This window comes from Paenibacillus sp. ACRSA, assembly GCF_022346845.1.
Lineage (GTDB): Bacteria > Bacillota > Bacilli > Paenibacillales > Paenibacillaceae > Paenibacillus.
In genome coordinates, this window is sequence record NZ_JAKRNP010000004.1 from 461,371 (window position 1) to 514,129 (window position 52,759).

49 protein-coding genes and 1 riboswitch are annotated in these 52,759 nt (G+C 45.7%); of the genes, 29 read left to right on the plus strand and 20 right to left on the minus strand.

Annotated elements, in window-relative coordinates:
* Positions 1-28: 28 nt before the first annotated feature.
* The gene (locus MH215_RS15485) at positions 29-763 is read left to right on the plus strand and encodes an HAD family hydrolase (RefSeq protein WP_239291282.1); all 735 of its coding nucleotides are present in this window, start codon (positions 29-31) and stop codon (positions 761-763) included.
* 28 nt (positions 764-791) lie between these two features.
* Here MH215_RS15485 and MH215_RS15490 read toward each other — a convergent pair whose 3' ends face one another.
* Positions 792-1,733 (minus strand): alpha/beta fold hydrolase, encoded by a 942-nt coding sequence (locus MH215_RS15490; RefSeq protein WP_239291283.1) that lies wholly within the window; start codon positions 1,731-1,733, stop codon positions 792-794.
* Between the two features lie 369 nt (positions 1,734-2,102).
* Between MH215_RS15490 and MH215_RS15495 the strand changes: the two genes are divergently transcribed.
* Both MH215_RS15495 and MH215_RS15500 read left to right on the plus strand, forming a co-directional pair.
* A complete protein-coding gene (locus tag MH215_RS15495; RefSeq protein ID WP_239291284.1) occupies positions 2,103-2,582 on the plus strand; it encodes a Dps family protein in 480 nt (159 codons plus the stop codon).
* Positions 2,583-2,787: 205 nt separating this feature from the next.
* A complete protein-coding gene (locus MH215_RS15500; RefSeq protein WP_239291285.1) occupies positions 2,788-3,993 on the plus strand; it encodes a nitric oxide synthase oxygenase in 1,206 nt (401 codons plus the stop codon).
* A gap of 47 nt (positions 3,994-4,040) precedes the next feature.
* Here MH215_RS15500 and MH215_RS15505 read toward each other — a convergent pair whose 3' ends face one another.
* The 4 genes from MH215_RS15505 to MH215_RS15520 form a co-directional block, all read right to left on the minus strand.
* Positions 4,041-5,309, minus strand: coding sequence for an MFS transporter (locus tag MH215_RS15505; protein WP_239291287.1), 1,269 nt, complete (start codon positions 5,307-5,309; stop codon positions 4,041-4,043).
* Positions 5,310-5,603: 294 nt separating this feature from the next.
* A complete protein-coding gene (locus MH215_RS15510; RefSeq protein WP_239291288.1) occupies positions 5,604-6,992 on the minus strand; it encodes a helix-turn-helix domain-containing protein in 1,389 nt (462 codons plus the stop codon).
* A 196-nt stretch (positions 6,993-7,188) separates the two neighbouring features.
* Positions 7,189-7,398, minus strand: a complete 210-nt coding sequence (locus MH215_RS15515) for a hypothetical protein (protein WP_239291289.1) — start codon at positions 7,396-7,398, stop codon at positions 7,189-7,191.
* Positions 7,399-7,549: 151 nt separating this feature from the next.
* Positions 7,550-7,759, minus strand: a complete 210-nt coding sequence (locus MH215_RS15520; protein WP_239291290.1) for a hypothetical protein — start codon at positions 7,757-7,759, stop codon at positions 7,550-7,552.
* A 390-nt stretch (positions 7,760-8,149) separates the two neighbouring features.
* Here MH215_RS15520 and MH215_RS15525 point away from each other — a divergent pair, with 390 nt between their 5' ends.
* Genes MH215_RS15525 through MH215_RS15540 form a run of 4 tightly spaced genes read left to right on the plus strand, consistent with a single transcriptional unit; the run spans position 8,150 to position 11,933 of the window.
* Positions 8,150-9,259 (plus strand): ABC transporter ATP-binding protein, encoded by a 1,110-nt coding sequence (locus MH215_RS15525; RefSeq protein WP_239291291.1) that lies wholly within the window; start codon positions 8,150-8,152, stop codon positions 9,257-9,259.
* Positions 9,249-10,082, plus strand: coding sequence for an ABC transporter permease (locus tag MH215_RS15530; RefSeq protein WP_239291292.1), 834 nt, complete (start codon positions 9,249-9,251; stop codon positions 10,080-10,082). Before MH215_RS15525 ends, MH215_RS15530 begins: the two co-directional genes overlap by 11 nt.
* On the plus strand, positions 10,057-10,863 hold the full coding sequence (locus MH215_RS15535; RefSeq protein WP_239291293.1) for an ABC transporter permease: 807 nt from the start codon (positions 10,057-10,059) through the stop codon (positions 10,861-10,863). The genes MH215_RS15530 and MH215_RS15535 overlap by 26 nt, the downstream gene beginning before the upstream one ends.
* On the plus strand, positions 10,860-11,933 hold the full coding sequence (locus MH215_RS15540) for an ABC transporter substrate-binding protein (protein ID WP_239291294.1): 1,074 nt from the start codon (positions 10,860-10,862) through the stop codon (positions 11,931-11,933). The genes MH215_RS15535 and MH215_RS15540 overlap by 4 nt, the downstream gene beginning before the upstream one ends.
* A 178-nt stretch (positions 11,934-12,111) precedes the next feature.
* Here MH215_RS15540 and MH215_RS15545 read toward each other — a convergent pair whose 3' ends face one another.
* The 6 genes from MH215_RS15545 to MH215_RS15570 form a co-directional block, all read right to left on the minus strand.
* Positions 12,112-12,744 carry a hypothetical protein gene (locus tag MH215_RS15545; protein ID WP_239291295.1) on the minus strand — a complete coding sequence of 211 codons (633 nt, stop codon included), beginning with the start codon at positions 12,742-12,744 and terminating at the stop codon, positions 12,112-12,114.
* Between the two features lie 478 nt (positions 12,745-13,222).
* On the minus strand, positions 13,223-13,723 hold the full coding sequence (locus MH215_RS15550) for a hypothetical protein (RefSeq protein WP_239291297.1): 501 nt from the start codon (positions 13,721-13,723) through the stop codon (positions 13,223-13,225).
* Positions 13,724-13,901: 178 nt separating this feature from the next.
* Complete coding sequence (locus tag MH215_RS15555; RefSeq protein ID WP_156395552.1) at positions 13,902-14,906, minus strand: cation diffusion facilitator family transporter; 1,005 nt, start codon at positions 14,904-14,906, stop codon at positions 13,902-13,904.
* Between the two features lie 194 nt (positions 14,907-15,100).
* Positions 15,101-15,697, minus strand: a complete 597-nt coding sequence (locus MH215_RS15560) for an SMI1/KNR4 family protein (protein WP_239291299.1) — start codon at positions 15,695-15,697, stop codon at positions 15,101-15,103.
* A 241-nt stretch (positions 15,698-15,938) separates the two neighbouring features.
* Positions 15,939-16,709, minus strand: coding sequence for a dioxygenase family protein (locus MH215_RS15565; RefSeq protein WP_239291300.1), 771 nt, complete (start codon positions 16,707-16,709; stop codon positions 15,939-15,941).
* A complete protein-coding gene (locus MH215_RS15570; RefSeq protein WP_239291301.1) occupies positions 16,709-17,383 on the minus strand; it encodes an alpha/beta hydrolase in 675 nt (224 codons plus the stop codon). The genes MH215_RS15565 and MH215_RS15570 overlap by 1 nt, the downstream gene beginning before the upstream one ends.
* A 209-nt stretch (positions 17,384-17,592) precedes the next feature.
* Between MH215_RS15570 and MH215_RS15575 the strand changes: the two genes are divergently transcribed.
* Together MH215_RS15575 and MH215_RS15580 are read left to right on the plus strand one after the other, a co-directional pair.
* Entirely contained in the window at positions 17,593-17,979 is a 387-nt protein-coding gene (locus MH215_RS15575; protein WP_481857442.1) for a glyoxalase superfamily protein, read from the plus strand.
* Positions 17,980-18,010: 31 nt separating this feature from the next.
* Positions 18,011-18,559 (plus strand): helix-turn-helix domain-containing protein, encoded by a 549-nt coding sequence (locus MH215_RS15580; protein ID WP_239291302.1) that lies wholly within the window; start codon positions 18,011-18,013, stop codon positions 18,557-18,559.
* 121 nt (positions 18,560-18,680) lie between these two features.
* Here the strand turns inward: MH215_RS15580 and MH215_RS15585 are convergent, their stop codons facing one another.
* The 5 genes from MH215_RS15585 to MH215_RS15605 all read right to left on the minus strand — a co-directional run bounded on the left by MH215_RS15585 (position 18,681) and on the right by MH215_RS15605 (position 23,363).
* Positions 18,681-19,400, minus strand: coding sequence for a 3-ketoacyl-ACP reductase (locus MH215_RS15585; RefSeq protein WP_056701941.1), 720 nt, complete (start codon positions 19,398-19,400; stop codon positions 18,681-18,683).
* Between the two features lie 305 nt (positions 19,401-19,705).
* Positions 19,706-20,605 (minus strand): DUF4097 family beta strand repeat-containing protein, encoded by a 900-nt coding sequence (locus MH215_RS15590; RefSeq protein WP_239291303.1) that lies wholly within the window; start codon positions 20,603-20,605, stop codon positions 19,706-19,708.
* Positions 20,602-21,198 carry an HAAS signaling domain-containing protein gene (locus tag MH215_RS15595; RefSeq protein ID WP_239291304.1) on the minus strand — a complete coding sequence of 199 codons (597 nt, stop codon included), beginning with the start codon at positions 21,196-21,198 and terminating at the stop codon, positions 20,602-20,604. Before MH215_RS15595 ends, MH215_RS15590 begins: the two co-directional genes overlap by 4 nt.
* Entirely contained in the window at positions 21,191-21,520 is a 330-nt protein-coding gene (locus MH215_RS15600) for a PadR family transcriptional regulator (RefSeq protein WP_239291305.1), read from the minus strand. The genes MH215_RS15595 and MH215_RS15600 overlap by 8 nt, the downstream gene beginning before the upstream one ends.
* 298 nt (positions 21,521-21,818) lie before the next feature.
* Positions 21,819-23,363 carry an FAD-dependent oxidoreductase gene (locus MH215_RS15605; protein ID WP_239291306.1) on the minus strand — a complete coding sequence of 515 codons (1,545 nt, stop codon included), beginning with the start codon at positions 23,361-23,363 and terminating at the stop codon, positions 21,819-21,821.
* Between the two features lie 364 nt (positions 23,364-23,727).
* Between MH215_RS15605 and MH215_RS15610 the strand changes: the two genes are divergently transcribed.
* Entirely contained in the window at positions 23,728-26,547 is a 2,820-nt protein-coding gene (locus tag MH215_RS15610) for a glycoside hydrolase family 3 C-terminal domain-containing protein (protein WP_239291307.1), read from the plus strand.
* A 165-nt stretch (positions 26,548-26,712) separates the two neighbouring features.
* Here the strand turns inward: MH215_RS15610 and MH215_RS15615 are convergent, their stop codons facing one another.
* The 3 genes from MH215_RS15615 to MH215_RS15625 form a co-directional block, all read right to left on the minus strand.
* Entirely contained in the window at positions 26,713-27,552 is an 840-nt protein-coding gene (locus MH215_RS15615; protein ID WP_239291309.1) for a methyl-accepting chemotaxis protein, read from the minus strand.
* A 157-nt stretch (positions 27,553-27,709) separates the two neighbouring features.
* On the minus strand, positions 27,710-28,219 hold the full coding sequence (gene nrdG, locus MH215_RS15620) for an anaerobic ribonucleoside-triphosphate reductase activating protein (protein ID WP_239291311.1): 510 nt from the start codon (positions 28,217-28,219) through the stop codon (positions 27,710-27,712).
* Positions 28,216-30,177, minus strand: a complete 1,962-nt coding sequence (locus MH215_RS15625; protein WP_239291312.1) for an anaerobic ribonucleoside triphosphate reductase — start codon at positions 30,175-30,177, stop codon at positions 28,216-28,218. The genes nrdG and MH215_RS15625 overlap by 4 nt, the downstream gene beginning before the upstream one ends.
* A gap of 481 nt (positions 30,178-30,658) precedes the next feature.
* On the opposite strand from MH215_RS15625, the gene MH215_RS15630 reads away from it, so the two are divergent.
* Both MH215_RS15630 and MH215_RS15635 read left to right on the plus strand, forming a co-directional pair.
* Positions 30,659-32,296: a hybrid sensor histidine kinase/response regulator gene (locus tag MH215_RS15630; protein WP_239291313.1), complete on the plus strand. Its 1,638-nt coding sequence runs from the start codon at positions 30,659-30,661 to the stop codon at positions 32,294-32,296.
* Positions 32,297-32,450: 154 nt separating this feature from the next.
* The gene (locus MH215_RS15635) at positions 32,451-33,389 is read left to right on the plus strand and encodes an aldo/keto reductase family protein (RefSeq protein ID WP_239291314.1); all 939 of its coding nucleotides are present in this window, start codon (positions 32,451-32,453) and stop codon (positions 33,387-33,389) included.
* A 177-nt stretch (positions 33,390-33,566) separates the two neighbouring features.
* Here the strand turns inward: MH215_RS15635 and MH215_RS15640 are convergent, their stop codons facing one another.
* Positions 33,567-34,691, minus strand: coding sequence for a GGDEF domain-containing protein (locus tag MH215_RS15640; RefSeq protein WP_239291315.1), 1,125 nt, complete (start codon positions 34,689-34,691; stop codon positions 33,567-33,569).
* Between the two features lie 248 nt (positions 34,692-34,939).
* On the opposite strand from MH215_RS15640, the gene MH215_RS15645 reads away from it, so the two are divergent.
* The 17 genes from MH215_RS15645 (at position 34,940) to MH215_RS15725 (ending at position 52,258) form a co-directional block, all read left to right on the plus strand.
* Positions 34,940-35,335: a Fur family transcriptional regulator gene (locus tag MH215_RS15645; RefSeq protein WP_056701967.1), complete on the plus strand. Its 396-nt coding sequence runs from the start codon at positions 34,940-34,942 to the stop codon at positions 35,333-35,335.
* A complete protein-coding gene (locus tag MH215_RS15650) occupies positions 35,311-36,117 on the plus strand; it encodes a winged helix-turn-helix transcriptional regulator (protein ID WP_239291316.1) in 807 nt (268 codons plus the stop codon). Before MH215_RS15645 ends, MH215_RS15650 begins: the two co-directional genes overlap by 25 nt.
* A gap of 263 nt (positions 36,118-36,380) precedes the next feature.
* Positions 36,381-37,841, plus strand: coding sequence for a catalase (locus tag MH215_RS15655; protein ID WP_239291317.1), 1,461 nt, complete (start codon positions 36,381-36,383; stop codon positions 37,839-37,841).
* Positions 37,842-38,086: 245 nt separating this feature from the next.
* Positions 38,087-38,503, plus strand: a complete 417-nt coding sequence (locus MH215_RS15660) for a BlaI/MecI/CopY family transcriptional regulator (protein ID WP_056701974.1) — start codon at positions 38,087-38,089, stop codon at positions 38,501-38,503.
* 1 nt (position 38,504) lies between these two features.
* A complete protein-coding gene (locus MH215_RS15665) occupies positions 38,505-39,365 on the plus strand; it encodes a M56 family metallopeptidase (protein ID WP_239291318.1) in 861 nt (286 codons plus the stop codon).
* 56 nt (positions 39,366-39,421) lie between these two features.
* Positions 39,422-39,835 carry a DoxX family protein gene (locus MH215_RS15670; protein WP_239291319.1) on the plus strand — a complete coding sequence of 138 codons (414 nt, stop codon included), beginning with the start codon at positions 39,422-39,424 and terminating at the stop codon, positions 39,833-39,835.
* A gap of 249 nt (positions 39,836-40,084) precedes the next feature.
* Positions 40,085-40,786 carry a pirin family protein gene (locus MH215_RS15675; RefSeq protein ID WP_239291321.1) on the plus strand — a complete coding sequence of 234 codons (702 nt, stop codon included), beginning with the start codon at positions 40,085-40,087 and terminating at the stop codon, positions 40,784-40,786.
* Between the two features lie 46 nt (positions 40,787-40,832).
* The gene (locus tag MH215_RS15680; RefSeq protein ID WP_239291323.1) at positions 40,833-41,168 is read left to right on the plus strand and encodes a hypothetical protein; all 336 of its coding nucleotides are present in this window, start codon (positions 40,833-40,835) and stop codon (positions 41,166-41,168) included.
* A 424-nt stretch (positions 41,169-41,592) separates the two neighbouring features.
* Positions 41,593-43,053 (plus strand): spore germination protein, encoded by a 1,461-nt coding sequence (locus MH215_RS15685; protein ID WP_239291367.1) that lies wholly within the window; start codon positions 41,593-41,595, stop codon positions 43,051-43,053.
* 4 nt (positions 43,054-43,057) lie between these two features.
* Positions 43,058-44,254 carry a Ger(x)C family spore germination protein gene (locus MH215_RS15690; RefSeq protein WP_239291325.1) on the plus strand — a complete coding sequence of 399 codons (1,197 nt, stop codon included), beginning with the start codon at positions 43,058-43,060 and terminating at the stop codon, positions 44,252-44,254.
* The gene (locus tag MH215_RS15695) at positions 44,247-44,468 is read left to right on the plus strand and encodes a hypothetical protein (protein WP_239291327.1); all 222 of its coding nucleotides are present in this window, start codon (positions 44,247-44,249) and stop codon (positions 44,466-44,468) included. The genes MH215_RS15690 and MH215_RS15695 overlap by 8 nt, the downstream gene beginning before the upstream one ends.
* Before the next feature lie 46 nt (positions 44,469-44,514).
* Positions 44,515-45,717: a GerAB/ArcD/ProY family transporter gene (locus tag MH215_RS15700; RefSeq protein WP_239291329.1), complete on the plus strand. Its 1,203-nt coding sequence runs from the start codon at positions 44,515-44,517 to the stop codon at positions 45,715-45,717.
* A 132-nt stretch (positions 45,718-45,849) separates the two neighbouring features.
* Complete coding sequence (locus MH215_RS15705) at positions 45,850-46,674, plus strand: uroporphyrinogen-III synthase (protein WP_239291331.1); 825 nt, start codon at positions 45,850-45,852, stop codon at positions 46,672-46,674.
* 241 nt (positions 46,675-46,915) lie between these two features.
* A riboswitch (cobalamin riboswitch) is annotated at positions 46,916-47,105 on the plus strand.
* A 334-nt stretch (positions 47,106-47,439) separates the two neighbouring features.
* Positions 47,440-49,371 (plus strand): precorrin-3B C(17)-methyltransferase, encoded by a 1,932-nt coding sequence (gene cobJ, locus MH215_RS15710; protein ID WP_239291333.1) that lies wholly within the window; start codon positions 47,440-47,442, stop codon positions 49,369-49,371.
* A gap of 150 nt (positions 49,372-49,521) precedes the next feature.
* Positions 49,522-50,760: a sirohydrochlorin chelatase gene (locus tag MH215_RS15715; protein WP_239291335.1), complete on the plus strand. Its 1,239-nt coding sequence runs from the start codon at positions 49,522-49,524 to the stop codon at positions 50,758-50,760.
* Positions 50,757-51,527 (plus strand): precorrin-6A reductase, encoded by a 771-nt coding sequence (cobK, locus tag MH215_RS15720; protein ID WP_239291337.1) that lies wholly within the window; start codon positions 50,757-50,759, stop codon positions 51,525-51,527. The genes MH215_RS15715 and cobK overlap by 4 nt, the downstream gene beginning before the upstream one ends.
* A gap of 83 nt (positions 51,528-51,610) precedes the next feature.
* Positions 51,611-52,258: a precorrin-8X methylmutase gene (locus MH215_RS15725; RefSeq protein WP_239291368.1), complete on the plus strand. Its 648-nt coding sequence runs from the start codon at positions 51,611-51,613 to the stop codon at positions 52,256-52,258.
* Positions 52,259-52,759: the final 501 nt, after the last annotated feature.

A 52,759-nucleotide genomic window follows, 5' to 3' on the forward strand; every position in this document is an offset into this window, starting at 1 on the left:
TATAAAAGACAGAGAAGGAGCCTTATTTATGTCACCTAATCCCAATGCTCAAAAGGCTATATTTTTCGATGTAGACGATACGTTATATGATCATCTGCAACCACTGCGTGGGGCGCTTCAAGATATTCTGGGCCTACCGGACGACTTTCCTTACAGCGAGGTATATCATCGTTTCCGCTACTATAGCGATTGGTTATCGGAGCAGGAGGGATTATCGGCTGTACCGGAGCCGGCAGCTATGGAACGGATGCGTCGTCGCCGGTTCGAACTGACGTTGGAAGAGTTCGGCGTGTCACTACAAGCAGGACAAGCAGAAGCATTGCAGCAGCAATATCTAAGTTGCCAGTTTCGGATAGTACCGTTTGAAGGCGCGTACGATCTGATTCGGAGACTGTCAGCCGACGGCCACGTGGTTGGCCTAATCACGAATGGCCCTGGAGCACACCAACGTACCAAGCTGGAAGCTTTGGATGTATTCGGATTGATTCCAGAGGAGCGTATCTTTATCTCGGGCACCATTGGTTATGCCAAGCCAGATCGGCGACTATTCGAACATGTAAATGAGCTAACAGGTACATCGGCTTCTAACAGCTACTACATTGGAGATTCATGGCGTAATGATGTCGTAGGTGCAGTAGATGCCGGATGGAGCGTTATCTGGTTCAATCATCGTGAAGCCATGCCTGAATCGGATCACCAACCACATCATGTTGCGCACACATATGAGGACATCAAACGATTCCTTTTGTCTGAGATTAAATGATTGGAGTCATCAATACAGAAGTACTGAATTATAGCAAACGAATCACTGAATCAATTACGGCCTGAGGATTATAGATATGAATCGAATGCCAACTATCCTCTACAATAATATGTTGGATTTTCTTAGAGAGGTTTAAGAGTTCCTTCTGCCCCTCTTTCCATTCCTCGTTCTGTCTTCCTGCTGATAAAACAATTATAGGCATATCTGATCTTAGTGATTTTGATCTATGTAGCTGATCGGCACTCTTAATGGTATGTAGTAATTCTAGATAAGCTGCCTTGTATGCATTGGTTCTATAGCCTAGAGCAGTAACCGTTTTCTGAATGTCGGTAGGCAATCTCTTAGAACCAATGTGCTGTTTAATGAGTCGAGGAACTGCGATAGGAGATAGTAAATAACCTAGTTTGAGACGATTTTGATGATTAAGTTGCTCAACTCTTCTACCCTCACTAGATCCTGCTTTTGTGAATCGTTTTTCATGAGTTGAGTCAACAAGCACGATTCCCACAACTTCATCAGGAAATTTCGACGCATACAATCTCATTATCATTCCGCCATAGGAGTGTCCTACCAGAATATAGGGGGGCTTTAAATCCATTCTAGATAATAACTCACGGAGATCAGCAACATAATTTTCGCAAGTGGGATTTTCTATAGTTTGAGTACTCCATCCAAACCCTGCTCGATCGTATGAGACAACCTTCGTATATTCGGAAAGATGCGGTTGAACTAGTGACCAATCTAACGCACAACCGCCCATACCTGACTCTAATATCACAGTCGGCTGATGTTTATTTTTTCCGGTTGCTATAGTATGTAAATGACGGGAGCCAACGTTAATCATTTTTCCTGGATGCTTGAATTTATTTATTTCATATTGGGATAACACAAACTGAAAGAATGTCAGTGGAAAGGCAATAACTGAAATGGCTAACCTAAGAACTTTTTCTGGAACTCGGAATTTGTCCAAATGAATCTCTTCCTCTCCTATATGATTGTAATCAATCATAACGATGCATTTTGTTTATAAAAAGAGAAGGTTTTTAGAAAAGATTTCCTATTTTAATCAGAGTAAATAAATGAACTCTCAATGCTGAGTTGAAAAAACAACCTTTGATAATTAAGGGTTGTTTTTTAATGCTTAGAAGATGAAGTTCCCTTCATAGAATCTTCATTTCATAACATAGCCGAAAGCCTAGCCAAGTGAGCAAGCTAGTGTTATAATTAAAACAAGATTTAGATTAAGTCTAAATTAAATAATAAATAACGACAACAGTACGCAACTCAATATTCACAACACATGAACTTAAAATAATGAATTCGAGAGGGGATTAATTCCATGAGCACAATGCAAACTAAAACCAACCCATTTGTAACTGAAACAACTAAACTTCACGAGGTACTTAACCGTCAGATCGCAGGCTGGTCTGTATTGTATACGAAATTGCATCATTTCCACTGGTATGTTCAAGGACCACACTTCTTCACATTACATGCGAAATTTGAAGAACTGTACAACTTGGCTACAGCACACATGGATGAAGCAGCAGAGCGTTTGTTAGCTATTGGTGGACGTCCGGTTGCGACAATGTCAGAGCAGCTACGCTTGTCTCCTATTGAAGAAGCACAAGGACAATTCAACGCAGAGCGTATGGTAGAGGCTGTTGTTGCTGATTTACGCATTATGGTAGATGTAATTAATGAGGGTATTCAAGCAGCAGGTGAAATGGATGATAAAGCGACTGAAGATATGCTTATTGGTTTCACGGCGGAACTGGACAAAGAAACATGGATGTTGAATGCTTTCTTGGGAAAGTAAGCTTACTTTGAAGCATAATCTCTGCAAACTGAGGGTACGGTATGATCCTGACTTGCCCTCAATAAACTGCTAAACGATGCAAGGTTATCCTATACCTTGACAGCGATGTGTAGAGTCCGTGAACAAAGTGTCTGTTCGCTTACAAATTGAATTTGCTTACCGTATAATGAGGGCATTCAAGATGGATGGAATGGTGGAGTGAACGATGCGGACAGACCTAGGAGAACTGAAGGAAGAAGCAGAACACTTTATATATAGATGTTACGATGAGCTGGGCTATTCGCGTGAAGACGCGGAGACCCGGCTTATTGCTGTCCAACATGAAATCGAGGAGAAGGGCACATATAAGCACACTTTAGAAGAACTTGAACAAGGGTGCAAAATGGCATGGCGTAATAGCAATCGATGTATTGGACGATTATTTTGGGATAGCTTGCGTGTCATTGACGCTCGTCATGCAGATACAGTCGCAACAACTGCCGATGCCGTGTTACATCATATTCGGGTGGCTTCCAATGGCGGTAAGATTATACCTACGATCACGATTCTTCCTCCAGCTGGACCACAAGGAGCACCTGTACGCATCTGGAATCATCAGCTGATTCGCTATGCTGGGTATGAAACTGCCGAAGGTATCGTAGGTGACCCCGCTTCTCTGGAGCTAACTCGTGCTGCAATGGAGCTTGGATGGCAGGGAGCTGGTACGGCGTATGATGTGCTCCCCATCATTATTCAAGCCCAGGATGGACATCCAGAGTGGTATCCGGTACCCGAAGAGGATATCGTAGAAGTCACTATTGAGCATCCAGAACGTCCTGAAATCGCTGAGCTTGGTATGCGTTGGTACGGTGTACCGATGATTGCTGACATGCGGCTGGAGATTGGGGGAATATCCTATCCGGCCGCACCATTTAACGGTTGGTATATGGGAACGGAGATCGGTGCGCGTAACTTGGCAGATACGTTCCGTTACAACAAGCTACCTGAAGTGGCGAAGGCACTAGGCCTGAGCACGAACAGTGAGACGACACTGTGGAAAGATCGGGCACTCGTTGAACTGAATGTTGCTGTGTTACATTCGTTCAAGAAAGCTGGCGTAAGCATTGTGGATCACCATACAGCGGCCGCACAGTTTGCTTTATTTGAACAACGGGAAGAAAAGGCTGGGCGAGAGTTGACGGGGGATTGGGTGTGGCTCATACCGCCAGTATCGCCCGCGACAACGCATATTTTCCACAGTTCGTACCGCAATGAGATTGTGAAACCGAACTTTTTCCGTCAAGATCCAGTGATACATCTAACTGGGGCTAGTTCTGAGAATGCATTAGACAACCAGGATAGACCCGCTACATTACCTGGGGAAGAGCAGCTACCATCCGATCATTCCCCGAAGTGCCCGTTTGCCCATTAATATGGTGCGAGCGGGTTTTTTTTGTACAATTCATAGAATGACTACCTTTAATGCACACGATAATGGCTACGCATGACAGCTTGAACCCCAATGGCAGCGGCAATCAACAGCAGATTAAACACAAATACGGCATAAAGGGAGCTATACTCGACGAGTAATGCAGCGATGATCGGAGATACGATAGAGCCGATCTCCGCAGCAGACACAATCTTCCCAATCACGTTACTTCGATTCTTTTCCGAAATATGGTCACCGACATGTGCGAAGAACGAATCCATATAACATGCGCCGCCCACGCCTCCGATTAACATGCCCACATATACCCATAGATAAGATGAGGTGCATAGAAATACAATGACTTCAATACCGATCATCAGCATACCGAACATACATAACAATAAGCGATCGCCCATTCGATCAGATAAATAGCCTGCAAAGGGTGCTGCTGCCAGTGTGGATAGACCTGCAACGGTGAAGGCTAGACTGGTCTGGAGTGGGTTCCACTGCATAATATGAGCCGCGTACAGAGCGAAGTAGGTCAAGAAAACAGCATAGGCACTCATCTCAAGAAAGTGAACGGTGGCATAACCAATGAATTGTTGTCTCTGCGATAGTGCAGGGTTATCTGTGCCAGGAAGGTTACTTTGATCAAGATCAGGGTTTATGAATGCAGTAGGATTGGTGAGGATAGGGGGTGGATCTATAGTAGGAGAGGAAGGGTTATGTGTATTCAGATCTTGCGTTGCTTGTACATCCAGGTTTGTGGTGCTCCTGCCCTTTATGCCCCATGCTGCACCCATAGCCATAAGACAGCAGAGCGTAACCAGCCAGAAAGGGACGGATAAAGGCCAGTGTAATGCTAACCAGCCACTAATGACGGGGCCAAGAACCATACCGCCGCCCTCACTGCTGCTGATGTAACCATTATATAAACCCCGGTTGCTTACATTGCCTTCATCTCCGATAATGGATCGCACAACTACTGTAAGGCCCGTAGAGGCGACTCCTTGAAGCAGCCGCAATACACCGAAGAGCAGAGCAGTAGATGAGACAGCAAAACCTGCCATGCAGACGGCGAGCATCAAGAGCATGAGAATCAGTGCCTTCTTGCCCCCCAGCTTGCGATATAGAGCGGCGGCAGGGATACCACCCAGTACTTTCCCGACATAAAAGAGTGCAAAAATAATGCCCATCATCCATCCGCTCATCCCGAATTCTTCAATGAACAAAGGAAATAGAGGGATGATCATGAAGCCGCCCATCTGACTGAGAAAACAAATGAGCATAAGCAAAACGAGGTTACGTCTGATATCCACCAATAAGACTCCTCTCTCGATCAAGAGATCATGCAGCAGAAAGCTGAGGGACATGTATACGTATAGATAGACATATCATCGACATTGTATGTACCAACTGCTCAGGAGAGAAGAGAAATCAAAAAAATAAAAAGACGTCCTGGTGGACGCCTTATGTACTAATTTTAGTGAACATTATAAGGAGGATGCTAAGGGAGCTGATTCACTTAAGGAAATTAACCTGAACCTACACCGTGTGTCATAACAGTAATGAGGACATCTGTAATAGGAGCAATACAAAATACAAATATACTACTAATAAACAGAGCTGAACGGATATTTTTCATGTGACTGGTACACCTCACTATTCAAATTATTGAATTTCTGCAACTGGTCATAGTTTGCCCATTCTCTGTATCGGTTGAACAGCGTAAGGCATTTGATGATATTGGATTCACTATTTATTTTACCAGCAAATTCTAATCCCTCAAGCAAAATATCAATACCTTGGCTATGTCCTTGGTGTAATCGGTATTTTCCTAAATCGGCCAAAAATGATGAGTATTCCTCTGCCTTGATTGGTTTATTGTACTCACCAAACTCACTGTTATACGTTTTGAAGGGAATATGTTCTTGAAAACGATCTAGAATATCATCGATATTGATATCAAATTTATTGGCGACTTTAACAATGTTGGTAAGGGCATGGAAAATTTCATCTGGTTGTCTGGAGATGTACTCAACATAATCTGTCAAGGTTTCCAGATTACCCGCTAGTAATTGATATAGAAACAGATTAACAGTTGAAAAATCGTTGAATTGTTTAATAATCAAACTGGCCTCATCAGAAGAATCTTGAATCCACACGTCTGCATTGGTATAAAGCAGTGTATATTCAATCGCTTTCTCGTAATCTTCATATTGCTCATACACTGCGGATTGAAGCAAGCGTGCATACAGCATATAGAAATAAAAAGGTCGAAAAGGTCTCTTATATTCCGATGTTTTGCGTTTGGGATGAAGTGATAGTTCATATTGAATAGAAGCGAGACGATACATTTCTTCGGAGAGTGTGTCGACCTTATGCCATTCATGCAGTGAAACATAGACGTGAGCCAGATGTTTGATCGCTTCTAATTGATCGGTTTCCTCCAGGCGATTCGCGTAGGGTTCAAATCGTGTAGCGGCTCGCAGATTTAGTGCAAGATTATCGCTTAGTGAGAGGGAGAATAGACGATATTGGCATAGAGCCAGACGCTCAGAATGCTGATATTTCTCAATGACACTTACACTTTCATATATTAATTTCGCTGCCTCTTTGTACTGACTATGGAACAACTCCTCCGCAACTTCAAAAAGTAAACTTCCATAATTCGTGTTATCCAATAAATTACTTAGGATAAGTTCGATACAATCCGGACGTCCCACTTCTGCACAGCGGATTAGAAAGGGACGTAATCTTCTCCAATCCGGAGCAGTTAGTGTAAAACATTCCACTACAAATCGGGGATAGAAGTAGTCCTCTTCTAATCCCATAGCTTTCGTAATACCGTCAAGTTGGCTCATGGAGAATGGTTTATTTTGATTAATGAGTCTACTGAACGAACCTGAATTAATATTGGCCCGTGTCGAGAACTCACTTTGCGTTAGATTATGATCTTGTATGTATTGCAACACTTCTGTTCGTATGGTGTTAGATTGCATGCAAGACACCGCCTTTATATATAAATCCATAATTTAGTACTTAAAACCATTTATATCAAATATAATACTATAATTTTACAGCGGTCAATATTTAATTTTACTTATGCACCATATCTCAGTCTATCTTTCTGCTGTTTTTAGTTCTGTGCCAACAAAACCCGCAGATATAATCTGCGGGTAATGTAAACAACTTTTATTACCAGAATCGTCTGTAGCCATGATGATGATCATTCTTGTTGTCGTGATCTGGGACGATTACATTAACAACTGTTTTTTGAATGTTGCGTGATTTAGTCTTGTTGTCAGCGTCGTTTCTAGTTTTGTTTTTGGCTTTGTTTTTAGAAATGACCTTTGTTTTGTTTTTGGCTTTACTTTTAGGAGAGAGGGGAGAAAAGAAATTTGTCATTGTGGGCACCTCCTTCTATCAATCTACTCTATTGTATTCTCGGTGCAATGAACGGCTTGTACGAAAGACTAGCCTTTTTCAAAAATAGATAGATTACCTGATAGATTCGATACCCGCAGCATTAATCTGCGGATAGAGCGAATCACACCTATTACCAGAAACGTCTGCAATCTTGATGATGCTTATTCTTGCTATCGTGATCTGGAACAATTACGTTAACAACTGTTTTTTGAATGTTGCGTGACTTAGTCGTGTTGTCGGCATCGTTTCTCGATCTGTTTTTGGCTTTGTTTTTAGCGATGACCTTTGTTTTGTTTTTGGCTTTACTTTTAGGGGAGAGGGGAGAAAAGAAATTTGTCATTGTGGACACCTCCTTCTATCAATCTACTCTATTGTATTCTCGGTGTAATGAATGGCTTGTACGAAAGACTACCTTTTTCAAAATAGATAGATTTATCTGATAGATTTGTCCCTATAGGACGTTCAATAACGATTCGTTCCATTTCACCAAGGTAATTTAGTTTCCTTAATTATCTTGGTGAGCCCTAATGTCTGTTTCATAAAAAATAGTGAATAATGCTCATTAAGAAATAAGGGAGTAGGGTCGTGGTTTGGTATTTCTTCTTATTAAAAAAAGGTTAAATTAACTATATCCAGCACATGACTTAAACAAAGTCGTGTATAATAGGTTGGGTTTGTAATGAATTGAATTGTATAGAGGTACACCTCAAGTTTAAGGGGGCGAAATGGTATGTCAGATCAACAACCGATTATCCGGTTCGACCGGGTAACTCAGCAATACGATCAAGATGAGGCTGTACTGAAGCGAGTTAGCTTTGAGATCGAGCGAGGTAAATTTTATACATTATTAGGGCCGTCAGGCTGTGGTAAAACAACCATTTTGCGACTGATTGCTGGCTTTGCAACGCCAACGCAGGGCAGTATTTATTTTAATGGTGCTTTAATTAACAGTGTGCCTGCCCATCAGCGGCAAGTGAACACGGTATTTCAAGATTACGCATTATTCCCACATTTGAATGTGTTTGAGAACGTCGCTTTTGGTTTGCGCATCAAAAAGATGAAAACGGCTGAAATTCGCAGCAAAGTATTGGAAGCACTCAAGTTCGTCAACTTATCCGGTTACGAAAACCGTGAGATAGGCGAGATGTCGGGTGGTCAGAGACAACGTGTTGCCATTGCTCGTGCCATTGTCAACGAACCGGAGATTCTGCTGCTGGACGAGCCTTTGTCTGCACTCGATCTGAAGCTTCGTACGGAAATGCAGTATGAGCTGCGTGAATTGCAGCAACGGCTGGGGATCACATTTATTTTTGTCACGCATGATCAGGAGGAAGCACTGGCGATGTCAGATGAGATCTTTGTCCTGAATGGCGGTGTGATCCAGCAGAGCGGAACACCGAATGACATCTATGATGAGCCGATCAACCGTTTTGTCGCAGATTTCATCGGGGAATCTAACATTGTATCCGGTAAAATGAAGCAGGATTTTGTGGTGGAGTTTGCTGGTGCAGAGTATGAATGTGTGGATCAGGGATTACAACAAGATGAGCCTGTTGAGATTGTGATTCGTCCGGAGGATCTGGAGATCACGACCGAGGCGCAAGGGAAAATGAAAGTTAACGTAGACTCCCAGTTATTCCGCGGGGTACATTACGAGATCTCCACCTACGATGATGCGGGCAATGAATGGTTAGTGCATTCTACGAAGAAAGCTGACGTAGGTGCACGAATCGGTCTATATTTTGACCCAGAAGCGATCCACGTTATGCGTTTCAACGAGACGGAAGAAGAGTTCGATAAACGACTAGAAGCATATCAAGAGGCTGTTCATGCAGACTAAGGCGAGTGCACGCAATGCGTATTTGATTCCATATGTACTATGGATGGTGTTGTTCGTTGTAGCCCCGGTATTGCTCGTTGTCTATTACTCTTTCTTCGATGTGGAGGGGAACTTTACGCTGGGCAATTATGCCCGCTTCTTCACGCCGGTATATATGCAGATGACGCTCAGTTCATTCTGGTACGCACTGCTCATTACCGTATTCTCTCTATTGATCTCATATCCGACGGCATATCTGCTAACTCGGACGAAGCATAAGCAGCTCTGGCTGCTGCTCATTATTTTGCCAAGCTGGATTAACCTGCTGTTAAAAGCCTATGCGTTCATCGGTTTGTTTGGCACGTATGGTCTAACGAATTCCTTGCTGGAGGTTATCGGCATTGGTTCACAGCAGATCTTGTTTACCGATTTTAGTTTTATCTTTGTATCGGTGTACATTTTCATTCCGTTCATGATCTTGCCGATCTTCAATGCACTGGAAGAGATGAACCCATCGCTGATCTATGCAGCGCGCGATTTGGGTGCATCCTCTTGGCTGACCTTCCGTAGGGTCATCTTCCCGTTGACACTGAGCGGTGTGAAATCGGGCTGCCAGGCTGTATTTATCCCGGCGTTGTCCCTGTTCATGATTACCCGTCTGATTGCGGGGAACCGGGTGATTACGCTGGGAACAGCGATTGAGCAACATTTTCTCGTTACCCAAGACTGGGGAATGGGCTCGACCATTGCGGTCTTTTTGATTATCGCGATGGCTCTCATTATGTTTTTAACTGGATCAGGGAATAAGGAGGTGCGTCATGGGAAGAAACGGAAAACTGCCTAATGTCTATCTGGCTGTTGTATTTGCCATCCTATACGCACCGATCGCCTACCTGATCTTCTATTCCTTTAATAGTGGCGGCCATATGCGAAGCTTTGAAGGATTTACATTGGAGTGGTATAGGGAAGTATTTGCGGATACACGCTTGCTCATTATCGTTTTGAATACCTTTGTTATTGCGCTGTTATCCTCGGCCATTTCTACCATGCTGGGTGTGGCGGGGGCGCTCGCCATCTACCATGTACGCCGCAAACGAACAAAGAGTACCTTGTTATCATTGAATAACGTGCTGATCGTCAGTCCCGATGTAATCATTGGTGCTTCGTTCCTGATTCTGTTTACGATGATTGGCATTAAATTAGGCTTTACATCGGTTCTGCTGTCTCATATTGCATTCAGTGTACCGATCGTCGTCATTATGGTGCTACCGAAGTTACAGGAGATGAGCCCAACCTTGATGGATGCGGCGCGTGACCTCGGGGCGGGGTCGTGGCAGATTCTAACGCGTGTGGTACTGCCGTATGTGAAGCCAGGCATATTTGCTGGATTTTTCATGGCACTAACCTATTCATTAGATGATTTCGCGGTAACCTTCTTCGTCACAGGAAACGGCTACTCTACGCTCTCCGTAGAGATCTATTCACGGGCACGCCAAGGTGTATCCTTGTCCATCAACGCCTTATCTACACTGTTGTTCCTGCTGACGGTACTGCTCGTTGTGGGCTATTACTTCATTAATCGTCGCGCGGCGCGGACACCTGCTGGAAGGGGGCTACGTCCATGAAGCAATTGGTACGGACTTTTGCACTTGTTTTTGTGGCGGCCTTTGCCTTGATGATTCTAACGTCTTATCTTAACAAGAGCCAAGGCTATTCTGGCGGCAATACGCTGACCATCTATAACTGGGGCGATTATATTGATCCAGATCTGCTGACGGAGTTTGAGGAAGAGACAGGCATGAAGGTCATCTACCAGACGTTTGACTCCAATGAAGCGATGCTGACTAAGATTGAGCAGGGGGGAACCACGTTCGATGTGGCGATTCCTTCCGAGTATGCGATTAGCAAAATGAAAGAAGAGAACCTGCTCGTTGCCTTGGATCATAGCAAACTGCCTAATTTGAAGAACATTGACGCCCGGTTCATGAACCTGTCGTTTGACGAAGACAACAAGTTCTCCATTCCTTATTTTTGGGGAACGGTAGGTGTTGTGTTCAACCCTGAACTGGTCGATGGGCTGACATTTGAGAGCTGGAACGATCTGTGGGATCCTCGCTTGAAGAATCAGATTCTCTTACTCGACGGTGCTCGTGAAGTGATGGGCATGGGGCTGAACAGCCTGGGTTATTCCCTGAACGACACCAATGAGGATCACCTTCAAGAGGCACTGGCGAAGCTGTCGACATTAACACCTAACGTTAGAGCGATCGTCGGAGATGAGATCAAAATGTTGCTCGCCAACGAGGAAGCAGCAGTTGGGCTCGTCTGGTCTGGAGACGCGTCTGAGATTATGGATGAGAACGACAAACTGGATTATATGGTGCCAGAGGAAGGCTCGAATCTCTGGTTCGATAACATGGTCATTCCTACCACTGCGCGAAATATTGAGGGAGCACATCAGTTTATTAATTTCATGTTAGATCCAGATCATGCCGCTCGTAATGCGGAGTACGTGGGGTATTCCACCCCAAATGCCGCTGCATTAGCGCTATTGCCTGAGGACATCACTGAGGATGAACGCTTTTATCCCGATGAAACGCTGACAGGTAAGCTTGAGGTGTACGATAATTTGGGCAAAAAAATGCTCTCGCATTACAACGACTTGTTCCTAGAGTTTAAAATGCATAGTAAATAGGGGCTTTTCATGGTCTATAACGCCATGATTATGGCTAAATTAAATGCAAAAAGCAGCAACCATCTCCCAGTATAAATCTGGCGAAGGTTGCTGCTTTTAATGTTCTTATGTACAGGATTAGTTTGATTTATGTAGCGAGGAATCTGAATCTAACTACTTATGCACACTGCTGATACATTTATTTTCTTTTCATAGATACGAGAAGTGGTGGGTTTTTGATTCGTGCAAACATGACGATGATGGTAATAAGTGCAATTACACTAGCTGCAATAATAATGGGAACAGAGCCAATATCGGTAAGGAAGTCGAACAGTACTTTAACTTTTAACCTGACTTTGTAGCTTGTTCCTGGTTCTAGTGGGTCAGAAGCAAGATATGCAAGGATAACACCAACTGCAGCTGTTACAAGCAGTGTGAGCAAAGGCTTGATAATCGATTTTAGTGAAGAAACCTGTTTCTCTTCGTAGGTATGGCTGTCGTTAAGATGGGTATGTAATTTTTCGAGAAATTGCTGCTTGATCTCTGACTCATCGATGAAAAAATAGAAGTTGTATTTTTTGGGTGAATCATTGTCCAAATCCATGTCTACCATCGAGTCTTTTTTGTTGGCTGTTACACGATGGATGGTGCTAAGGTGAACCACATCTTTGGAATGGATACGGTCTGTCCAATCCCAGTTCCCTTGCTTGCCTTCTGCAACAAATCTTAGAGCATCCTCTTTGGGGATTTTTACATAAAGGTACTCGGGAGTAAGAATTAACGCCCGATCTTTGTCCATTTCGAAGCTCTCAATCTTCCATTCCGCTGTCATTTAATTAATTCCTCCTTAGGTGATATATATATTTATCGGAGTTTGGTAATTAAAGTTAAAGATTTACATAATAAAAAAATAAAACTAATAAAGGGTTAATTTATTACATGAATTAAAGTATGCGTAAGCGTCCTTGATACTTCACCTACATCAGAAATCGAAAGATCCCCTGAACGATAATAAGTTCAGGGGATCTTTCGATTTTTTCCTTACCCTACTTCTAGAGCTAATAGCGAATGGAAGTGCCCTATATAAGATGATACTGAAGATCACACGTTAACGGAGAAGGCAGAACAAACTGGAGAAGCGGAGCGTTCGCCTGAAAGCTTTCTGAAGGAAAGCTACATCGGAAGCATAAGCTATCCCCGGATTTTACCCACTATAAGGGAATCAAGAAATCTGGGGATAACAGCGATCGTAAGTTGTTCTGGTTTCGGAGTGGCTTGTGTGATCCCACCAATTAGCTTATATTGCATCATTACATGCGCTTTTTGCGACCCACGATGAGCCATGCCCCGCCCATAATCAGCACAATCGCTACAAAAGGCTGGAAGATGGACATGCTGTTTAACATCGAGCCAATCGACATTACCGCGAAGAACAGCAAGAAGAGCACGGTCAGAATGTTGATCGGAATCAGCAACCATTTGTTACGTCCACCGAACCAATACAATTCGAACAGACCCACAGCTACCGCAAGAATAAAGCCAGGCCACATCGTTCCCCAGTTATCAAATAGCATCGCGATTTGGCACACAATGCCTGTAGTGAGCAAAATACCACCAGGAACGAGCAGGCCAACCCCTCGGCCGATCATAGAGAAGTAGAGCCAGTGGAAAAATAGTCCCAGTGGAATGACGAATAATGTAGGCCAGAATGTGGCGAAGATCATCCCTGGACCGACTGAACCTCCCTGGTTCAGAATTAAGTACACACCTAGCAGGATGAGGACAGGCGCAAAGATTGCACGTTTTGCCATCGTAGTGTTCTCCCTTTCTCTTCGTTTTTACGAACGTTGTCATTTCAATATACACAGCATACCATGAATTGGAAAAGAATAACCTCAGTCCTTGGCGTTAAAAAGAACCTAGACTTAGGTCTAGGTTCTTTGTTCTCATCCATATGATTTACCAATAGGTTCTACAGGTAGGTCAAGTCTATTTTTGTGAAATGTCAGCATGTTTCTTGCCCCAGCTATTTACGCCGTCATCCTCAATTATGGAGATCGCTGCATCGGCAATGTCCGGGTTGGTCATCAGTTTCTCCTGGATACGGAATTTGATATCATCCGCATCTGCGAGGGATAGACCTTTAGTTAACTCGATCAGACCTTCTACATGATAGTAGCGACCTTCCTGAATGATACGCATCATCTGAATATCGGCCACATGGGTATCTGCGAGAATGGTCTGGGATACTTTATCCTCAATATCCTGCGGAGCAGCTACGCCGATGAGTCCGATCATATTGTCATAACCTACTCGGAAGGCTACTGCGATCATGAGACAACCAATGATCGTAGTTACGATGCCGTCGAGCAGAGCAAAGTTGGTCAGCGCAATGACCACAACCGAGATCAGGGCAAGCATTGCCCCAAGTACAGCCACCACATCTTCGTAGAATACGAGACGGGTTGGTGGTGCAGCGCGGCCTACGTTTTTGATGGCGGCAGGTACGAGTCCGAATCCTGTTGCTTTGGGTGCACGAGCTTCTTTCAGGATTTCCTTCATCGCTTTGATCAGAATGGCTCCATCAATCAAGATGTTTAACACGAGTACACCGATGTTAATCCACAAGCCACCGGTATGACCAACCGGATGCTGCAACAAGTGAATACCCTCGTGAATCGTTTCGTAGGCCATGATGGTGACCACGATAACCGCGATCATGCAGAAAATGTTAATGACACGCCCGAACCCTGTGGGGAATCGTGGAGTTGGTTTTTTCTCGGACAATACACTTCCGACAAATACGAACCCCTGGTTAATCGCGTCAGCCAAAGAGTGCATCGCCGAGGCGAACATGGCACCACTACCACTGAATAGGAAGGCTCCTCCTTTGCATAGAGCAAGTACCGCATTTCCTGCCATGGCTACGGCAGAGGATGTGTTTCCTTTTTTGACGAGAGACATCAAGCTCTCAGACTTCGGTTGTTCAGCCACTTCGAATGTTCCTCCCAGAAATATGTGATAGGTGTAGAAAGACAGTCCTGATCTGGATAGCATGTGCATTCCCACTAAATGTTATTATAACCGTCTTTACATATCCCAGCATTATGCAAAAAAGGTCATATCATCAACTGGCTAGTATAGATATTTGAAGACAGGAGGAGCGTATATGGCAATGCTATACAACCTCAGTATTCAATCGCGTCCAAGGCGCGTAAATTCTCGTTGGATTGCTCCAAAAGCTCTGTGAATGTCCCAGCCACATAATAGATAAAGTCGGGTTCATGCTTGTACAGAATGATCTGTCCATATGTCCCTTCTGCTGTTGGATCGAAATCGAACATTAGATATAGGGAACCGCCTCCCAGCATACCGAAGGGAACCCATTTCTTTTGAAACAGATAAGGATTGATTCGAGCATCCAGTGTGCTCAACTCCTCAGCAGTGTAAAAGTCTTCCAACTTATTCTCTACAACTGTGGCTTGCTCTCTGTGAATCTTCTCTAGCGATAATAGATAAAATGCGGTGTCTTCGTTGCCTTCGGCATCGGTAGGATATAGGATATGAAAGCCGTAACCACTCCCATTTTTGCGTTTGTAAAATGCACGGAAATCTGCGGGTAACTGCACGCTATGTTCCTGCTCGAATGCATCCAATTGTTCGTCTGTGACACCATCCAGCTCACGATAGGCGCTGAGTAGCTCCTGATTTTCCTCATCTTGTACTTTCTCATCTAATAAGCCGTCTAGCTCGTCCATCAACGCATATATACGTTGTTCCGGCATGCCCATCCCTCCAGTGAACTATTGAAATACAAGTGGTGAATGATGTACAAAATAAGCCTAGTCTGATTTCACCTCATATTATAGGTATAATCCAGAAAGTCTCACAAGAATCCGGAGTCCTTGTCTATATGCTACGTTGGTCTCAGGTTCCATCTCTATTAACAACAAATAAAGCGTGAGCGACAGGGGAGATACCTGTACTCACGCTTTATTGTATTCGTATCTTTTTCGATGCAATGAATTAATCAAACTTCCAACAGGACAGACTTAGATTACCCAGCTGATAGGCTTTGAACATCAAGGTCGCTTGTTTGTTGCGATCCCCGGCACCCATTGCAAGTAGCAACGGTACAAAGTGTTCTGGTGTAGGCACGGCTGCTTGCGCAGAAGGAGCAAGTGTATCGTAGGCAAACAGAGACTCGGTATCCCAGCTCTCCAATTTGTCCTGTAACCAATTGTCGAACTCCAGCGCCCAAGGATCTATTTCGTTGCTGCCCCAGTTTAGATGACGGAGATTATGCACGGTCCCACCGCTGCCAATAACAAGAACATCTTGTTCGCGCAAGGAAGCGAGTGCTTGTCCTACCTGATACTGTTGTTCCCCTGTCAGGTATCGGTTCACGGACAAAGCGACAACAGGAATGTCGGCATCAGGGTAGAGAAGGCGAAGCACAACCCATGCCCCGTGATCCAAGCCGCGTACATCATCTGTCTGAACCGAAATTCCGGCTTCCGTGAATAGACGCGCGACCTCAGCCGTGGTCTCAGCATGTCCTTGAGCAGGGTATTTGATCTGATACAATTCGGGCTGGAATCCGCCAAAATCATAAATTGTCTCATACTCCGCGACAGAAGAGACTTGCTGCGTCGTTGCTTCCCAGTGAGCGGAGAACAAAACGATTGCTTTAGGCTTAGGTAGCGTTTGTCCGAGTTCCTGCAAAAATTCAGTGTATGCATTTTCCTCCAATGCAAGGGATGGAGCACCGTGTGCAATAAATAGAGATGGCATCATTATGAATTCAGTCCTTTCGGTTCTTCGGTCATCAAGTTCGCATCTGTCCGAAGGAAGTGTTGCAATTGCTGGTATAGCTCGGGGGTCACATGGTGTCCGCCGTGATAAGGTACATAGGTCACGTACTCTGTATATTGACGGAAGAAATTCGCATTATCTTCACCCAAATGCAGTGGGAATAGATGATCCTGATCGCCATGGGAAATGAACGCAGACAATGCTGAATTCGGTTGAAGTTTGTACTCCTCTTTCACAAATTGAGGTAGGTAACCACTCATCGCGACAATGCCTTTGATGGCATCGCCCATCACGAGCGCAAGGGTCATCGCCATAATAGCACCTTGGCTGAATCCAGCTATATAACGTCGCGCAGGGTCGATAGCGTATTTGGAGGACAGTTCAACAATAAGTTGCTGTAGCCCCTGAGCGGATGCATCATACAATTCACGGATTGGATTGCCAATGCTCTTGATCTGAAAGAAAGCATAACCGCCGCCTTGGACGATTGGGCCACGTACCGCAAAAATAATAAAATCTGTCTGCAACGGCTCCATTAAACGGAGCATGTCTTGTTCATCCGATCCCATACCGTGCAGGGCGAAAATGACGGGATACTTTTGATCTGCATTGTAATGAGCAGGGAGACGGACTTCATGAATATATGCTGATTGCATTGGAAACACCACCTTGGTAAGAAATGAGTAGCTTCTATTTTGAAAATCAAAAAAGTTCACCAATATGAAATAATTATTCTTATTTATGAACAAAATTTATCATGCATCCATTGTGAGGTCAACATCTTTTTTTGTATTATAGAACTATGTTGTGTATAAGGAATATTTGATGGAGATAGGTGTGGGTCAATTCAACGGGTTTACAACTTATGATCAAGGTCGTGATGAGCATGTTAAAGGGGATTGTCCCTATTCTGAGAATGTTTGATGAGAACAAGGCAAAAGAATTCTACCTGGACTACCTCGGTTTTCAATTGGATTGGGAGCATCGATTTGAGCCGGATATGCCCTTATATATGCAGATTTCGCGTGATACAATTATCATCCATCTATCGGAGCATCATGGGGATTGTACGCCCGGAGCTGCATTGCGAGTAGAGACAGAGGATGTACAAGCGTTGCATCAGCAACTTCAACTGCCCAAGTATAAATATGCTAGACCCGGTATTGAGGAGACACCATGGCACTCCAGGGAGATGACCATAACCGATCCGTTCGGTAATCGAATTATTTTCGCTCAGACTATTATTGAATAGATCATTTATACAGAGAAGGGAGGGGAGCGATATGGATATTGGCTCAGCCATTCGTACGATTCGCAAACAGAAACAGATTACAATTATGCAAATGTGCGAAGGTACAGGCTTGTCCAAAGGATTTATTAGCAATGTGGAAAATAATAAAACATCACCATCGATCGCTACGCTCGAAAGTATAGCCGATTATCTTAACGTGCCACTTCCTTATCTGCTGCTGACGCCGGAGCAACGGATGAATGTAGTGCGCAAGCATGAGCGCCAGGAGACCACTGCAGGTAGTGGGCAGATCAAGGTGCAGCATCTCACCGCCAAGGGTGCCATGCGCATGTCCATCGTGGAGCTTCCACCAGGAGCGTCGACAGGTATTAACAAACATGTGGGCGAAGAGAGCCACCTTATTCTACAAGGTAACATTCGGGCAGTGCAGGGCGAGGACATGGAGCTGCTTGAAGAAGGGGATTCCTTCACATGGAATGCCATTGTTCCGCATGAGGTCACCAATATTGGAGATAAACCCGCCATTGTGTTAATTGCCGTATCGAAGGAGCTGGATTTGGATCAATTGTGGAACGCCTAGTCCCTGTGTACCCCAATGTAGTGTAGAACGATGATGGAGAGAGCGAAGAATGCCAAGTGAGAGCAAGACAAAAAGCCGCCAGAATTGCTCTGACGGCTTCATTTGCATAGGGCTATTTATCTTATTGTGGATTCGTTGTCCAGATGCCCGCAGCTTTGACAAATACACGATCCGAGAGTTTAAGTGTGGCCAAAGCAAGTTCAGCTACATCTTCCGCTTGCATCATGCGATCTTCGTCGCCGACTTTCAGGCCTGCATTCGTAGCAAGCTCTGTATTTACCGTGCTTGGCGTTAAAGCCGTTACGCGGATATTGGATTTGCGCACTTCCTGCATGAGGGACTCGGTCATACCCAGCAGAGCGAACTTGGATGCACAATATGCTGAACCCGTAGCGAATCCACGCTCACCTGCCGTAGATGCGATATTGATAATGCTTCCGCTGCTCTCTTTAATCATGCTTGGCAGTACAGCACGTGTTACATAATATGTACCCATGACGTTGACATGCAAGATGCGCTCCCATTCCTCTGGGTCCATATCTAATAGTGTGCCAAAGGTAGCAATACCTGCGTTATTAATGAGAATATCGATGGCACCAAGCTCCATCTCGATGGCAGCAACAGCTGCCTCAGCCTGTGTACGATCGGAGATATCAGCAATAGCGCTGGTTACTTTGACACCATGCTCTTGACTAAGCGATTGTTGGAGTGCTTGCAAATCCGAAGCTGTGCGGGCGATCAGTCCAAGATGCACACCTTCTTTGGCAAGTGCCTCTGCGATGGCTCGACCAATCCCTTTACCTGCACCAGTGATGATCGCTGTTCTATTCTTAAGTTCCATGTGGGTAATTCCTCCTTCGAGATGATCTATAAAAATTAAACTAAAGAATATTTACACTTGCCACTCCGATGACAGAGCAAGCTTCCGATCGCTGTTATCCCCAGATTTTGTTGAATTTTTCCCTAAAGGAGAAATCCGGGGATAGCTTATGCTTCCGATGTAGCTTTCCTTCAGAAAGCTTTCAGGCGAACGCTACGCTTCTTCAGGTTATTTCTGCCCTCTCCGTTCCCGTGTAAATGTATAGTTCAATTTGTATAGCATTCAATTATACTATATTACCCACGGTTTGGATTTTTACTTCATCATTATTGTGTGATCTTAATACTGCCTGAAGTTGCTCTAGCCTTAATGACCTCTGTGCTTGTCATCGGGGATTCTGGAATGTTAATATCTCCCGAAGTAACCTTAACATCATAGAAACCTGCGAATTCAGGTGCAGCTTTAATGGTAATATCGCCCGATTGCCCTGACACGTCAATCGGAGCTACAGTCGTCTGCTCGATTCTTACCGTTCCTGAGGTGAACGTTACATTAGCTGCACCTGCGAGTTCTTTAATCTGAAAATCGCCGGATGTCAGATCACTGCTGACATTTCCAGTAACAGCGTCCATCTTGAAGCTGCCTGAGGTCATTTTCACATTCATATCGCCTTGAATCCCTGAGCCAGAGATATCTCCAGAGGTAAGACTCAGCCCAATGTGGGGAACCGTAATGTCCTTCAATCGAACTTCGCCAGATGTATTCGTAATATCCAGTGTGTTGGCATGCAGTCCTGCCAGATTGTAGTCTGAGGAGGAAGAAGTGAGCTTCACTTCATCTAGCGTATGCCCTTCAGGAATGGCAACGGTTAAGGTTGGCTTTGAGTTGCTCCAATTGAAATTGAAAAATTCAATGCGGACACGATCGGGTTTGACGAGATTAAACGTACCACCAGATAATGTAGCATTCTCCAGACTTTCGATGCTATCTTTATCCCATTTGCCATCTGCTTCAATATAGCCCTGAGATTCAGGGCTCACTATGAATTGAATGTTGGCATTGAGATTGGCATCGATCAGCAGTCGCTGCAATTCATCATTCTTAAAGTCCCAACGTTTGGAATAATCTTCACGCTGATTGCCGAATTCAACGCCGTATACCGATACGCCAACCAGACCAATCAGAATACATAACAAGGCTGTGACGAACCATTTTTTTGTAGTCATCCATTATACTCCCCTTGTATCGTTTTTTTGTTCCAACTTACGTATTGAAGCGTCACGGAGCTGAAGGCTTTGAATAGGAATCTGGCTAACATCGCAAACAGAATGCCTATACCACATGCTGCAATAGAGAAGAACAACTTTGAAGGCACATATTCTCCAAAGAATAATAGATCAATCACGGCAGCTATAGGCGTTAAGGCGAGAAGAGAGAATCCAGCAACGGTGAGCCAGACGGACCATAAGAGTAGACCAAGCGGGAGACCTAACATAAGATTCAGGAAGACGAGTCCGATCCCAGTAAACACATTACGCGCCGTTGTACTACTCTTTGGTGGAGAACTATTCGTAGGCATACTCTCGTAAGAATAATCAGTCCCCATAGTCATACTATCCATGACATACCGGTCACCAAGTGCTTCACGTGCAATTTCCTCTGGTTGCCCAAGTTCGCGGGCAATGTCTTCCTCCGTTCGTCCATCCACAAGCCCAAGCTCAAAATGCTGTTCGTAGTCAGCAAGTAACTCTGCTCGTTCTTGCGGATCCATAGCGCTGAGCTGCAGTTCCATAAGTTGCATAAATTGTTGTTTATTCATTCGAGTTACCATCCTCAATAAGATGTGCGACATTACGCACAAATTCATTCCATTCCTCGGTAAGGGTATCCATGTAAACACGACCTTCATCAGACAACTTATAGTACTTACGTGGAGGCCCCTCCGTTGATTCCTGCAAATAAGTTGTGCAATAGCCGTCATTCACAAGCCTGCGTAGAAGTGGGTATAGCGCACCTTCCGCCACTTCAATATGTTTGGAGACCGCCTGAGCCAGTTCGTAGCCATAACGATCCTGACGGTTGATTAGGACCAGGACGCATAGCTCCAACACTCCTTTTTTGAACTGGATATTTACATTCACACAGGTTCCTCCTTCATTCCGTATTCAATCACTAGTGTGTATTGTTCAGTAGCTGTGGATATAGAATAGCATTCAGTACTGTATAATGCAAGGTAGTGATTTTAAAATAGTTCTGGAACACAGCTTTATGCTGTATGTTCTCGTGCAACTGATAGATCCTAATCCAATCTATTATACCAAATGTAAATTTATGTATGTATATTCTATTACCTCAGTATACGCAAAACCCGGATATAATGCCTCCGTCTGAAGACGGAACTCTATCCAGGTCTGCATACTGATTTTTGCTAATAAAGCTTTATTCCATTGCTTCGAGCACTTTGAGATCCTTGACTGCAGGCCCCTCGATGACTTCTCCTGTATAATTAAATCGTGAACCATGGCATGGGCAATCCCATGAGCGTTCGCCTTCATTCCATTCCACTTCACACCCAAGGTGGGTGCAGGTGGTATCAACCAGGAAGAGCTTCCCGGAAGCATCTTTGTATGCTCCAGCACGTTTGCCATCATGACGGACAACTGAGCCTTCATCATTGCCGAGCTCATTCACATGTTTGTGCACGATGCCTACTTTGCCAGAGATTAATTCTTTGGCAACATTAACATTTTCCACAATAAAATTCTTGAACCCTGGATCACTCTTGAATCTTGCTGGATGGAATATCTCAGCATGTGGATTCTCTACACCCGTAATTCGATCGGCAAGCAGATGCCCGGCCATCGTACCTGTGGTCATACCCCATTTGGCAAAACCGGTAGCTACGTAGACACGCTCATGTCTTCCGGTGATTGGGCCGATGTAAGGAACCTTATCGAGTGAGATGAGATCCTGTGCAGACCAGCGGAATGGGATGTTGCGAATGCCATAAGTATCTGCGGCGTAGCGTTCTAACCGCTCATAATGACCAAACGTACAGATGCCTTGGCCGGTTTTATGGTTCTCTCCGCCAAAAAGGATCAATTCCTTTCCTTCATGCAGGACGGTACGCAATGAACGGGATGGTTCATCATCAGAGATGTACATGCCACCAGCGAAAGGTTTCTGTGGCTCAACAGCTACAGCGTAAGAACGCTCGGCATGAAGTCTGGTGAAATAAAAACCAGGATCATACACTGGAAAATGAGAGGCAACGACCACATGCTCGGCTGTAACCGAAGGACCATTCCCATAGGTTCTAACATGTAAATTAGCATCTTCCTCCACATCCGTTACCGTTGTATGCTCGAAGATGCGAACCCCATTTTTCACAGCGGAGTCTAGTAGAAAATGCAGGTAAGCTAGCGGATCAAAGCGAGCTTGTCCTGGCATCTTGATGCCTGCTCTTGATGGAACATCAATAGGGAGTGGATCAACCCATTGACCAGGGATATCGAGCTTCCCATAGGCTGTTAGCTCAATCTCAAGCTTCTTCAAGTTTTCTTCGGATTGGATATACACGTAAGCATCCTCGTCAGCCCACTGACAATCAATCTTGTGTGACTTCACCAGCTCACGCATCCAGCTTGCAGCCTCTGCATTACCTTCATAGTACATACGTGCCTGTTCGTGTCCGAAGTGCTGCATGATCTCGTTGAATATGACGCCATGCTGTGCAGATACCTTCGCCGTGGTATGTCCAGTTGTTCCATCCAGCACCTTACCTGCTTCAAGAACGACAACGCGTAGCCCTTTTTGGGATAGCAAATACGCTGTTGTGATACCTGCAATACCTGCACCGATAATGGCTACATCCGCTGTCGTATCTTCTTCCAGTTTGGGATATGAATCGAAGGCGTGCGTAGCCCTCCATAGCGATTCCGGAATGGGAGGCAGTCCCACCGGGGGTTGTTGCTGATCACTCATATCTATTCCTCCTGTATCTTCTCTTAAATCCAATGGGTTCTAGATGTATAGGCGCAGTAAATCAATCTTCTATTGTCATGATTGCCACACTAAGCGAGAAAAAAACAATACATGACGGACTTTCCGAGGATTATTCATATTTTCCTGAGGTAACCTCTATTTTTTTTGATGAACATACGATATGATAAGAGTATTATCGAAACCGTTTTAGGTAATTTATTTTATAGTGGAAAAAGAGTAACAAAACATAGGATGTATAAGGACTTCATTGTTCATATACATATCCATTAGGTACAATTGAATAGGTATGCCTTCACTTATTATGTATTCGCTATCATTTTGAATTCAAAGGAGATTCCATACAATGACCAACCAAACAAAATATCCTTTTCAAGATACATCATTAGAACTAGACTCCCGCGTGAAAGACCTTGTATCCCGTTTAACTGAAGATGAGAAAATTGAATCCATGTTACAGTATCAGCCAGCGGTAGAACGACTCGGTGTTGCTGCATATAAACATGGTACTGAAGCTGCTCATGGTTTGGCATGGCTGGGAGAAGCAACATCGTTCCCACAACCGGTAGGGCTTGCGTGTACATGGGATACAGATCTGTTGAAAGAGATCGGCTCCGTTATCGGGGACGAGGCACGTGTATTTTATAAACGCAATCCAGCAGTAAACGGCCTTACGCTCTGGGCACCGACGGTTGATATGGAGCGTGATCCACGTTGGGGACGGAATGAGGAAGCCTATGGTGAAGACCCTGAACTGACAGGAGAGCTGTCTACAGCACTTGTTAAAGGGATTCAAGGTGACCATCCGAAGTATTACAAGGCAGTTGCAACGTTGAAGCACTTCCTTGCGAACAACAATGAAGTAGATCGTGGCAGTGGCTCGTCCAGCATTGATCCGCGTAATATGCGTGAATATTACCTGAAAGCGTTTGAGAAGCCATTCAAAGAAGGTGGCGCGCAGTCGATGATGACTGCATATAACTCCATCAACGGTACGCCGGCTCTATTACATCCTTATGTGAACGAGATTGTTAAGGGTGAATGGGGAATGGATGGTTTTGTTGTCAGTGATGCAGGCGATGTGATGGGTATTAAGAATGATCATAAGTACTATGATTCGCATACACCAGGTACCGTAGAGTCGGTCAAAGCAGGGATCGACAGCATTACCGATGATGCTGATCTGTCCAAGCAAGCTCTTCGCGAAGGGTTGGAGCAGGGCATACTTGCATGGGAGGATATCAACCACGCGCTATTCAACACCTTCCGTGTTCGCTTCCGTCTAGGTGAGTTCGATCCAGAGGAAGGTAATCCGTATGCATCCATTGGAGAAGAAGCGATGATGACAGACAAAGCCAAAGCGTTGTCACTGAGAGCAGCAAGAGAGCAGGTTGTATTGCTCAAAAACGAGAACGGCACTCTGCCATTGGACAAAACCAAAGCGGGCAAAGTGGCGGTAATTGGTACACTGGGCGGCACCGTATATCGAGATTGGTATGCAGGCACCATGCCATATAGTGTCTCACCACTAGAGGCGATTCAGAGCAAAGTGGGCAGCGACAAAGTGCTCTTCCAGGATGGAAATGACCGAATTACGCTAACTTCAGTAGCGAACGGCAAGGCGGTTGGTCTGGCTGAAGGGGAGCATTCACCACTGATTGCTGCTGGAGAAGCAGATACCTTTACACTTACGGACTGGGGATTTGGCAGCTACACGCTGCAATCTGAACGCAATGGTAAATATGTGACCACGGATGAAGAAAAAGTAACGGCATCTGCGAATGAAGTATACGGCTGGTTCGTGAAGGAAGTATTCCATCTGTTGCCACAGCCGGACGGCAGCGTGGGCTTAACGACATGGAATGGCAAGACGGTAACTGCACCGAATGATGGAAACGATGCATTCGCCGTTTCGGAAGAACTGAAGTCCTTTGGCAGTGCGGAAACATTCCAGAAGGACGTTGTTGTGGATGGTGTGGAAGAGGCAGTTGCGGCAGCGAAGGAAGCTGAAACGGCCATTGTGTTCGTAGGTAATAACCCGCTGGTGAACGGCAAGGAAGAGATCGACCGCCCAAGTCTGGATCTGGCAGAATCCCAGCAACGCTTAGTGGAAGCCGTGTATGCTGCTAATCCGAATACGATTGTTGTCATTGTAGGCAGCTATCCCTTCACTTCCAATTGGGTACAAGAGAACATTCCAGCTGTATTGTACACGTCCCATGCAGGACAGGAGCTAGGAAATGCACTTGCCGATGTACTATATGCCGATTACGCTCCAGCAGGTCGTCTGAACATGACATGGGTACAATCCGCAGATCAGCTTACAGATATTAAAGACTACGATATTATTCAATCAGGCCGTACGTATCAATATTTTGAAGGAAATGTATTGTATCCGTTCGGACATGGATTGACGTATGCAGCATTCAAATACAGCAATCTAGAGCTGAGACCTGTCCAGGCAGGAACAGAAGATGATATTACGGTAACTGTGGATGTCACGAATACAGGCACAATCGCGAGCGATGAGGTTGTACAATTGTATGTACGTGCAGGCAAATCTCGTGTGAAACGTCCGCTCAAAACGTTAAAAGGATTCCGTCGCCTTCATATTGAAGCCGGAGCAACCGTTAACGTGAGCTTCAAGCTTCCAGTTCAAGAATTGGCCTTCTGGGATGTGACTCAGGATCGCTATGTGGTAGAGTCTGGAACCTATTCGATTATGGTGGGGAAATCCTCTTCGGATATTCAGCTTGTTGCCGATCTGACGGTTGAGGGAGAGACAATTCCAGCCCGAAACTTGAGTGTCTCTACACGAGCTGAGAACTATGATGCGTACCTCAGTGTAGATCTGGATGAGAGCAAAGAAGGCGGAACAGCTATCCGTGCTCTTGGAGAACGGGGATGGGTTCTGTATAAGGATGCAGATCTCGGCAGTGAAACGACTGAGCTGGAAGCACGTGTATCCTCCGAACAGGAGGGGGCTGTAGTGGAAGTTCGATTGGGTTCCCCTGATGGTACATTGGCAGGACGTACTGAGCTGGCACAAGGTGGAGCCCAACAATGGTCTTCGGTAAAAGCAGAGCTTACGGGTGCATCAGGCATACAGGATGTATATATCCTATTATCAGCAGGAGTGCGTCTCAGCCAATTTCAGATTCGCTAATTGAGCCAAATCCTATTAATCTAATGCAAAGAACCTTCGAAACCATGTGTATGGTGGGCTCGAAGGTTCTTTTTTGTGCAACTTATATTTCACAGACGAATCATTGTTTAATCATTCTGAAATGTGTCTTATAGGCAGGGCTGCTTTAATTATCAAATGAATTTGCTATTGTGCTTCTGTTTTAATAATTTTATCAATAAATTGTTTGAGCTGTTGATTGGTTGCATTTAATTCATCGATCGTTGTCATAAAATTGTTAACGAGTTCTGCCTGTTCTTGCGAACTCGCACTAATCTCACCAATCTCATTTTCCATTCCCTGTATCGATTGCCGAACAGCTAGAAGAGATTCTTCAATGCGAGTAGTTGCATCCTTGGTATCTACAGACAGCTTGCGAATCTCCTTAGCAACGACTCCAAATCCTGCACCTGCTTCACCTACACGAGCAGCTTCAATGGCTGCATTTAAGCCAAGCAGATTCGTCTGCTCGGATATTTCGCGAATAAAGCTGGCAACCTGATTGACGTTACTCGATTTCTGCACCGCTTCTTTGGAATTGTTCAAAATCTCTTCCGTCGTGGCACTGAGTTCTTCCGAGTGTGCAGCGACATGCTGTACGCTGTCCATGAGTTGATTGGTAAGGTTGTCGGCTGCATCCATAAGCTGTTGAAGCTGATCTTGGTCATCCATGCTATACAGGATGTTTAAGAGAGCCAGAATGTTCCCTTGAGTATCCTTAATGGGAATAAAAGCAACATCAAAAGGGATTCCGAATAACTCTTTGGGATAGTGATCCCATCTTTTTTCTGTACCGCCTTTTAAATCTTGAAAATTCGTATTGGATTCCAGCAGAGGGTCTCCAGCTTGGTAATTCAGTTGCTTCAGTGATTCTCCCGCAGAAAAATACAAAAATTTCTCGTGATCGATAATGGAAAGGGTTACATCTTGACGCATGGCCACTCGAAAATAAGGCATAACCGCAATTAGTGCTTGAACAATATCCATATGTAATGATCCTCCTAAATGACTTGAAATGAAATACTAGCAAAATATTTAATACATGCCTATATTATATATCGTCATCTAACAGAGTTCAAAATAGATCAAGCAAAGACATTGCGTAAAAACTTATGAAGTATGCTTACAAAAGAAAAAAAAGACGTTACGATGCATCCATCTGCAAGGTAACGATCTTCTGGTTGATTTGTGTTGCTCTCACATCAATAATTCGTTGGTTACGGCTACCGCGATAAACTAAAGAAACATCTCGTTCCGCGGCGACATAACGCCCATCAATAATGACGTCACATAATTCGGCTAGTGCTGCCCGAGACGGCTCCAGCACTAGTTCTTCATACGTAAATCCAGTGTATGCCCAGACAGACAGATCAGAGCGTAGGGCTCGAAATTGTTGAACCCAAGGGATCAGATCGGCTGCCGAGAAAAAGGGGTCGCCACCACATAAGGTTACGCCATCCAGCAGAGGATGGGTTGTAACCTCATGCATGATTTCTTGCTGCTTTTCCTTCGTAAACGGCTCACCTGAGCGAAAGCTCCATGAGTCTGGGCTGAAACAGCCTGGACAAGCATGGCGACAGCCACTGATGAACAACACTGCACGTAAGCCGGGGCCTTCATTGACAGATTCAGGGATGTAGCCGTGCAGGTTCACTTATGCTTCACCCGATCTCGAACTTCAGCTTGTTTGGCACCGTTGAATCGTACCTTGTAATCCCCGGTGAGATAACCGGTAACCCGGCGTAGACGTTGGAAATGCACATTGTTCTCGTGAATGCCACAGTTCGGGCAGCTCTCCCCAATGACACCTTCATAGCCGCAAGATGGGCAGCGATCAATGGGGTGATTGATGGAGAAGTAGCCAATATCTTGTGCCAATGCATATTGCACAATTCGCTGGAAAGCCTTCGTGTTGGCCCGCACATTCCCATCAAGCTCAACATAGGAGATTGCTCCGGCGTTACATAGCGTATGGAAAGGTGCCTCAAGTTCAATCTTGCGGTAGGCAGGTAGGTTGTAATATACAGGCACATGGAACGAATTCGTGTAATACTCACGGTCATTAACACCTGCAATCGAACCGAATCGCTTACGGTCAATCGTTGTGAATTTACCAGATAGACCTTCGGCAGGTGTAGCGAACAGTGTAATGTTCAAGTTATGTAATTCACTCATTCGGTCGCAGAATTCGCGCATCGTACGAATGACATTTACTGCTTCTTGATGAATATGAGGATCTTGACCATGGTGTCGTCCATATAGAGCAGTCATACATTCCGCAAGACCGATGAAACCAATGGATAACGTACCATGTTTCAAGAGATCAGCCACCGGTTCATCGGGATCTAATTGTTTACCACCTTCCCATACACCCTCACGCATCATAAAATCAGAGGCTTTAGCTGGCTGCGCCTTCTGAATCTGATATCGATGAAGCAGACCTGAAGCTGCTTGCTCCATAACCGATTGAAGTGCAGCATAAAAGCCTGTCCGATCGGCTACAGCGCGTGTTCCCTGACAGATGCCGAACCGAATACCTAGTTTAACCAAGTTGATCGTATTGAAAGACAGATTACCTTTTCCGCTCTGACGGTTACGTCCGAACCGGTCTGCCAGTGTACGTGTACGGCATCCCATCGTAGCAATAATGGTGTCCGGATCATCTGGCTGATAGAACGGCAGATTGAACGAAGCATCCACATTAACAAAATTAGGGTACATGCGGCGCGAAGAACAGGTGACGGCAAGCTGAAATAGATCATAGTTGGGCTCTCCAGAAGCCTGATTAACCCCTTGTTTACACTGGAAAATATGCTGTGGGAATACAGGTGTCTCCCCGTTCCCTAGACCACGGATGGTAGCTTCTAGCAACGAGCGAGATACGAGTCGTCCTTCGGCTGATGTGCAGATTCCGTAATTAAGTGATGTGAACGGAATTTGTCCTCCAGCACGGCTGCTCATAGTATTAAGGTTATGGATCAATGATTCAGCAGCTTGTTCGGTCTCTAGGATTGTCTCATCCATGGCAAAATCATAGGCACGTGGGCATTGCTCCTGTGCTTCAGCACTATCCAGATACAGTTGCTCATCCGGAATGTAAGCATGCTCTCCAAAGAGGCGTTGCCCTTTACGATAATGCTTCCGGAAGGAGCGCCGCACATAAGGTGCAAGATCCCAATCTATTTTATTAGCAGATACACCGCCGTATTGACTATTCTGTTGAGATTGAAAAATAATAGCTACCAATGCCATCGCTGACATGATCGTCTGGGGAGTACGGACTGAGCCGTTACCCGTATTGAAGCCAGAGGCGAGCAATCGGTCAAATGGAATGAAGATACAGTTGGTTGTGCCGAGTCCATACTGATCAAGGTCATGAACATAGAGGTCTCCATGCTCCACAGCTTGCGCAAGACCTTCGGGCAGGACATGGCGAACAGCATGCCATTTAGCTGTCTCTGAACCGAGCCGGCTCATTTTTCCGCTAAATGAATCTCCATTCAGGTTGGCATTCTCCCTTAACGTATCCGCATCTTCAGCCCCAATAATCCGTCTGCCAAGGTCAGATAGTAGGTCATTTGCTGGTGGAGAGGCACATTCAAGCATATTCATTTAAGGTTCCTCCTATAATGAGAGTATATATTGGCTAAGCCTGATTAAATACTACATGTAGTTTTTCATTATCCATTTATAAACTATATATGGATTTTTGGGTGTGATAATGATCACATCATAATCATGGCTAAACAGGAGATATGTCTGCAGAATGTGGATAAAGGTTTCCAAAGTTGAATTCGAAGAGTATAATTTCTTTTTATGCTACACCGCGTCAAAACATCTCGCTCACGGACATAAAATCTAGGATTAATGGTAGATGATCATCGGCCATTCCTAGCGTGAAGATCCAGCGAAACAGGAGCTTCCTAGAATGAGCAGCGATCCTGAAATCGCCTGTGTGATTCTTCTGAATGTCCGTGGTGTTAAAACATATATGTACAGGTTGTGACAACTGGTTCAGGAGTTTTTTTTACCCTCATATATCTTTTTGGATTGATTCTAATTTGAAGCGCAGCTTAGACAAGAGGGGTGAGTCATGGGAACCACAGGTGTTGCAAGAGGCTTTTATGAAAATATACAGGAAGCTGCGACCCACATCGTGGACGTATTAAGTGGGATTCTGCAGGTAAATACCATCTTCGTTGCCAGCAATGATGGCATGACGAATGTGATTCTTGAGGCATTTAACCGTCATGAGCAGTTGGTCACTAAAGGTAGCGAGCTTCCATTTGAGACATCCTACTGTAGTTTGGTTTTGCAAGATAAAAGCAGTGAGCTAACCATTAAAGATACGGCGCAGCATCCATTAACACGTTTTATGGATGTGACGGATGGTTTGGGGAGTCGATTCTTCATCGGAGTCCCTATTTTGCGGCGATCGGGTGATGCGTTTGGTACCATCTGCCTAATGGACAACCCGGATTACCAACTAAGTGAAACGGATATGAAAACACTGAAAGCGATGGCTGTTTTTCTCGGATACGTCATTGATCTCGAAGATAGCCTGTTGATGCAGGAACAGAAGCTGAATGATACGGAACAGCTAAAGGCTCAGTTGCAAGCAGAGAAGGAACGAGCCGAGTCCGAGGCCATGACCAAAACGCAGATGCTTGCGTTAATGAGCCACGAAATTCGCAACCCATTGAACGGGATTCTGGGGTTAACAGATCTCATGCGAACGCCAGATATGCCCGAAGAGCATCTGGAGTATGTGAACATGATTGAGACAAGTGGCAATATATTATTATCCTTACTGAACAACATGATGAACTTCAACATCAATGATACAGGCAAAACGGTTGTACACGATGATCCATTTGATCTGGTGTCTACAATTGAGAATACGGTGTATCTTCATGTTGGACAGGCGATCAGCAAGGGTATTGAGGTTGGTTTGAACCTGGAGATGAATGTATCCCAAGTATTTGTAGGGGATGAGATCAAGATTGGGCAACTGCTGGCACATGTGCTGAAATACGCTATTGATTATACACGGACTGGTTCGGTGCTGATCACGGCCGTTGTGGATGAAGAGAGTACAGACAACCAAGCTGTACTCCTGTTGAATGTGAAGTATAGCGGCAAGATGCTGCCTGCGGACAAGATGCGACAGGTGCTTCATACTTCAGACGGGAGTATCAGCACACAGCGGATCGTTGGTACGAATCTGGGGTTAGCAGTGAGTCAGAATCTAGCGATTCTGATGAATGGAAGTATTCAGATCAACAGCTTGGGGGAAGACGAGACGGAATTCCAGATTAGGCTGCCACTGCTTAGACACTGGGAGCTACCTCAGCTTACCAGCATCCAGCAGCGATTGAAGGGAACGAAGGTATTACTTGCCAAAGACCCGGACATCTTGCAGGGTGTATCTTCCTTGATGCGAAGATGGAAGATGGATGTGCATATGACCTCAGGCTCAGCAGAGGCATATAGCTGGATGGAAGACGGCTTCAGCCCGGATGTAGCGGTAATTGATATGGGATTGGTCGAAGGTGGTGCGGTCGATTTTGTGCATAACCTGAAATCTCGTGCTCACGCACTGCCGATTATTGTACTCGTGCCCTATGGTATGCATATTAACCCCCAAGAGGCAGAAGTATTTGACGCCGTTCTAACGAAACCCGTGAGACAGGCTGATCTATTAAACGCGTTGAGCGTTATCTTGCATTAGAGGGTCATCTATAGGATCTGTAGCGCATCTGTTCATCAGGTGCGCTTATTTCTTTTTGGAGTCTGGTCAAAATGATTCGTTTAACGTGTACAGTTGCGTTACAATAGAAGGGAACGTCATCATAAATGATTTATACAAGGAGGATGTGCAATCAATGGAGTATCGCAGATTAGGTGGAAGCGGACTGAAAGTAAGCGAAATCAGCTTGGGTAGCTGGCTGACATACGGAGGATATGTGGAACGTGAAAATGCGGTGAAATCGATTGAAACCGCATTCGATGAAGGTATTAACTTTTTTGATACAGCTAACGTGTATGAGCGTGGCGCAGCAGAGGAGCTGCTTGGTCAGACGTTGAAAGCATACTCTCGTGATTCTTATGTTCTGGCAACAAAAGTATTTGGCAAAATGGGCGACGGCCCTAATGACCAGGGATTATCCCGCAAACATATTATGGAGCAATGCGACGCGAGCTTGAAGCGTCTTGGAGCCGATTATGTGGACATTTACTATTGCCATCGCTACCATACGGAAACACCGATTGAAGAGACACTACGCGCGTTAGATGATCTGGTACGTCAAGGTAAGGTGCTGTATGTGGGTGTTAGCCAATGGACAGCAGCTCAGATGGAGGCGGCGCTGGGTACAGCAGATCGTCTGTTATTGGATCACATCGTGGTGAACCAACCGGTATATAATATGTTTGATCGATACATCGAGAAGGAGATTATTCCACTAGGTGAACAAAAAGGCATTGGACAAGTTGTTTATTCTCCGCTTGCTCAAGGCTTATTGACCGGGAAATACACGTCAATATCGGATATTCCTGAGAATAGCCGTGCAGCCAAGCTCGGCTGGGACGAAGGCAAGATCAATGCAGATCGAATCGGTAAAGTTCGCCAACTGATCGAGGTGGCAGCCAAGCTAGATCTGAAGGTGGGTCAACTGGCACTTGCTTGGATTCTGCGTCAACAAAATGTATCTAGTGCACTTGTAGGCGCAAGTCGTCCAGAACAAGTGAAGGAGAACGTTGTAGCTTCTGGTGTGAAGTTGGATGCGTCCATTATTGAAGAGATTGAGCAAATTTTGGCTTAATATGAGGTGGCCTATCGGCGTCTGAACGATATGAAATGAAGAAAGGGATGCACTCTCAAACCGCCTAGATGGACGGATGAGAGGACATCCCTTTTAATCTTATACGTGATCGGAAGGTTACTCTGTCATCGGAGTGGTAAGTGTAAGATTCTTTAGTTCATTTTATATAACGAGACACTATAATCTATGTTGCACAGGGAGTGGCAGTGAGCGCTTCTTCATAACACATACCCGATTCCGTCCTGTATTTTTGGCCTCGTACAAGCCACGATCCGCCTGCTCGAAGAAGTCATCGTCATCTTTGTCGTCGCAGTTATCTGGAAACACGGCCACGCCGATCGAAACGGTTAGACGTGTTGTATTTCCGTCAGGAAGAGAAAAGAGATACCTCTCTACAGCTTTCCGTATCCGTTCCGCAACAGCCAGAGCTTGCTGCTGATCGCAATCGACCAGCAAAATAGCAAATTCCTCGCCCCCGTTACGGGAGACAATGTCCACAGGACGTGCATGTTCAATGAGAAGCCGCCCCAGTTGCTTCAGAACGGCATCACCCGAGGTGTGGCCGAAGGAGTCATTTACTCTTTTGAAGCGATCGATGTCAATCACCAGTAGGGACAATTTCTTCTGATGTTCTCTAGCATATTCCAGTTGGAATTTGAGTGACTTCTCAAATTGAAGCCGGTTATTCAAGCTCGTCAGATGATCGGTTGAAGCCCTTCGTTCCAACGTAAATAACAATTCATTCGACTTGTTAATAAATTCGGCAATAAAGTAAATAAAGATTCCGCCGATGAATGAGATGGTTAATTGTACAGGATATATTTTCATAAATTCATTAATGCTTGTTGTATTCATCAGTAGAATAATAAAAATTAATGCCATAGAAAATAAGTTCATCGTCAAGATTTTAGTTAATCTAGACCAAGGAGCATAAGAGAAATATACCCCAGCTAGACCGATGAGGACCATGACAAATGCTGCATCTATAGCAGAGGAGGATAGACCAAAGATCACTACACGCAGGATGGAGATTACGAGTCCTGAGATGAAGGAGGCCATTCCACCTAAATATACGGCGGCTGTTATGATCGCAAGATGTCTTAGATCTACGATTGTACTTTCATTAATACTGAAGGAATAATTCATTAATACTGTACCATATATACCGAACAGGATACCCCCGATCAGTTGCACACGTATGGATGGAAAGGGAACACGGATGCTATAGAATTTAGCGATAATTCCGGACACGTACATAAATGTGATCATGATACAAAGATTAACAAAAAAAGTGCTGAACAATGAGCATCCCCCTTTACACACATTGTTATATTTTATCTGAAAATGAAGCTAGTAGCGAACCAATTTATCCCAAATAGTGGATGTGAGTACTGGGAATTATAGAGAATTCGTTGAATTCTAGTGTAGCCACTGATGTTGACTTCATTATACATTAAGATTTATACTTAATCTAAATCAAAATGTTTCTGTGTGTCACAGTATTTATAGACTGTGTCCTTCTATAGAATGGGAATAAAGGAGAATTGCTTGTGAGAACTCTAAATCTGACTATACAACGACAGGCCGTGTATGATGTAGTTCGTCATTCAGAGGATCATCCTACAGCGGCAGACGTAATGAACCGTCTTGTAGAGCAAGGTTATAACCTTGCCTATGGTACGGTATATAATTCACTTCGCTATTTAACGGATAAAGAATTGATTCGGGAGCTTAAGCTCGGTGAGACGGCAAGTCGCTACGATGCCCGAATGGATGACCATCAACATATTATGTGTGAAGTTTGTGGTAAAGTGGACGAGGTTATGACGGAGGTCCCCGCACAATGGATGAAGCAGGTGGCTGAAGAAACCGGATATGCAATTGACCATGCCCATGTGGTCTTTGGAGGTGTCTGCGGGGAATGCAAAAACAAACGGATCAAGTAAAAATCAACCTGTCGGGTCGGCGTTTACCACTTCGGGTCAAGCCTGCTCTGATGGATCCAACTCCATTGGCAGAAGCTTGTCCGATTACAAGACGTGTTATTCTCATTAGCCCTATGCCAGGCCAGGTTCACGAACTGGTCAAAGCATTGACGGATAGTTGCTTTGATGTGCTGGTCTTCCATCGCTGGGAACCAGATTTGCATGAACGTCTTGATTTTGATCTTCTCGTCTATGACCTATCTGTTGCGGGGACAATTGATGCCTTCGCTGGAATCAGCAGTCGTTTGAATCGAGAAGCAGAATATACAACGCCTTGTTTGTACCTTGTAGGGGAGAAAATGATTGGCAATGCTAGCGGCCCGATGCTTCAGGAAGAGTTGTTGGTCTGGCCGGCACGGCCGCAGGAAGCTCTATACCGCGTGCAGCGGATGATTGGCAACAGCCCGGCTGTGCCGAAGCGTGGGTTTTTGCCTAAGGAAGGGCAACGGATCGGATTCAAAGATCTATGGCTGGATCGAGAGCGGATGAGCGTGCAGCGGGATGAGGATCGAATTCATCTCACCAAGACGGAATATGATCTTTTGCTTAAGCTGATCGATGCCAAGGGCGCAGTCATTTCCCGTGAAGAGATGCTTAGCGATATTTGGGAGACGGATTTCACAGGAGGAAGTAATGTCGTCGATGTGCATATCAAAAGCTTGCGCAAAAAATTGGGCGATAACGCAGCTTCCCCAAAATATATTGTAACGGTAAGAGGAGTGGGCTACCGCCTAGCGGATTAGTCCGCTTTTTTTTGTGCCTATATGTGCGTGTTCAAAAAGGGTCTTTTTGAACAACTTCTACAATCATGAAGTTCGTTCATGCGAAAGCCATGTGACCCTCATCTTATGCTCATGTAAACCTCATGCAAGCGATAAAGCAGACATGTTAGAATCATTTTAACAGTTAGATCAAGTCTAAATGTATATTCGATCAAATGTTGAATATGATCTTAATCATAGAGCACATAGAGCAAGCGTGAGACCAACATGAGGAGGAAAACAAGATGACAGAACGTATGACAACCAATCAAGGTGCACCTGTAGGTGACAATCAGAATTCCCGTACAGCAGGCAGGAGAGGGCCAACATTACTTGAGGATTATCACCTGCTGGAGAAGATCGCCCATTTTGACCGTGAACGTATTCCAGAACGTGTAGTGCATGCTAGAGGTGCTGGTGCGCATGGTGTATTTACACTGGAGCAGAGTATGACGGCGTATACGAGTGCTGATTTCCTTCAAGAGCCAGGCACGGAGACGGATGTACTCGTTCGTTTCTCCACTGTTATTCATGGAACAGGGTCACCCGAGACGGCTCGTGATCCTCGTGGGTTTGCCGTTAAGTTCTATACCCGAGAAGGCAATTACGATCTTGTAGGCAACCATTTACCTGTATTCTTTATTCGGGATGCCATGAAGTTTCCTGATATGGTTCACTCATTGAAGCCTGCACCAGACACGAACATTCAAGACCCGGCAAGATACTGGGATTTTATGACCCTTACCCCAGAGTCAACACATATGATGACTTGGTTATTCTCTGATCTGGGTACACCCGCTAATTATCGTGAGATGGATGGGTTTGGTGTGCATGCTTTCAAATGGATCAATGCTCAAGGCGAGGTTCATTACGTGAAATACAAATGGGAGTCTGCCCAAGGTGTACGCGGCTTCTCCCGTCAAGAAGTTGCCGAGGTTCAAGGGCAGGACTTTAATCATGCCACCCGGGATTTACACGATCATATCAAGAACGGACAATACCCACAGTGGAAGCTGCAGGTTCAGTTGTTAAAACCAGAGCACATGGATGACTTTGCTTTTGACCCGCTCGATCCCACCAAAATATGGCCTGAAGACGTCATCCCGTTCCAAACGGTGGGCACGATGACGTTGAATCGTAATCCACAGAACTTCTTTGCCGAAGTGGAGCAAGCTGCATTTTCACCAAGTGCATTAGTACCAGGCATTGAGCCGTCGGAGGATAAATTGTTACAAGGGCGTTTGTTCTCTTACCCAGATACGCAGCGCCATCGTCTTGGCCCGAATTATTTGCAAATTCCAGTGAATTGCCCGTATGCGCCGGTACGCAATCACCAGCGGGATGGTCTCATGAATGTGAACCAGGATCCTTCTCCGGTCAACTATGAACCGAACAGTTCTAGTAACAGCCCACAGGAGGATGCTACCTATAGAGATAGCCGGGTTCCACTGCATGGTGAGATTACACGGGAGAAGCTGGAGAAGACAGATGATTACACACAGGCAGGGGAGCTTTTCCGTTCATTTACTCCTGTAGAGCAACAACATCTATTAGATAATTTGGTCAATGATCTGAAAGGAGTGCCTGCAGATACCCAGATGCGTGCACTATGTCACTTCTTCCGCGCAGATGGACAATTCGGTGCTCGGTTGGCTCAAGGGCTTGGTGTAGATATTTCGGCTCATATGCCGCCACAAAATCGGTAATAAGCACTAATTTTCTCATTATAGTCATAAGATATGATATTGATATATTAAGGCCAGGGAGAACCGCATTGCTTGCGGAACTGCCTGGTCTTCGTGCTTTTTGGGGATCAAGAGTCACCCTATAAGTTCCAATCATTGCACTGAAATGGAAAACATATTTACAAATCATTTACAATAAATAGCTGACATAAAGGTTGACTTCTTACTTGATGGCACTACAATGGGTAGTGTGAGGGGTGTCGGAAATGAGAATAAATAATTTCAAAGTAGGTGAACGTGGGCTGAATCGTTTCTTTGGTCCGCTGGAAGCGAAGATTATGGATATTTTGTGGGCTCGTCCGGGAAGCAGTATCCGCGAGGTTCAAGCCGCACTAGAGAAGGACAAGGATGTTAATTTCAATACCGTGATGACGGTTATGAATCGGCTCGTGGACAAGGGGCTGCTCGGCAAGACACAGAAGGGTAGAACGTCATTGTACCAGCCGGTACAGAGCAAGGAGGAGTTCATGAACAACCAATCCAAAGAGCTGTCCCATGAACTGGTGGATGAATTTGGTGCTCTGGCGTTGAATCATATGCTGGATGCATTGGAGGAAGCAGATTCAAGTTTGATTGAACGACTGGAACAGAAGATCAAACAATGGAAAAAGGATAGCAACTGACATGTGGAGAGCTCGCTCGAAGCTACTGTTTACCGTCGGCATTGGCATTCCGTTGTTTGTGTTCATGCAGATGTTTATGTACGCGATGTACAAAATTTTCGGGTGGGATATCCCGTTCAATCTACTCTGGCTATGCAATCACTGGATGAGCCGGTTAGGCTGGGTATCCGTAGGACATGTTCTGCTCGTGCTGGTGTGTCTCACATTTGCTGGAACAGGTTGGTTGTTACTTGATCGGATGATGCAGACACGAGCAGCAATTCAGAAGCTTCGTACGCTGGAGAATGTGGCACTGTCGAGGGAATTCGAGGCAACGTATCAACATCTGAAACGTCCAGGCTTTATTATCGTGGACAAGCGGTCACCAGTTGCATTTACGATCGGCCTCTGGAGACCATATGTTGTGTTATCTACTGGACTGCTAAGTATGCTTGATGCTGAGGAAGAAACTGCAGTGGTATATCATGAGGTTCACCATCTATGGCACCGTGACCCACTAAAGACAATGTTGTTGTCGGTGTTTGCCATCATGATGCCTTACCTGCCTGTATTGAAGCATACGTCTAAGCACTACCATGTGGTTAGGGAGATTTTGGCAGATAATGAAGCTATCGAACGTACGGGTAATGCAGCGGGGATTGGAAGTGCCTTGCTCAAGCTTATCCGTGCCTATCCAGAACAATGGCATGCCAAAGGCATGGCGGCTCAATCGTCGTTTGCTGATACGTCGGTCAATGTCCGCATCTCTAGACTGCTGGATCCCGAACAAGATGTCAGATTGATTCTGCCACGTTATGCAGTTCTGACTTCGGCTACCGTAATCTTGTTACTTTCCGTCCTGTTTGTTTGGTCCATTGGGTGAGATACATGGAGAAGATGTCACTTGAAACGATATGAATATGTAGGAGGATGATGGATATGAATACGAGAACCGTAGAGATCGGTTTGTTCTTTTCTCGAATTATGATTGGATTGATCTTTGTATTGCACGGCTGGAGCAAATTCGAAGGTGGGATTAGCGGTACGGTTGGTTTCTTTGAGAGCATTGGTGTCCCTGGTTTCCTCGCCTCGGTTGTGGCGGTTATTGAGCTGGCTGGAGGTGCAGCAATGATCCTTGGTCTAGGCACACGTGTATTCGCTGCAGCATTTGTTGCAATTATGGTAGGTGTACTGTTCACAGCCAAAGTGGGCGCACCATTCTTGAATGGAACTGAACTAGACTACATGCTTCTGGCAGGTTCGTTGACCTTGCTGTTTGCAGGAAGCCGTTTCTTGGCATTGGATCAGATCTTATCCAGACAGAGCACTGTACGTCAGAATGTGAGTGCTTAACTTAGGTTCATTAGTTTAAATTAAAAGTAAATTGCTATGACCTGATAGATAAGGTTAACAAGAATAATATCGTCATTATGTATCGTCAAAGTCAGCCTTGCCTCGCTTGTCGGAATTCCGGGTAATATTACGGGAATGAAGATAAGCGGACAAGGCTTTTTTGTTTTGGACGATGGGACTACGTTTTTGGTACAATGAGAATAAGTATGCTACTAAGAAAAAATAAGAATGTTGAGGAGGATGAGCTCCATGATTAACCTTATTCCATCCGATGCCCGTTCAAGCTTTGATCGGGGCTGGTTACGTGGTAGTCACAGCTTTTCTTTTGGAGAATATCAAGATCCTGAGAACACTGCTTTTGGTCCAATGCGTGTAGCTAACGATGATGTCATTGCTCCAGGTCGTGGTTTCGGCGCACATCCGCATAGTGATATGGAGATCGTGTCGATTGTATTAAACGGTAAACTACGCCATGAGGACAACTTGGGCAATGTGGCGGTCACATCATTTGGTGGCATTCAACGGATGTCTGCAGGCAGTGGTGTCATTCACACCGAGCATAATGCTTCAGATCAGGAGGAGGTACGCTTACTCCAGCTCTGGTTTATGCCGCACACCAGAGGACTGAAACCATCCTATGAGACGACTTCGTTTGATCCAGATGCGCTTACGGGTCAGCTTGTTCCAATCGTATCTGCAGAGGGCGGGCCTCGAATTGCATCCATCCAGCAGGACATGACCATTTATCTCAGTCGTTTGAGTAAAGGGGATACACTGTCATTTCAGCAGGCAGCTGGTCGGCGCAGCTACATTTTTTCCATTGAAGGCAAGCTTGATTTGAACGGAGAATTCCACCTGTCTACCGGTGATACCGCTCGTGTAGAAGAAACGCCATCGTTGGAGCTTCAAGCGAGCGAGGATGTATTTTTCATGTTGATTGATCTACCTTAATGAATCGAACTGGCTTGGATAAATTCGAAGAATAGGGGATGCGTATATGACTCAGCAAGAGTGGTTTATGGTTAAACATGCAGTGACAGGACGAGGGCTGGTGAATAGTAAAACAGATACGTCGTCCTATCGGTATCAGCATGATGGAACCCACTTTATCTTTACTGTCACAGGGTTAGACAAGCAGACAGTCGAGCAGATTCTGCAGCTTAGACAGGAGCTGAATGTGTTTCGATTTGTACAACGTAAAGATCAGCCCCTGGTGAAGCATTGGTATTATGTACAAGGGGACAAGGTGGAGTACAACAAGGAAAGTCAAGCACTTACTATATTTGCAGGTTCAGAGATTCGTTATGTGCCTGAAGACTATTTTGCAGACTAAACCAGTATGATCGAACGGATCGAGAGCACATAATCATAATCATGTCCTTATCGTTCATTGTACGAATAATTTAGAAGTGATCTAAACGGAGTTGCCGAGCACTCCACAACGTGAGGAATCCTGTGTACACAGGGTTCCTTTTTTTGTTGCTTCGAAATGTTAGGTGCTGAATTCTCAGGTGAGTATGATATACATTCTCAGGCTCCGACATAGATCTACCAAAGTTTTAGATTAGTCCACATAATTCTGTTCTTTCTGGCACAAGCTACCTTGTATAAAAACAAGAGAGGAGGGACGGTATATGGCGGATCATACATCGGGGAAAAGTGGTTCCCGGCACGCAGAAGAGAAGACTCATATCCCATTGGGATTACCGTCCCCGCCCATTTTACGACAGCCGATTGGTCTTACGCATGAAAGCCATATGCTGGCGGTAAAAGATATCTTCTCAGATTGCTCAGATGTGGTGTTTCGCAATGTTATGATCTCACCCGAGGTTCAGGGGGTCATTGTATATATTGAAGGTATCGTAAACTCCACAGATATTCAGGAGCACATGTTACGTCCGCTTATTCGTGGTCTGGTGGAGCAACGTACGAATGAGCCGGAAGCTCCCTTAGATGATACCCGTGTTGCTCTTTCCCAGGTGAAGAAAGTAGCGACATGGGCAGAAGCTGCTGATGGTGTTCTGGAGTCCTCAGCTCTACTATTGATCAATGGCAGTAAGGAAGCATGGCTGTTCAATGTCAAAGGTGGCGTCCGGCGTGGTGTCGAGGAGCCACAGACAGAATCGGTTATTCGTGGTCCACGGGAAGGATTCACGGAGACACTACGTGTAAATACCGCGCTGCTACGGTTTAAGCTCAAGACGCCTACGCTTAAAATGCTGAGCATGACCATCGGATCGGACACCAAAACCAATGTGGTGTTGACCTATTTAGATGATGTTGCAGATCCGAAGCTGATCAAGGATGTTAAGAAGCGTCTCAACAAGATTAAGATCGATGGAATTTTGGAGACGGGATATATAGAGGAACTGATCGAAGATCATCCGTATTCCCCATTTCCACAGATGCATTACACCGAACGACCGGATACGGTTGCAGGTAATTTGCTGGAAGGTCGGTTTGCCATTTTTGTAGATGGAAGTCCATTTGCCTTAATTGGACCAGTTACGATGTGGCAGATGCTTCAGGCGAGCGAGGATTATTATGAACGGTTCTTCATCAGTAACCTTATTCGGTGGATTCGGTTTTTATTTGTGGCGATTGCCTTATTCCTGCCCGCACTCTACATTTCCATTACGACCTTCCATCAGGATATGTTGCCAACGACTTTAATACTAAGTATTGCCGGGGCGAGGGAGGCCATTCCTTTTCCAGCCTTAGTCGAAGCGCTCATTATGGAATTATCCTTCGAAGCACTGCGGGAAGCCGGGGTCAGGTTACCCAAAACAGTAGGTCAAGCCGTCAGTATCCTCGGTGCATTGGTAATCGGGCAAGCAGCTGTTCAGGCAGGGATTGTATCTGCACCGATGGTTATTATCGTTTCCATGACAGGGATTGCATCGTTTACCATTCCACGCTTCAATTTTGCTATTACGGTGCGTTTATTGCGCTTTCCGATCATGTTGCTTGCTGGGGCTCTCGGATTGTACGGCATTGTCATTGGGTTGGTACTCATCTCCGTACATCTGACACAGATGACCTCCTTCGGGGTTCCGTATTTATCGGGTCTAAGTCCTTATAGCAAGACAGATACCAAGGATATTGTTATGCGTGCACCTTGGTGGAGGATGATTAATCGTCCTTCTACGGTTCACCGTGACCAGAAGAGGATGAATACGGATATCAACGGTAAGCCTGAATCCGAAGAAGGGTGGTGAGTGCATGTTATTCATACGTAGATATCTCCTTGTAGGGATACTGTTGCTGAGCACTCTTCTTACTGGATGCTGGGATCGAAGAGAAATTAATGATATTGCCTTTGTTATTGGGATTGCAGTGGATAAAGAGGAACAGTTATACCGAACAAGCTTGCAGATCGCGTTACCCGGACAATCGGGTGCTTCGGGAAGTGAGGGAGGCGGGGGAGGCACGAGTGGCGATAAACCCTGGTTTATGTTATCCAATACGGCCGAGACGCTACGCGAGACTTCTCTCAAAGGACAGAAGGCGCTCTCTCGTCAAATCTATTATGCACACCGCCGAACATTAATGATTGGCGAGGATCTGGCTCGCGAGGGCGTTGCCCCGATGCTGGATCTATTAACACGTTATCCGCTTAATCGTTTATCTGCCATGCCAATTGTAACGAGGGGGCCTGCTCATAAGGTATTGGACACAGATGCCCCAATTGAGAAGTTCCCTTCAGAAATGGTGCGTGAGCTATGTTTCCTCAACATGCGTACACCTCGTTCACTCAAGATTTTTATTGATGCCATTCTTGCCGAAGGTATTGATCCGTTTCTTCCCATCGCTTCCGTAGTGGAGAATGTGCCAAAGGATTGGAAGAACGTCAAAACCAACATTAAGCTGGATGGGCTAGCGATTTTCAAGAAAGACAAGCTGGTGGGCATGATTGACAAAGAGCCTGCGGACGCACTGATTCTGGCGATGGGGGAAGCGAATTCACCGGAAGTCATGATTAAGGCTCCCCGTGGGGAAGGGCACTTGTTCATTAAGCTAAACGAGAACAATTCTTCGTATGATCCTCAGATTAAAAATGGAAAAGTTACCGTGACCATCAAAATGTATGCCAAGGGAGTATTGGTCGATAACGAATCCAATTATGGTGACCTCCGAGAGGGAGAACTTTTGAAATTAACCGAAGCTGTTCAAGCTAAGATCAAGCAGGACATTGATGAAGGTGTAAGACTAATACAGACCAAATACAATGCGGACATCCTCGGTCTTGGCCGATCTATTCATCAGCAGCTTCCCAAAGAATGGGACAAGATGAGAGAGCGCTGGAGTGACGTGTACCCTGACGTGAACGTTATCGTTGAGCCACACATCATCATTGAAAATGTCGGCATTGTGAACAAACCGATTGGTGTTGGTGAGGAGGAGATTGTTCATGATTAAACCCCTGCTCTTTACTTATTTATTCATGGTCGTTCTTGTGCTGTGGATGGATTTTAAACATCTGAAGCAAGCGGCGGCGATTAATCGCTGGATATCGTACATCATCATTGGGTTCAGTACGGGGATCTTCTTCTATGTCACCCATTTAAGCAAAACATTTTTCGTTACTGTGTGGCTAACTCACCTCATTCAACATTGGTTGCCGTTACCTTAATCCATTACTGATCACATGACCACAACCGAAAGAAAGGAGGCATGTTATGAATCAGGCAGTCACCCATCGTCAACTGATTCTGCTCGTGATGTTGCTTAGCATCACAACCACATTAATACAGCCGCATGCACAGGCCATATTTTATGCTGAACAGCATGCGTATCTGTCTTATATCCCCGTGTTTTTGGTGATGATTTCTGTTTTTTGGATGCTGAGTCGTGTCCAGCGACGGTTTCCGAATCAGGATCTGTTTGAATCACTCGTTGTACGACATCCGTTTATGGGGCGGGTGACGGCGCTGTTGTATATTATGTTTTTCCTTTTTGTATTTGCCCGGGATATTCGGTTAATTGGTGACTATATTAGTATCACCTTGTTGGAGACCACACCGATATCCATCATTATACTAACTTTAATGGTTATGGTTGTGTTTATTGTAAGAGGTGGACTCGGCTCTTTAATCGGGATGTCAGAGCTGTACATTACGTTATTTCTGTTGAACTCGATCATCGTTCCCTTCATGCTTGTTCAGCAGATTGACATGGATAATCTGATGCCGTATTTTGATGTCGATATGGCTGGTGTTGGCAAAGGGAGTTGGTTTCTCATGTCCTTTTTTGGAGAGATGGTGGCCTTGCCATTTGTGGTGAAAGGCAGTGACTTTCGGTTTAAATCCGTGTTCTGGGGAGTAACGATTGCTGCGCTGTTAATGATGCTAATCGTCGTTGAAACGATCACATCAATTGGGGTACCCATTGCATCGAGGCTAGTGTATCCTTCGTATGAATTAGCTAGGCAGCTGCAGGTGAGTGACTTTCTTGATCGGTTCGACCTGGCACTAGCTGCAGCAACGTTACCAACGATGATTACGAAAATTGCGTTTGATCTCTACTTTATCTGCTGGGGGATGAAACGTATGATTCCGAAAGTATCCGGTAAGATGTTAACGGGACCGGTTGCCTTACTCGGTTTTGTCTGTGCGTTCTGGTTCTTCCGGAATGCAATCCAACTCTTTCGATTTACAAGAGAATGGACGTGGGTTGCCATTTTGTTTGAGGTGTTGTTACCGATTCTAATATTTCTGTTTCTGCATCCTCGTAAACAAGATCGACAACCCTCCGCGGCTAAGGAGAGTGGTGATCGTGGAGGGCAGAAGCATACGTCGGATTCAAAAGAACCGACTTCGAAAGATCAGAAGAAAAGGGATGAGAATACAGATCATCAAGCTGGAGAGCTTCAGCCTTCCTGATCCTTTTCATAAAAAAACGTTATAGCTGAACAGGAACCAAATGGCATGAACAAGGTTTCCCTCCACAGGACTACCCTGTATACTGTAGTCAGACTGAAGAACGTTCGGCTGAACGAACTGGGGGGAACTTGAATGGCTCAACATTTGGCAGGCATACGTGTAGCACTTACAGGACCACGCAAATCGAAGGAAATGTCCCTGCTCGTCGAGAAAATGGGTGGAATCCCACTCGTGCGACCTGCACAGGGAACGGTGTTTTTGGATGATCGGAATATTCGTGATGGCCTCGTATCTTGGATCTCTGATTCACCGGATTGGGCTATACTGACAACAGGTATGGGTTTGGATGCGCTATTTGATATGGCAGAGGACATGGAAGTTGCGGGTCAATTATTGGACTCTTTATCTGAATCATCCATTGCAGCGCGTGGATACAAGACGGTGAATGCACTTCGCAAGCGGAAGCTGAATCCATTAGTTCGGGATGATGATGGCAGTACAGATGGGTTAATTCGGGAATTGGAATCACATGATCTTGCAGGGAAAAAAGTGATATTGCAGCTACATGGTGAGACAGCACCGAAGCTGGTAAACTGGCTGCAAGAACAAGGTGCAGAGGTTCGACAAGTGTTACCTTATCGCCATGTCCCTCCAGAGGATCATGAATTAGAACAGCTATTGAATGAGATTGTGAACCATGAGGTTGATGCGGTAGCTTTTACAAGTGGACCCCAAGTTCGCTTTTTGACGGCATATGCCACTTCCCAGGGGAAGCTAGAGCAGATGCTGCAAGCCTTTCGTGAAGGGGTCGTTCCTGCCTCTGTAGGTAAAGTTACGGCGAATGCGATGCGTGAAGAGGGCATTGAGGCACTTGTTGTGCCAGAAGAAGAGAAGATGGGTGCCCTGATCGTGGAGCTAGGACGTTACTATGCGGCTGCACACGTGGACAAAGCTTAAGCAACAATCAACAAAGATAAGTTTGCTAAAACGAGTTTGAATATAGATCATACTGTGTTTCATTGTATGAACAGGTCATCCTGATCCATTTTGGGTCAGGATTTTTGCTATTTTCCCGTTGTCAGCTTCCAATCGATACCCATAAAACAGAAGAAAGTTAGGTGGTTCACTCATATCTTAAACATGGACATTTTTTCCGCAGCGATGTTATGATAAAAACAAATTATTCAGCATTATGCTCATATATGAAAACAAGTAAGGTGCTCTTGCGTCAGGCAAGAGATAACAGGGAATCGGGTGCAAATCCCGAGCGGTCCCGCCACTGTAATGGTGAAGCTCTTTTTTGGTTGATGTCACTCGTTATTCGGGGAAGGCAGAAGAAGAAGCTAATGATCCAGAGCCAGGAGACCTACCTTACATGTGTCACCAAACCCTTCGCGGAAAGGAGTGGTGTACGAATAATCAGGAGACAGGCGGACAGACGGTTCGCCTGGTAGGCCTTTTATTTGGCGTATTCAACAACTGGACGATGCTCTGTATTCACGTCTTGTGGTTGTTTTCTTGAGTGTACGTACATACGTATCCCATCCGATTGTAGGATGGGATTTTTTGATTTTAAGAGAATGAGATATGAATCGTTGTTGATCGAATGCACTTGTCCATTTTTGAACAAAATGCTGTTTCATGAAGCCTATTTATATAGAAGTTGCTGAACGGAATTATGGAATGTATAGGTTTACTCAGGGTGATGGAGGAGGAGAAGAGATGCAAGGTCAAGGTAAGTTGCTGGTCATCGGATTTGGCCCAGGCGCGATGGAACATATTACGAATCGTGCACTGGAGGCGCTCCAGGAGAGCGAGGTTATCATCGGCTACAACACGTATGTCGATCTCATTCGGCCGTTGTTGAACGGACAAGCGATCGTGCGGACGGGGATGACAGAGGAAGTAAGCCGGGCTCAAGAAGCTGTTAGACAAGCCGAAATGGGCAAAATTGTTGCGGTAATCTCCAGTGGTGACGCCGGTGTATATGGTATGGCAGGTCTAGTCTATGAGGTGTTGATGGAACAGGGATGGAAGCCTGGGAGCGGCGTTGCTGTTGAAATCATCCCAGGTGTATCGGCTATCAATTCCTGTGCATCGCTACTGGGCGCACCGGTGATGCATGATGCGTGTACGATCAGCTTAAGTGACCATCTTACCCCATGGGATACGATTATTCGCCGGGTTGAGGCAGCGGCATCAGCTGACTTTGTTATTGCACTCTATAACCCGCGCAGTGGGCGGAGAACACGTCAAATTGTCGAGACACAGGAGATGCTGCTTCGTTACCGTGATCCCAAGACTCCAGTTGGATTGGTCAAAAGCGCTTACCGGGATCGTCAGGACGTTGTCATGACTACCCTGGAGGACATGCTTAATCATGACATCGGTATGCTGACCACCGTGATCATCGGTAACTCCTCGACCATGATGTACGAAGGGCTCATGGTCACTCCACGTGGGTATCAGCGCAAATATACGCTGAATACCGCAGAACAGTCGCTCAGACCTCATGAGCGACTTCGCACCGAAGCCGAGCCATGGTCGCTCGGCGCAAAAGAAGCCCGCGCTGCCACCTCCGGTGAGGCAGCGGGCGTGGACGCGGCTCGCGAAGCACAAGCCGCGAAGCCCCAGGCGGAGCCAGCCATGCCCGGCGTTAGCGCCGGAACAGGCCCAGCTCCGCAGAGCCAGCCGCTTGCCGGTGCAGGAGCTTCTGCTGCGCAGGCATCGCACCCGGCTGGCGGCGGCACCGCCGTGCTTGCTGGCGAGCGGCCAGCGTCAGCGCCGGCAGAAGCCGCGCCGCGCTTAGCGGTTGCTTCGCCGCAAGCGGGCGCCGCTGAGCTAGCGGCGGAAGCGCTAACGCGGCTCGCGGTAGGCGGTGCCCTGGCGGGCGAGTCCGCTCGCCGCTGGCTGGATGCGGCGCCTGCTGCGCCTGGCGTGAGCGGCGAAGCACCGCAGGCCGCGGTCGCTACGGCGGTGCGCACTGCGCCCGCACCAGGGCAGAAGCTGCCGCTGTTCGAAGTTGGCGTATCGCCTGGCGTCGGCAACAAGAAGTTCACTGCTGTGCAGATGGCACTGCTCGCACAGTGCGCGAGTGAAGAGGGGGAGCTGGAGTATACACCAGAGCACCAGATTATTTTGCGAGTGCCAACCTTTGAGCCGGATCGACTCGTAGATGAGCTGCGGGCAGCGAAATTTATCGTAGTGCCGATCGGGGATGTCATTAAAGTGAAAGCATGTGACTTCTGCGACATGGAAAAGGATGATGCCGTGCCGATGGCTAATCATTTGCAGGCCGTTATTGGTGGATTGAATGCTCCGAAGGAAACAAGCGTTGCCCTCAATGGATGTGGGATGGCTTGTTATGGTGCGGTGCTTGAGGATATCGGTATTGTGTATCGCAAAGGCGGGTATGACCTGTTCCTTGGCGGTAAGAAATTCGGACGTAATGCTCATCCTGCACAACCCGTGGCTGAAGGCATTACGGGAGATGAGATTGGTGGCATTGTGGAACGGATTGTCGCAGAGTATCGAGAAAAAGGACATCCGAATGAACGTTTTCATAAATTTTTCAAACGTGTTGGCGTGATTCAAGGCTTCCGCCATGTGGATGAACCCGTTACGGTGGAAGTTAATCCGATCTGTGGTGACTAGTCTTCTGCGCAAAAAGAAAAAAGTATCTAGACTACACCGTGAAATGAATATGTGGAAGCATGCAATTGTTGATATGCATGAATGGAACACAAACACTACTTGATGAGATGCCTAGATCTGAAGATCAGGCTGGGGAGGAATTAACCGGAGATGAATGCGATATTGCTGGTGGGACACGGTAGCCGTGATCCTGAGGGAAATCGGGAGTTAATGGAGTTTGCAAACACGGTGGCAGAGAAAGCACCGAAGAATACGATTGTGGAAACTTGTTTTTTGGAGTTAGCTAAACCAGGTATTGCCCAAGGCGTAACGGCATGTGTTGATAAGGGCGCGACTCGCGTCGTACTCGTACCCATTATTTTGTTCGCAGCAGGTCATGCCAAAATCGATATTCCAAATGCCATTGACCGTGCCAAAGCACGTTATCCGGAAGTGGAGTTTATCTACGGCCGTCCTATTGGTGTGCATGAGAAAGTTATTCAGATTATGCAGACCCGTTTGCAGGAAGCGCAGCCTGTACACGCAAGTTCAGGCGGGGGAGCAGCTGTAGCGACTGCACCAGTGGCAACGGATGAAGAGACTGCGATCCTGGTGCTTGGACGTGGCAGTAGTGACCCTGATGCGAACAGTGACTTTTTCAAAATGACTCGGATGTTGTGGGAGAAGTTGCCCTACAAGTGGGCGGAGAGTAGCTTTATCGGTGTAACTCAGCCCTCCTTCCCAGATGGACTGCAACGTTGCCTTCTGCTTGGAGCTAAGAAAATTATCGTGATGCCGTACTTCCTGTTCACAGGTGTGCTCATTAAACGTATTGATGAGATGACGGCAGAATTCGCAGCAGCACATCCAGATGTTCAGGTTGAGATCGGAGGATATTTCGGCCTACATCCACAACTGGTGGAAGTGGTGCTGGAACGGGCTAATGAAGGCTTAAATGGACGTGTAGCTGCTAACTGTGATAATTGCCAGTTCAGACTGGAAGCGGCGAAACATCACCATCATCATCACGATCATGACCATGATCACGACCACGACCATGATCATCACCATGACCACCATCATGATCACGACCATCACCATGATCACGGGCATGACCATCATCACCACGAAGAGACTCATGCACACGATCACCATCATGAACATACGCACGACCACACTCATGAACATCATGATCATCTGCATGTGCATGCGGAAAATGAACACGAGAAGGCTGATCAGAAGCTGGCGCCTGATTTCCATCACGATCACGATGGCGAGTTACATCATACTCATCATGATCAAGAAATCATTTCCGGTCATCACCATGATGTGCCTTCACATGCCGAGACAGATGAGCAGACAACTAACGCACAGATTGCTGTAGCGGAGGAGCAGGTGAAGGGCTCATGATCTTCATGTTATGTGGAACAAGCGATGCACGGGAGCTCGCATTACAAATTCAGCAGCAAGGTACAGAGGTGCTGACATCTGTAGTGACCGAGAGCGCGGCGAATAGTCTGTCAGAGGCAGGTTTGCCGGTACGCACAGGTCGTTTGACGATTCAAGCCATGGTAGAACTGGTGCAAGAACAAGGCAGTCAAGCCATCGTAGATGCGAGCCACCCATTTGCTGAAGAGGCACATGCCAATGCAATGGAAGCAGCCAAACAAGCGGGTATTCCGTACATTCGTTATGAGCGTACAGGACTTGCCTACGACGACCACCCGTTGTTACATGTGGTTTCTTCATATGATGAAGCGGCACAGCAAGCGAAAGAGCTCAAGGGTTCTGTGATGCTAACAACAGGCAGCAAAACATTACAAATTTTCACGAAGCACCTGCTCGGAGACCCAGATATTCGTCTCGTTGCTCGTATGCTTCCCCGTCTCGATAATATGGAGAAATGTAATGAGCTAGGTATGGAACAACGCAATATTATTGCGATGCAGGGGCCATTTTCACGTGAGATGAATGAAGCATTGTACAGGCATTACGCCACAACCGTTATGGTGACCAAGGAGAGCGGCAAAACGGGAGCGGTCGATGAGAAAATTCAATCTGCGTTAGAACAGGGTATTCATGTGGTTTTGATCTCACGTCCTGAGGCGGAGTTTGGAACGGTATTTGATGAATTTGAAGGTGTACTGGGTGAGCTGAGCCGTATACTGGTGCCATAATCCACTTATATAGTCCAAATTTTCAACATTTAATTTTAAATGAATGAATTAATTTCATAATCCCTTTTAGGAGTGAATGCATGATGGATTTCAAAACAGATTTCAAACCGCTGACAGTACAGCCACAGGAGATTGAAGGCAAAAGCTTCGAGATGATTACCGAGGAGCTAGGCGAGCATCCGTTCACGGATGAGCAATATCCAGTCGTGCAACGTGTCATTCATGCATCTGCTGACTTTGAACTGGGCCGGAGCATGGTATTCCACCCTGATGCGATCCAAGCCGGGATTGCAGCACTACGTGGTGGACAATCTGTTATTGCCGATGTACAGATGATTCAAGCAGGCGTGAACAAAGACCGCATTCGCAGCTTCGGCGGAGACGTGCATGTACATATCTCCGATCCAGACGTGATGGAGGAAGCGAAGCGGTTAAATACAACGCGTGCTATTATCTCTACACGTAAAGCAACTCAAGCCTACGAGGGTGGAATCTATGCGATTGGTAACGCACCAACTGCATTGCTGGAACTGATCCGTTTGGTTAAAGAAGGCGAAGCGAAGCCAGGCTTGATCATTGGTATGCCCGTAGGATTCGTATCCGCTGCTGAGTCTAAGGACGAGCTGCGTAAACTGGATATCCCATTCATCACGAATATTGGACGCAAAGGCGGCAGCACCATCGTAGTTGCTGCCCTTAACGCCATCTCGATCATGGCGATGAAATCCTAGTACTCCTTGTTTGATTACTCATGGCGACCCACTGTTTAGTCAATACAAGGTTTGAACTAACAAGCTATCATCAAGGTCAGAATGGTAGCAAGGTCTGTGGACTAGTAACTCCATTCACCGCGATCTACTAGTAGCGGTGAATGAATAGTTACCCAAATGCATTCCAGCCAAGGTCAGCCATTTAATCCATGGCTGTAATGTCTCTACGTGCCAAGGTCAAAATGGCTGCGAGGTCTGTGGACTAGTAACTCCATTCACCGCGATCTTCTAGTAGCGGTGAATGAATAGTTACCTCAAACGCCCTCCAGTCAAGGTTGAACCTTTAATCCATGGCTGTAATGTCTCTACGTGCCATGGTCAAAATGGCAGCAAGGTCTGTAGACTAGTAACTCCATTCACCGCGATCTACTAGTAGCGGTGAATGAATAGTTACCCAAATGCATTCCAGCCAAGGTCAGCCATTTAATCCATGGCTGTAATGTCTCTACGTGCCAAGGTCAA

Coding starts and splice junctions, on each gene's coding strand:
- MH215_RS15585 (WP_056701941.1), bottom strand. CDS start 19,400: ATGGAACTTAAGAATAGAACAGCGATCATCACTGGTGCAGGTAAAGGG.
- MH215_RS15715 (WP_239291335.1), top strand. CDS start 49,522: ATGAATGCGATATTGCTGGTGGGACACGGTAGCCGTGATCCTGAGGGA.
- MH215_RS15680 (WP_239291323.1), top strand. CDS start 40,833: ATGACTCAGCAAGAGTGGTTTATGGTTAAACATGCAGTGACAGGACGA.
- MH215_RS15655 (WP_239291317.1), top strand. CDS start 36,381: ATGACAGAACGTATGACAACCAATCAAGGTGCACCTGTAGGTGACAAT.
- MH215_RS15685 (WP_239291367.1), top strand. CDS start 41,593: ATGCTGGCGGTAAAAGATATCTTCTCAGATTGCTCAGATGTGGTGTTT.
- MH215_RS15705 (WP_239291331.1), top strand. CDS start 45,850: ATGGCTCAACATTTGGCAGGCATACGTGTAGCACTTACAGGACCACGC.
- MH215_RS15595 (WP_239291304.1), bottom strand. CDS start 21,198: ATGAATAAACAACAATTTATGCAACTTATGGAACTGCAGCTCAGCGCT.
- MH215_RS15570 (WP_239291301.1), bottom strand. CDS start 17,383: ATGCAATCAGCATATATTCATGAAGTCCGTCTCCCTGCTCATTACAAT.
- MH215_RS15635 (WP_239291314.1), top strand. CDS start 32,451: ATGGAGTATCGCAGATTAGGTGGAAGCGGACTGAAAGTAAGCGAAATC.
- MH215_RS15560 (WP_239291299.1), bottom strand. CDS start 15,697: ATGCCGGAACAACGTATATATGCGTTGATGGACGAGCTAGACGGCTTA.
- MH215_RS15550 (WP_239291297.1), bottom strand. CDS start 13,723: ATGGCAAAACGTGCAATCTTTGCGCCTGTCCTCATCCTGCTAGGTGTG.
- MH215_RS15565 (WP_239291300.1), bottom strand. CDS start 16,709: ATGATGCCATCTCTATTTATTGCACACGGTGCTCCATCCCTTGCATTG.
- MH215_RS15700 (WP_239291329.1), top strand. CDS start 44,515: ATGAATCAGGCAGTCACCCATCGTCAACTGATTCTGCTCGTGATGTTG.
- MH215_RS15695 (WP_239291327.1), top strand. CDS start 44,247: ATGATTAAACCCCTGCTCTTTACTTATTTATTCATGGTCGTTCTTGTG.
- MH215_RS15690 (WP_239291325.1), top strand. CDS start 43,058: ATGTTATTCATACGTAGATATCTCCTTGTAGGGATACTGTTGCTGAGC.
- MH215_RS15520 (WP_239291290.1), bottom strand. CDS start 7,759: ATGACAAATTTCTTTTCTCCCCTCTCCCCTAAAAGTAAAGCCAAAAAC.
- MH215_RS15535 (WP_239291293.1), top strand. CDS start 10,057: ATGGGAAGAAACGGAAAACTGCCTAATGTCTATCTGGCTGTTGTATTT.
- MH215_RS15605 (WP_239291306.1), bottom strand. CDS start 23,363: ATGAGTGATCAGCAACAACCCCCGGTGGGACTGCCTCCCATTCCGGAA.
- MH215_RS15665 (WP_239291318.1), top strand. CDS start 38,505: ATGTGGAGAGCTCGCTCGAAGCTACTGTTTACCGTCGGCATTGGCATT.
- MH215_RS15575 (WP_481857442.1), top strand. CDS start 17,593: ATGATCAAGGTCGTGATGAGCATGTTAAAGGGGATTGTCCCTATTCTG.
- MH215_RS15675 (WP_239291321.1), top strand. CDS start 40,085: ATGATTAACCTTATTCCATCCGATGCCCGTTCAAGCTTTGATCGGGGC.
- cobK (WP_239291337.1), top strand. CDS start 50,757: ATGATCTTCATGTTATGTGGAACAAGCGATGCACGGGAGCTCGCATTA.
- MH215_RS15580 (WP_239291302.1), top strand. CDS start 18,011: ATGGATATTGGCTCAGCCATTCGTACGATTCGCAAACAGAAACAGATT.
- MH215_RS15625 (WP_239291312.1), bottom strand. CDS start 30,177: ATGAATATGCTTGAATGTGCCTCTCCACCAGCAAATGACCTACTATCT.
- cobJ (WP_239291333.1), top strand. CDS start 47,440: ATGCAAGGTCAAGGTAAGTTGCTGGTCATCGGATTTGGCCCAGGCGCG.
- MH215_RS15725 (WP_239291368.1), top strand. CDS start 51,611: ATGGATTTCAAAACAGATTTCAAACCGCTGACAGTACAGCCACAGGAG.
- MH215_RS15670 (WP_239291319.1), top strand. CDS start 39,422: ATGAATACGAGAACCGTAGAGATCGGTTTGTTCTTTTCTCGAATTATG.
- MH215_RS15495 (WP_239291284.1), top strand. CDS start 2,103: ATGAGCACAATGCAAACTAAAACCAACCCATTTGTAACTGAAACAACT.
- MH215_RS15660 (WP_056701974.1), top strand. CDS start 38,087: ATGAGAATAAATAATTTCAAAGTAGGTGAACGTGGGCTGAATCGTTTC.
- MH215_RS15590 (WP_239291303.1), bottom strand. CDS start 20,605: ATGACTACAAAAAAATGGTTCGTCACAGCCTTGTTATGTATTCTGATT.
- MH215_RS15500 (WP_239291285.1), top strand. CDS start 2,788: ATGCGGACAGACCTAGGAGAACTGAAGGAAGAAGCAGAACACTTTATA.
- MH215_RS15610 (WP_239291307.1), top strand. CDS start 23,728: ATGACCAACCAAACAAAATATCCTTTTCAAGATACATCATTAGAACTA.
- MH215_RS15485 (WP_239291282.1), top strand. CDS start 29: ATGTCACCTAATCCCAATGCTCAAAAGGCTATATTTTTCGATGTAGAC.
- MH215_RS15530 (WP_239291292.1), top strand. CDS start 9,249: ATGCAGACTAAGGCGAGTGCACGCAATGCGTATTTGATTCCATATGTA.
- MH215_RS15630 (WP_239291313.1), top strand. CDS start 30,659: ATGGGAACCACAGGTGTTGCAAGAGGCTTTTATGAAAATATACAGGAA.
- MH215_RS15515 (WP_239291289.1), bottom strand. CDS start 7,398: ATGACAAATTTCTTTTCTCCCCTCTCTCCTAAAAGTAAAGCCAAAAAC.
- MH215_RS15650 (WP_239291316.1), top strand. CDS start 35,311: ATGCAAAAACAAACGGATCAAGTAAAAATCAACCTGTCGGGTCGGCGT.
- MH215_RS15525 (WP_239291291.1), top strand. CDS start 8,150: ATGTCAGATCAACAACCGATTATCCGGTTCGACCGGGTAACTCAGCAA.
- MH215_RS15510 (WP_239291288.1), bottom strand. CDS start 6,992: ATGCAATCTAACACCATACGAACAGAAGTGTTGCAATACATACAAGAT.
- MH215_RS15615 (WP_239291309.1), bottom strand. CDS start 27,552: ATGGATATTGTTCAAGCACTAATTGCGGTTATGCCTTATTTTCGAGTG.
- MH215_RS15545 (WP_239291295.1), bottom strand. CDS start 12,744: ATGACAGCGGAATGGAAGATTGAGAGCTTCGAAATGGACAAAGATCGG.
- MH215_RS15540 (WP_239291294.1), top strand. CDS start 10,860: ATGAAGCAATTGGTACGGACTTTTGCACTTGTTTTTGTGGCGGCCTTT.